Raw genomic sequence first — 57,518 nt, 5'->3', positions numbered from 1 at the left:
TCGTCGTTCGACGACGTCACCTCGTCGGCCACCGCGCGCAGTCCGGCGTGGGCGTTGGCCATCGCCACCCCGTGTGCCGCCCAGGCGAACATCGGGATGTCGTTGGGCATGTCACCGAAGGCGATCGTGTCCGCGGACTTCAGGCCGAGGCGACGGGCCGCCAGGGACAGCCCCTTCGCCTTGGACAGGCCCAGGGGGAGGAGTTCGACTATCCCCTCGCCCGCCATGGTGACCGTGACGAAACCGCCCGCGGTCCGGGTGGCGACCTCGGTCAGCTGGTCGGTGGACAGGGTCGGATGCTGGATGTAGATCTTGCCCAGCGGCTCGGCCCACAGGTCCGACGGGTCCTTGAGCGGAACGAAGGGCAGCGCGCCCACGCCCGAGTAGCCCGCCCCGACCAGCACCTCACCGTCGAGGCCCGCCCGGCTTGCCGCCAGGAACAGCGGCCCGGTCTCCGCCTCGATCTTCGCCAGCGCGAGCGAGGCCAGCTGCCGGTCCAGGGTGATCGACGTCAGCAGCCGATGCGCCCCGGCGTCGTACACCTGTGCGCCCTGGCCGCAGACCGCGAGTCCCTCGTACCCGAGTCCGTCGAGGATGTGCCGCGTCCAGCGCACCCCGCGGCCGGTGACGACGATGTGCGCGGCCCCCCGCGCGGTGGCCGCGGCGAGTGCCTCACGGGTGCGCGCCGAGACCGACTCGTCGGAGCGCAGGAGCGTTCCGTCGAGGTCGGTCGCGACGAGCGGGTAGGGGAACGACCCGGCGGCGGCGGTCACTTGGCGATCGGCTCCAGCAGCTCCCGACCACCCAGGTACGGGCGCAGCACCTCGGGCACACGCACCGAGCCGTCGGCCAGCTGGTGGTTCTCCAGGATCGCCACGATCGTGCGCGGTACGGCGCACAGCGTGCCGTTGAGCGTCGCGAGCGGCTGGACCTTCTTGCCGTCACGCATGCGCACGGACAGGCGCCGGGCCTGGAAGCCGTCGCAGTTGGAGGCCGAGGTCAGCTCGCGGTACTTGCCCTGGGTCGGGATCCAGGCCTCGCAGTCGAACTTGCGTGAGGCGGACGCGCCGAGGTCGCCCGAGGCCACGTCGATGACCTGGAAGGGCAGTTCGAGGCCGGTCAGCCACTGCTTCTCCCAGTCCAGGAGGCGCCGGTGCTCGTTCTCCGCGTCCGCCGGGTCGACGTACGAGAACATCTCGACCTTGTCGAACTGGTGCACGCGGAAGATGCCTCGGGTGTCCTTGCCGTAGGTGCCGGCCTCGCGGCGGAAGCACGGCGAGAAGCCGGCGTAGCGCAGCGGGAGCTTGTCGGCGTCGAGGATCTCGTCCATGTGGTACGCGGCGAGCGGGACCTCGGAGGTGCCGACCAGGTAGTAGTCGTCCTTCTCCAGGTGGTACACGTTCTCCGCGGCCTGGCCGAGGAAGCCGGTGCCCTCCATCGCGCGCGGGCGGACCAGCGCCGGGGTCAGCATCGGGATGAAGCCGGCCTCGGTGGCCTGCGCGATCGCCGCGTTGACCAGGGCCAGCTCCAGGAGCGCGCCGACGCCGGTCAGGTAGTAGAAGCGCGAGCCGGACACCTTGGCGCCGCGCTCGACGTCGATGGCGCCCAGCGCCTCGCCCAGTTCCAGGTGGTCCTTGGGCTCGAAGCCCTCGGCGCCGAAGTCGCGGATCGTGCCGTGCGTCTCCAGGACGACGAAGTCCTCCTCGCCGCCGACCGGGACGTCCGGGTGGACCAGGTTGCCGAGCTGGACGAGAAGCTGCTTGGTCTCCTCGTCGGCCTCGTGCTGCTCGGCGTCGGCCGCCTTGACGCCGGCGGCGAGCTGTCCGGCCTTCGCCAGCAGCTCGGCCTTCTCGTCGCCGGAGGCCCTGGGGATCAGCTTGCCGAGCGCCTTCTGCTCGGAACGCAGCTCGTCGAAGCGGACGCCGGACGCCCTGCGCCGCTCGTCGGCGGACAGGAGAGCGTCGACGAGCGCGACGTCCTCTCCACGGGCGCGCTGCGAAGCGCGCACACGGTCGGGGTCCTCACGAAGCAGGCGAAGGTCAATCACCCTCCAAGGCTACCGGTGCGGGGTTGGCGCTCACGACTCGGTATTTCCATACACCCCTTGTATTGCCATTTGACCGAAATGTCGATCACGTCAAGGAGAATGGGAACTGACCCCGGAAGGGTTTGGGAAGGTCCCGCCGGTTGACTCGAATCCCTTGCGGAGAACGGGACTTGGGGTGTGGTGGGGCGCGGTAATCCACACCCTCGAAAAGTTATCCACAGGCTGTGCGAAAGATCTGTGGATGACGGAAGTGATCGTTTCCGAAGGTGTCCGCCAGATGGCCAATTCCCGAAGCAAACCACCCTCACGCCCACTTTCGGGTGGAAATGAGTAACCCCGGGGAGTTACGCCAGGGAAACGAGTGGACGAAGGGTGGCATGCCGGGCTGTGGACGAGTCGACGGTCCGTAGGCCGATTTGTCGACAGAGTGGCACTCCGTTGTCGACTTGTCCCCAGGTCGAGAAGCTGGCCTGTGGATAACTTCTGTGGATAACGGAAATCGGCTGGTAGGACTGGCCCCAGCACCGGCAGGGCCGGTTAGAAGCGGCCGTCCTGGCAGCGGGCCACCCAGTCGGAGGCCGTCACGAAATCCTCGTCGGACGTCCCCGGCAGCGGAGCGCGGACGTCCTCGACGCCGATGTCCGCACGCGGGTACGAACCCAGGTACCGCACCTTGAGACACGTCCGCCTGAGTCCCATCAGGGCCTCGGCGACCTTCCGGTCGGAAATGTGGCCCTCGGCGTCAATCGCGAAGCAGTAGTTGCCGATGCCCTGCCCGGTCGGCCGGGACTGGAGCAGCATCAGGTTGACGCCCCGCACCGCGAACTCGGCCAGCAGATCGCGCAGTCCGCCGGGGTGGTCGTCGCGCTGCCAGATGACGACGGACGTCTTGTCCGCGCCGGTCGGCGCGGCGGGCCGGGCGGGCCTGCCGACCAGGACGAACCGGGTCTGTGCGTTCTCCGCGTCGTGGATGCCGGTCTCCAGGGCCTCCAGCCCGTAGCGGGCGGCGGCGAACTCACCCGCGAAGGCGGCGTCGAACCGGCCCTCCTGCACCAGCCGGGCGCCGTCCGCGTTGGAGGCGGACGACTCCCAGACGACGTCCGGGAGGTTGATCTTCATCCAGTTGCGGATCTGCGACTGTGCGGCCGGATGGGCGGTGACGGTCTTGATCTCCGACAGCTTGGTGCCCGGCCTGACCAGCAGCGCGAAGGTGATCGACAGCAGCACCTCGCGGTAGATCATCAGCGGGGAGCCCGCGACCAGTTCGTCGAGCGTGGTGGTGATACCGCCCTCGACCGAGTTCTCGATCGGCACGAACGCGGCCTCGACCTCACCGCTGCGCACCGCGTCGAGCGTGGCCGGCACGGACACCATCGGGATCAGCGCTCGGGTGGCCGTCTCCGGAAGCGTGCGCAGGGCAACCTCGGTGAAGGTGCCCTCGGGGCCGAGATACGCGTAGCTGGCTGGCATGACCTCACCCTAATGGGCCTTGTGGAGCCCCCGCGCACGCTTCCCGCCCTCACAGCACCCAAGGGGTGACAGGGCCCATCAAGCCCGCTGCGGACCCGGGCGTCACCCCTCCAGCAGCCGCTGCCCCACGTACTCCCCCTCGCCCGCCCCGCCCGGCACCGCGAACAGCGCGCTCGACTCGTGGCGGATGAACTTGGAGAGCGCGTCGCCCCGGTCGAGCTTGCGCTGGACGGTGACGAAGCCGCGCAGCGGGTCGGCCTGCCAGCAGACGAAGAGGAGCCCCGCGTCGGGCGTACCGTCCGCGCCGATCCCGTCGTGGAAGGAGAACGGACGCCGCAGCATGGCCGCGCCCCCGTTCTCGTCGGGGCGGGTGATCCGGGCGTGGGCGTTGATGGGGACGACGAGATTGCCCTGGGCGTCGACCTTCTCCAGGTCCATCGCGGTCGTCTCGGTACCGCCGCTGAGCGGCGCTCCGTTCGACTTCTTCCGCCCGACGACGTCCTCCTGCTCCTTGACCGACAGCTGCTCCCAGTCGTCGAGCAGCATGCGGATCCGGCGTACGACGGCATAGGAGCCGTTGGCCATCCAGGACGGTTCGCCGGTGGCGGGCACGAAGATGCGTTTGTCGAAGTCGGCTTCGGACGGCTTGGGGTTGCGGGTGCCGTCGAGCTGGCCCATCAGGTTGCGGGCGGTCATGGGCTGCGCGGTGGCGCCCGGCGACCGGTTGAAGCCGTTCATCTGCCAGCGGACGCGGGCCGCGCTGCCCGCGTCCTTCTGGATCGCGCGCAGGGCGTGGAAGGCGACCAGGGCGTCGTTGGCGCCGATCTGCACCCACAGATCGCCGTTGCTGCGGGCCTTGTCGAGGTGGTCGGAGGAGAACTCTGGCAGCGGGTCCAGCGCGACCGGGCGCTGCTTCTCCAGGCCGGTGCGGGCGAAGAAGCCGTACCCGAAGCCGAAGGTGACCGTCAGGGACGACGGGCCGGCGTCGCGGGCGACATCCGTGTCGTCGTGCGCGGCGGCCTCGCCCGCCATGAGCCGCTGCGCGGTGTCCGACCAGCGGCGCAGCAGTGCGGCGGCCTCGGTGCGGCCCGCGCCCGCCGTCAGGTCGAAGGCGACGAGGTGGCCGCGCGCCTGGAGGCTCTCGGTGATGCCCGGCTGATGTTTCACGTGAAACTTTGCCATGTCCGTGCCCACCGAAGTGAGCGGGAGGGACTGGCCGGAGGAGCCGGAGGAATCGGATCCGGAGTCGGCGGAGGAGCCGACCGCGTAGCCGGTGGCCCCGCCCGCCGCTCCGAGCACGAGCCCGGTGGCACCGGCGGTACCGAGCAGCCGCCGGCGCGAGATGCCCGGCTCGCCGTTCTCCTCGACGCCCCCGGCGCCCCCGGCACTTCCGGGGACGCTTTCCTTGTCGTTTTCCTTGGTGGACTGGTCAGACATGGTGCGGTTCAGCCGATCTGCGCGTTCTTGGTGACGGTCACTTGGTCGATGTCGGAGGTCCGCACCGTCACGGCGATCTTCCAGGTGCCGGCCATGGGGATCTGGACCTCGTTCGCCGCCCAGTGGCCGGTGGCGACGCGGTCCGGGTTCACGGGCAGCGGCCCGATGTCCTGGGCGGTGAGGGTGAAGGCGACCTTCACCTCGGGCACGTCGAACGCCCGGCCGTTGGGCCGCTCCACGTACACGTGCATGACGTTGCCGCCGACGCGGGCGGGGTTGATGTCGAGCCGGACGAGGCCCTTGCCGTCCTGGCCGCCGGTGTCGAAGGCCATGTCGAGGGTCAGCGCGCCGGTCCCGACCGAGGAGTCCGACGAAGAGGACGACGACGAGGACGCTGCCGCGGCGGCGGACTTGGCCTCCTCCTCCGTACGGCCCGGTTCGGTGGACGTCAGCACGGTGGTGACGGCGAGCAGGACGACGGCGATGCCCGCCTCGGCCAGCACCGAGCGGCGCAGCCCCGTGCGCAGGGGGTCGGCGTCGCGCAGCCGCTTCACGCGCGCGGTGTCGACGGCCGCCTGCTGCCGGGCGAGCTGGGCGGCGCGCTTGGCGTCCCCGCCCTTGACGGCTCCGGCGGCGACCGGCTCCTTCTCGGCGTTGGCCGGCTCGTCCTCCGTACGTTCCGCCGCCACGACGTCGGCGGTCTCCGGCAGCTGGGTGGTCCAGCGGCGCGAGATGTAGGCGAGGCCGACGAGGACGATCACCAGGCCGACCTTGACGAGCAGCAGCTGCCCGTACGAGGTGCCGGTGAGCGCCGACCAGGAGCCGACCTGGCGCCACGACTGGTAGATGCCGGTCGCGACCAGCGCCAGCACGCTGCCGAAGGCGAGGCGGGAGAAGCGCCGCACGGCCGAGCCCTCGATCGGGGCGTCCGCGGGTGCCCGGAACAGGGCGACCAGGAGTGCGGAGAGCCCGCCGAGCCAGAGGGCGACGGCCACCAGGTGGACCACGTCGACCGGCATCGCGATGCCCGCCTGGAGCCCGGTCGAAGCGTGTTCGGCGAGCGCCCAGGTGGCGGCGAGGCCGATCGCCACGACACCGCCGCCGATGGCGAGCCCGAAGGTGAGGTCGCGCTTCGCGGTGGCGTCGTACGCCGCGTCCTCGTCGTCCGAGGTGTCGTCCTCGTACTCCTCTGAATGCTTCTCTTCCGAATGCTCCTCCTCCGGTCGGGCGTACGCCCCGAAGAGGACCGCGATGAAGAGCGCGCCGGCCGCGAGCAGCAGCAGGCGGGAGACGAGGGCGGCGCCCGTCTTGGTCTGGAGGACGTCGCCGAGGAGGCCGAGGTCGAAGATGTCGCCGACCTTGCCGGAGCCCGTGTACGAGCCGCGCATCAGCAGCAGCGCGAGCGTGGCCGCGGTCATCGCGAGCCACCCGGCGGCGACGAGCCGCTGAAGGGCGCGCACGCCGGCGCCGCGCTGCCAGCAGGCGAGGACGAAGGCGGCGCCGCCGACCATGACGATGAAGCCCGCGTACGAGACGTACCGGCCGAAGCCGTAGAGAGCGCCGACGACTCCGCCGCCCGCCGACTCGTCGGAGACCTTGACGGAGGTGACGGAGGGGGCGCCGATGGAGAAGGTGTAGGCGCCTGCGACGGGGTGGCTGTCCGCCGAGACGACCTGGTAGGCGACGGTGAACGTGCCGTCGGGCAGCCCGGAGTGGAGCGGGACGCCGTAGGTCGTGCCGCTGATCTCGGCCGCCTTGCCGGTGTCGACGCGCTTGCCCTTGGGGTCGAGCACGCGGATCGAGCCGTCGGACAGCGCGACCTTCTCGGAGAAGGTCAGCGTCACCTGGTCCGGCGCCTTGTCGACCACGATTCCCTGCGACGGTGAGCTGCCGGTCAGCGCGGCGTGCGCGGAGGCCGGCGCGGCGCCGGCCAGCCCGGCGAGCAGCGCGCCGGCGACCACGAGGAACAGCAGCACCAGGGGCCGTACGCGGGGGGCGATGGTCTGTGTCACGGTGATCCCTCCCTCGGTCTCAGTGTCCGGTCTTCGGGTTGTACGTCGCGGACTTCACCGGCATCTCGACGGTGATCGGCGAGGTTTTGGCAAAGTACAGCTGGACGGAGACCTTCTGGCCCTCCAGCGGCTTGCGCTTGAGCTGCTCGAACATCAGATGGTCGCCGCCGCTCTGGAGGACTAGTTCGCCGTGGGCCGGGATGTCGAGGCTCTTGGCCTCCGCCATGGTCTGCCCGACGGTCTTGTGCACGGTGACCTCGCCCGCGACCTCGCTGGTGACGCGGGTGAGTACGTCACCGGCGGCGCCCTTGTTGGTGATGACGAGGAATCCGGCGGCCATGGTGTCCGAGACGGGCTGGGGCATGTAGGCGGAGCCGACGGACAGGCCACTGCCGCCGTCGTCGTCGGACCCGGAGTCCGAACTCCCGCACGCGGTGAGGGCGAGCGCCCCCGCGAGCACCGCGGCCGTCACCAGGGGGAGGCGCCTCACGGGTTCTGCCCCTTGATGATCTTCGGGAGGTCCTTGGTGTAGTCGTCGACGGTGGCGTCCTCGCCGTACAGGACATAGCCGCCGTCGGTCTTCGGGGAGAACGCGATGACCTGGGTGCCGTGCATCGAGATCGTCTTGCCGTTCTTGTCCTTCGACGTCGGCTCGATGGAGATGCCGAGGGTGCGGGCGCCGGCCTGGATGGTGGCGAAGTCGCCGGTCAGGCCGACCACCTGGGGGTCGATGCCCTTGAGCCACTTGCCGAGCGCGGCCGGGGTGTCCCGCTTCGGGTCGGTGGTGACGAAGACGATACGGAGCTTGTCCTGGTCGGCCTTGGACAGCTGCTTCTTGGCGACGGCGATGTTGCTCATCGTCAGCGGGCAGACGTCGGGGCAGTTGGTGTAGCCGAAGTAGATGAGCGTGGGCCGGCCCTTGGTCTCCGCGCGGAAGTCGTACGGCTTGCCCTGGGTGTCCGTGAGGACGAGGTCGGGCTTCTCGAACGGCTGGTCGAGGACCGTGGCCGCCTTGTCCGAGCCGGACTCGACGGAGACGTCGGCGACGGACTGGTCGGAGTCGTCGCCGCTGCCGCAGGCGGAGAGGGTCAGGGTGGCCGCGACCAGCAGGGCGGAGGCGGCGAACAGCTTCTTGCGCATAAGGAGAGTTCCCGAAGGTGTTGTTCGTGGGAGGTTCGGTGCGCCGGTGGGTGAGGCGGGTGGAGCGGGTGGGGGCGTACAGGACAACCGCACGCCCCCGGCGCGCACCGGAGGGTGAGCGGGTGTCAGACGGTGGTGCGGCGACGGCCGGCCAGCACGCCGAACGCCACGCCCGCGACACCGACGACGATGCCCACGGCGGCCATCACGCGCGCGGTGGTGTCGCTGCTGTCGGCGGGCTCGGCGGCGGTGGTCGTGGTCTTCGCGGCGGGCTCCGCGGAGGCCGCCGCCTCGGTCTCCTCCGTGGACGAGGAGCCGCCGTGGTGGTCCTCGGTGGCGGCCGACAGGGCCAGCACCGGAGCGGGGTTGTCGGGCTCCTCGGCGCCGTCCTCCTGGACCTCGATCCAGCGGACGACCTCCTTGTTGGAGTACGTCTGGAGCGCCTTGAAGACGAGTTCGTCGGTGTCCTCGGGCAGCTGGCCGATGGAGAGCGGGAACTTCTGGAAGAAGCCGGGCTCGACGCCCTTGCCGGTGGCGGTCCAGGTGACCTTGGAGACGGCCTCGGAGATCTTCTCGCCGTGCAGCTCGACGGGGGTGCTCAGCTTGGACGTGGTGACCTTGGCGGTCCAGCCGGGGATCGGCTCCGGCATCACCGAGGCGAGCGGGTGGTCGGTCGGGAAGCTGACCTCGAGCTTGGTGGTCGAGGCGTCGTCGCGCTCGTTCGGCACCTTGAAGTTGACGGTCGCGTAGCCGCCCTTGGCGGCGGTGCCCTCGGCGGACACGCTGACGTGCGCGAAGGCGGGGCCGGACAGGACGAGGACGGTGGCGCCGGCGAGGGCACCGGCGGCGGCGATACGGGAAACCTTCATGACGGAAGGCGCTCCACTTCGGTGAGGTCCGAGGGCCCGGAGAGATCCGAGAGTTCGGAAGGCTCAGACAGGGCTCGGAGAGGGTTCGGAGAGCAAGAGGGACGCGCGTGCGGAGCGGAACGGTGCACACGCGCATGTGCCGCACGACGGCGGCCTCCTCGAACCCCCGGACCCTCGGATCCGAAGACCCTGGGACCCGACGGGGAGCGGTCGCGTCGTGTCAGGCGGCGAGCACGAGAGCGTCGGCCGGCGGACCGCGCCGGATCACCGTGTGCTGGAGCGCGGTCGCGGGCGGCCTCAGAGGTACGAGGGTGCACGCGCGCGGGACCCGCGGTGCCGTACCGGGCGTACCCGGAAGGCCCGTACGGAGTGCGCGTGCCAGCGCGAGCGCCCCGCGCAGGGAACGTACGAGCGCCCCCTCGGCCACCCCGTGCGCCGACAGCCGCATCAGCCGCAGCAGCGCCAGGTCCCCGCGCCGCAGTACCCAGCCGGTGGCGACGGCCGCGAGCAGATGGCCGAGCAGCATGGGCAGCGACGGGAGTACGGAGGTGAGGGACCCGGCGGAGGCGAGGCCGCCCGCCGAGTGGCCCATGGACGCCATGTCCGTACCGGCACCCATCCCGGTACTGCCCACCCCCGTACTGCCAGTGCCCGCACCGCCCGTGCTGATCCGCGCGTCGGCGAGGATCCGCTGGGCCTGGGCCGGGCTGATCGCGGCGAGCGGCGCACCGCACAGCAGGCGGGCGGCCCGGGCGACCAGGGCGGTGTCCGTCGCGGCGGCCGTCGAGGCCGAAGCAGCCGCCGACGTGGCGGTGTGCTGCCCGAGCCCGAACAGGGTGTGCAGGACGGTCTGCCCGACGGCCAGCAGGGCGACGATGCCCGGCAGCGAGCGGGTCCGTCCGGCGAGCGGTGCCGCGCACGCCAGGACCCCGAGGAAACCGGCGCCCAGGGTCCACAGCGGAACGGAGGCGCAGGAGGCGAAGGTGTGCCCGGCACCGGCCAGCACGACACAGACCGCGGCGAACACCGCGGCCCTCAGCATCCGGAGTGCGCTTCCGGAGGGCGCTGTGCGCCGTCGGCGGGCAGTCATGGCGGGCTCATCATCGCACTGGCCCCACGGTGCCCATACGGCAGGTCCACAAGGTGGCGTACGGCCGGGTAGAGCCCCGTACAACCGGGTACAAGCGGAAGACGACTTCTGCTAATCAACGCCCCACATACACCGATTGCAGCCCGCAGTGCATCCCCCGTATGGGCGGCATCACGTCAACTGCGTGCTTACACACCGGCACTCGCGGCAATACGTACAGGTATGTCGAGCCGCGGCCTGGAGGCTGGAGCATGAGCATCTGGTGGTCACTCCATCTGCGGCGCGAGGCTGCGAGCGTTCCGCTCGCCAGACGCCTGCTGCTGGGCACCATGGAGACGGCGGGCGTCGACCCGGACATCTCCTACGACCTCTCCCTCGCGCTGAGCGAGGCCTGTGCGAACGCCGTCGAGCACGCCGGGGACAGCGTGCACGGCGACTCCCGCGGGGCCTATCGCGTCACCGCGTACCTCGACGGCGAGAAGTGCCGCATCGAGGTCGCCGACTCGGGACCCGGCTTCCCGGCGGACTCGGGGGACCGAGGGGCCCACGCTGTCCCGGAGGCCCCGCGCCGCCCGGTACCCGTCGCCGCCGTCCCGTACGACGCGGAGCACGGCCGGGGCCTGTCGCTGATCGAGGAACTCGCCGACCACGTCACCATCGGCAACAAGCCGGGCCGGGGCGGTGCGGTGGTCAGCTTCGACAAGATCCTCAAGTGGCGCAAGGACGCACCGCTGATGGCGGTGTGACACCCGGTCACTTCAGCTTTCTCACGCTTCACAGGCGACTCTCAGCCCGCACACACGTCCCTGACGGACGACGTCCCTAATTTCCTGATCATGACGGGAAACCACAAGGACACAACGATCACCCGGCGCCGCGCTCTCGCGGTGACCGGAGGCACGGTCGCCGCCGGCGGACTCGCGGTCGCGGGCTACCAGACGGCCTTCGCGGACGAGGCGACGACCACGGCGACGGCGGATGCCACCGCGTCCGCCACGGCGAGCGAGAGCACCGGCACCTGCGTCCTCATGTCCAGCGTGACGGAGGGGCCGTACTACCTCGACAACGCCCTGGTCAGAAAAGACATCACCGAAGGCAAATCCGGCGTCCCGCTGACCCTGCGCATCACCGTCCAGGACACCACCGAGTCCTGCGCCCCGGTGGCCGGCGCGGCCGTGGAGATCTGGCACTGCGACGCCTGGGGTTACTACTCCGGCTACACCACCGCCAACCCCGGCGGCTCGGCCCCCGCCGAGAGCGAGGACGGCTCCACCGCCAACGACAACACCTACCTGCGCGGCTACCAGGTCGCCAACGCCAACGGGGTCGTCAAGTTCGAGACGATCTTCCCCGGCTGGTACACCCCGCGCACCTGCCACATCCACGTCAAGGTGCACACCGGCGGCGCGAAGGAGGACGGCACCTACGAGGGCGGCAAGGTCAACTACACCGGCCAGTTCTTCTTCCCGGACGACGCGGCCGAGGCGATCTTCGCCCTGGAGCCCTACTCCCAGCACAGCGGCAGCTACACCACCCTCGACAACGACATGGTGTACGACGGCGGCGGCACCTCCAGCGGTCTGCTCACCCTGAAGCCGGTCCACAAGAAGGACGTCTCCAAGGGCTACAAGGGCTTCATCAGCCTGGGCATCGACCCGGACGCCGAGAACACCGGCGCGGGCGGCGGCGGTGGCGGCGGTACGCCCCCGAGCGGCGAGCCCCCGACGGACGCTCCGACCGAAAGTGCCTCACCGTCCGCCACGGCCTCCTCGTAAGGTACGGCCATGAGCAGCCGTGAGGACGAGGCGCTGGCGCTGGCCGCCGTGGACGCGCTGACCGGGCAGCTGGCCCTGGCTCCCAAGCCGGGCCTGCCCGACCCGCGTGATCTCGACGCCCGTGTGACGCGCAAGGACCAACTTGCCCTGCGCTGGTCGGCCAAGGCGCTCGCGCCCGGCCTCGCGGCGATGGCCGCGGCGGCCCGCCGCACCGGCGAACCGACCCCCGCGCTCCGTACGGAGCTGGGCGCGATCGGCCGGTCCACCGAGCACTCGGTGGAACTCGCCGGCGGCGGTCACCGGGGCGCCCTGTGGGCGCTCGGCCTGCTGGTCGCGGCAGCCGCCCTGAACCCCAGGGCCAAGGCACTCGACGTCGCCGCAGCCGCCAAGCGCATCGCCTCCCACCCCGACAAGCGCGCCCCGCGCAGACCCTCCCGGGGCTCCTCGGTGTCGGCGAAGTACGGTGCGGCCGGCGCCCGGGGCGAGGCGAGGGCCGGATTCCCGCACGTAAAGCGGGCGTTGGACGCCCTCGCCACCTCCCGCTCGAACGGCGCGACGGAGGCGGAGGCCCGCCTGGACGCCCTCCTGACCGTCATGTCGACGCTCCAGGACACCGAACTGCTGTACACAGCGGGCCCCCACGGCCTACGCCACGTCCAGGCAGGCGCCCGAGAAATCCTGGAAGCAGGCGGCACATCGACGGAGGCGGGCACCAAGGCCCTGACCACCTTCGACACCGACCTCCACACCCGAGCCTGGAGCCCAAGAGGCAGCGCGGGCCTGTTCGCAGGCGCCCTGTTCCTGGACTCCCTACCGGCTATCCCCTAGGGGCGCGGGGCTGTATCTATTTGCGGCTACCGCCGCGCGGGCACGACCAGCCCCCACGCACCCGCACCCAAAACTCAACCCTTAAGCCGAGCCATCCAAGCCTCAACCTCATCAGAACGCCGAGGCAGCCCATCCGACAGATTCCGATTCCCGGACTCCGTCACCAGGATGTCGTCCTCGATCCGCACCCCAATACCCCGATACTCCACAGGCACAGTCAGATCATCAGCCTGGAAATACAACCCAGGCTCAACGGTCAACACCATCCCCGGCTCCAACGTCCCATCCACATACGACTCAACCCGCGCCGCCGCACAGTCGTGAACGTCCATCCCGAGCATGTGCCCAGTCCCGTGCAGCGTCCACCGACGCTGCAACCCCAACTCCAGCACCCGCTCCACAGGCCCCTCGACAAGCCCCCACTCCACGATCCGCGCGGCCAGCACCCGCTGCGCCGCATCGTGGAAGTCCCGGTACTTGCCCCCCGGCTGCACCGCCGCGATCCCGGCCTCCTGCGCGTCGTACACCGCGTCGTAGATCTTCTTCTGGATCTCGGTGTACGTGCCGTTGATCGGCAGCGTCCGCGTGATGTCGGCCGTGTAGTACGTGTGCGTCTCGACGCCCGCGTCCAGCAGCAGCAGTTCACCGGAGCGCACGGCCCCGTCGTTGCGCACCCAGTGCAGCGTGCAGGCGTGCGGCCCGGCCGCGCAGATGGAGCCGTAGCCGACGTCGTTGCCCTCGACCCGCGCGCGCAGGAAGAAGGTGCCCTCGATGTACCGCTCGCTGGTGGCCTCGGCCTTGTCCAGGACGCGAACCACGTCCTCGAACCCACGCACCGTCGAGTCGACGGCCTTCTGCAGCTCACCGATCTCGAACTCGTCCTTGACCAGCCGCGCCTCGGACAGGAAGACCCGCAGCTCCTCGTCGCGCTCGGCGGTGACCTTGTCGGTCAGCGCGGCCTCGACACCCGCGTCGAACCCACGTGCGACCCGCACCGGACCGGTCGCCTCACGCAAGGCGTCCGCCAGCTCGCGCACGTCCGAGGCCGGAATGCCGTACACCTGTTCGGCCTCGGTGAGTGAGTGCCTGCGGCCGACCCACAGCTCGCCCTGTCCCGAGAGCCAGAACTCGCCGTTCTCGCGGTCGGAGCGCGGCAGCAGATAGATCGTCGCCTTGTGACCGCCGGCGGCGACCGGCTCCAGGACGAGGACACCGTCCTCGGTCTGGTTGCCGGTGAGGTACGCGTACTCGACCGAGGCCCGGAAGGGGTACTCCGTGTCGTTCGAACGCGTCTTCAAATTGCCCGCGGGGATCACCAGACGCTCGCCCGGGAAACGCGCCGAGAGCGCGGCGCGGCGGGCGGAGGTCTCCGCGGCCTGCGCGATGGGCGCGAGGCCCGTCAGCTCGGTGTCCGCCCAGCCGGACTTCATGCTCTCGGCCAGCTCGTCGGAGACGCCCGGGTACAGGCCGTTCTTCCGCTGCTTGATGGGCTCCTCAGACTCAGTTTCCGGGCCCGCTGCGGCAGCAGCACCATCGGATACAGCCGGAACGAGTTCGTCGGCCACGGTCATCCTCCTAGATACGGCACTGGACCCCGTCCATCGTACGGTCGTACGGGACAGGGCCCAGAGGCGCGAAAGGTGACCGGACGCGGGCCCGGCCGCTCACTCGAACCGCGCCGCCAGCAGTACGACGTCCTCCTGACCGTCCGACGCGTCCATCTCGTCCGGCAGCATGCTCCGCAGGACGTGGTCGGCGACCGCGCCCGGATCGTCCCGCAGCCCCTTGGGCACGCTCGCCGCCGCCGCGTGCAGTCGCGAGAAGGCCCGGTCCACGGGCTCGCCGGTACGGTGCAGCAGCCCGTCGGTGTAGAGCAGAACCGTCTCTCCGGGCTCCGTCAGGAACTCCACGCTGGGTGCCTCCCAGCAGGCGAGCATCCCGAGCGGCGCCGACACGGTGGTCTCCACGAACTCCGTGCGCCGCTCGCCGATCACCAGCGGCGGACAGTGCCCGGCACCGGCCAGCGTGACCTTGCGCAGCGCGGGCTCGCAGTACGCGAACAGGGCGGTGGCGCAGCGGGCGGGCTCGGTGAGCCGCAGCAGCAGCTCCAGGTCGGAGAGGACGGCCACCGGGTCCTCGCCCTCCATCACGGCGTACGCGCGCAGGGAGGCCCGCAGCCGGCCCATCGCGGCGATCGCGCTGGGCCCCGAGCCGGTCACCGCGCCCACGGCCAGGCCGAGGGCCGCGTCCGGGAGCGGCAGCGCGTCGTACCAGTCGCCGCCGCCGCGCGGGCCGGTGCGGTGCCGGGCGGCGAGCTGGACGCCGGCCACCCGGGGCAGCCGGGCGGGCAGCAGCTCCTCGGAGATCGTCGTCACGCACGCGCGCGTGCGCTCCACCTCGACCAGTCGCGCCAGGTGCTCGGTCGCGTACCGCGCGTACAGGCCGACGAGATGGCGCTGGCGTTCGACCGGCTCCGCGGGTTCGTTGTACAGCCAGACGGCGGCGCCGAGGCGGCCCGCGGACTCGGTGGACAGGGGGAGCGCGTAGCTCGCCGCGTAGCCGAGGCGGGCGGCGACCTCGCGGTGGCGGGGGTCAAGACCGTCCTCGGCGAGGAGGTCGGGGTGTGTGATTTCGCTCTCGCCGCCGGGCAGCCCGGCGGCCGTGTCGAGCAGCTGTCCGTACGGCATCGCGCCGCGCGGGATCGTCTCGATGTGCCCGAGGTCGGCGCGGGCAAGTCCCAGGCCGATGGTGGTGTCGGGGCCGAGTCCGTCACCGGGTTCCAGGACGACGAGGCCGCGCCGGGCGCCCACGAGGGCGGCTCCGGCGCGCAGCAGTTCCTGGAGCGCGTCGGCGAGCGCTGCCGTGCGCGCCAGCCGTTCGGTGAGTTCATGCAGCGTTGTGAGGTCCGACACCCACCCGGCGAGGCGGTCCTGAAGGAGGATTCCGGGGCCGTTCGGGCAGGTCAGCGCGGGTGTGTCCGCAGGGGTGTCCGGGACTACGGGCGCGGGCGCGACAGTGTGTGCGGGTGAGGGAACCGTTGAATCGATTCCAGCCACTTTCGGGAGGTGAGGGGCGTTCATGGCGTCCGGCCTTCCGACCGGCGCGTATTGCTCAATAGCATCGCAAACCCCCATGTGATTCTGCGCCGCTAGCAGTGTCTCCACATGTACACGCACTCGTGAGGGGATGTCCAGCATTGTCCTGCCGGGATTCCTGGTGTCCATGGGTTTCCCGGGGTCCCCTTGCGAAAAAGCAAAGTTGGCTTAAAACTGACTCGGGTAGCGGGTTATTGCGGTCGACTGGCCTGGTTCGACGGAGCGTCACAGCGGTCTTGGTGGGTACGTACTCGGAGAAGGCCAGGGGTGGTTGTGGAACCGCCCGGAACCTGGCGACGGACCCGGGCGTCTTAACCACCGACGGCCGTGCCCCATCCTCCCTTGGCGGAGGCGGAGAGAAATACGCGGGACGGCAAAACGCCAGACTCCGCCACCCCGCGCCATGCCCATGCTTTTGATGAACGCAGTATGGACGCGGACGTAGCCAACGCTCGGCGCTCGGCGCACAAGGGGGCTGCCCCTTGCCTCTCACAGGGGCGTGATGCGCCAAAAGGTACGCACAGTCAAGTGATCGACACATGGTGTGATGTGGCCCACGGTGTTGCCAGGCGTGCAACGGAAAGGAACGAGCGCTCATGCGCGAGATCCTCGGAAGGCTCGGAAGGCGACGCAGGCTCCTGTCCCGGCGTAACGGCGGCGGGAAGCCTGAAGTGCTCGGCGCGGCTCTGACGTTCGCGGCCGAATGGCAGTGGCCCGTACTCCCGGGCGTGGCACCGGACCCACAGGGGCGCGCCCGCTGCGGCTGCCCCGATCCGGAGTGCACGGTCCCCGGCGCTCACCCGTTCGACCCCGGCCTGCTCGCGGCCACCACCGACGAGCGCATGGTGCGCTGGTGGTGGACGAACCGCCCGACGGCGCCCATCATCCTCGCCACCGGCGGCGTCGCCCCGTGCGCGGTCAGCCTGCCGGCCCCGGCCGCGGCCCGCGCCCTCCACGCCCTGGACCGCATGGGCATGCGCCTGGGCCCGGTCGTCGCGGCGCCCACCCGCTGGTCGCTGCTCGTGAAGCCGTACACGATGGAACAGCTGGGCGAACTGCTGTACGCGAAGGACTTCGTGCCCGGCTCCCTCCGTTTCCACAGCGAGGGCGGCTACATCGCGCTGCCCCCGTCCGAGACCGGCCTGGGCCAGGTCCGCTGGGAGCGCGCACCGCTGCCCGGCTCGGCCTCGCCCTGGGTACCCGATGTCGAGGCCGTGGTGGACGCCGTGGTCGAGGCTCTCACTCGTACGGGTGTGAGCGCGCCCGAGTTGTAGGGGTGTCGGGCGCGCGGGCAACCGGGCGCCCGGTCCCTGTCGTTATCTTCAGCTTCATGAACCTCCGTCTGCTCGCGCTCTCGGGCGTCGTGGCGCTCACGGTCGCGCTTCCGCTGGCCGTGGCCTCCGCGGGGCCCGTGGGCGACGCGGACCGCGACGCCCTTCTCTCCCTGATGCCCGAGGCCGGTCCCGAGGGGGCCGTCGAGAAGGGCCCTCAGGACGACCCCGGGGACGGCAAGGCGCAGGACGCCGCCGATCCCGCCGACTCCCCGCTGCTGCTCGGCCTCGGGCTCGCCACCGCCGCCCGCTGCGGTCCCGAACTCACCACGCCCGACGGCATCGAGGCGCAGACCTGTGTCCTGTCCCAGGGGGAGGAGACCTGGGCGCGCACCTACTACCGCAACGCGACCGGCCATGAACTGACGTCCGTACTGAGCCTCATGGGGCCCGGCGCCCGCACCGTGCAACTGCGGTGCGCGGTCGGCGCGGAGGACGAGCCGGGAGTGTGCGAGACGCCCAGGGAGCGCACGACGGGCGAGCCGGAGGCGTACACGGCGGTCGCGGAGTTCGCGGCTGCGGAGGATACGGCGGACGATGCGGCGAAGGCCGGACAGGCTCCGCTGCTGCTGCGATCGGGGAGCAACTCCGGGGCGCCCGACGGGAGTTGACGTCCGGCGCGGTTCCGTACAGAACGCGGTGCGCAACTCCGGGCACAGAAAGACCCGGTTGCTGGCGACGGGGGATGCACCAGCAACCGGGCTACTGCAACGCTAACAAGAGATCGGCTGTTCGCAAATTCGATCTCGGCTATTCGGACACCGATTCCGCTGTTCTCACCGGGAGTTGTGACAGGAGTCACCCGGGCCGGAGTCTGTGGATCCGACTGTGCGTCAGCTGAGCGTCACCTGTCGGTTGGTCAGGCCGCCGCGCGCGCGGCGCTCTTCCGGGGTGAGCGGGGCGTCCGAGGCCAGCGCGGTGGCGAGGCGGTCGGCGAACTCGGCGGCCGGCTTCTCGATGTCGTCCGCGGTGACGCCGGTCGGCAGGTCCCAGACCGGGACGGTGAGGCCGTGCGCGCGGAAGGAGCCCACGAGGCGGGTGCCCTCGCCCAGGCTGGACTGCCCGGCCGCGTGCAGCCGCGCGAGGGCGTCGAGCAGCTGCTCCTCGCCGTGCGGCATCACCCAGCGCAGGTGGTTCTTGTCGGGGGTCTCGCACCAGTACGCGGCGTCGACGCCCGTCAGCTTCACGGTCGGGATCGCGGCGTCGTTGGCCCGCTCCAGGGAGGCGGTGACGTCCGCCGTCGCGTTCTGCGCGTCCGGCACCCAGAACTCGAAGCCCGTGTGCACAACTGGCTCGAACGCGCCTTCGGGGTCGAGCAGATCCTGCAGTCGCGGACCGTCCGCCGGGGCGCGGCGGCCCTGGACGGGCGTACCGGGCGCGGCGGTGAGCGCGCGCTGGAGGGTGTCGGCGAGGTCGCGGCTGATGTCGCCGGACGACGTGTCGTTCTGCAGGCCGAGCAGGACCGAGCCGTCGTCGCGGCGCAGGGCGGGCCACGCCATCGGCAGGACCGTGGCGAGCGTGACCGAGGGAACGCCCTCGGGCAGGCCGGACGTGAGGGTCAGCTCCACCGTGGCGGCGGGGACCAGCTCGCGCAGGGCCACCCAGTCGCCCTCGCCGGGCAGGCCCTCGAAGGGCCGGTGCACCAGTTCGGTCACCGCGTGCGCGGCGGCCCGGCCGTGACAGGCCTTGTAGCGCCGGCCGCTGTTGCAGGGGCAGGGCTCGCGGGCGCCGACAACCGGGATCTCCTGGTCGGACAGCTGGGGCCGCGAGGCCTTCGTCTGGGGTCGCTTCTTGGCCATCGTGGGTGTCTCCCGGTTACGGCTCGTCTCGTACTGGCGCGAGCCTAGCCGCTCGTACGACGGCCGACGGGACCCTGTGGACAACGGCCGTCACCGGATCTGCCAGGTTCTGTCAGCGGATCCGCCAGGTTGTGCAAGGGGATCCGCCAGACTCTGTCAGCCAGTTCATCAGTCCATGTCGTCGAACGCGTCCGCGAAGTCCAGGTCGGGTATCGCGGACATCGAGCGGGCCGTGACGCGGGTGGCGAAGTCGGTACGCCGATGGCCCGCGTCCGGGTCGTGGACGTCGTCGTTGACGACGACCCACACCGTGACCTCGCCCCGGGTGTCGTCCCGGACACCCCAGTCGTTGGCCAGCGCCGTGATGATGTTCAGCCCGCGACCGCCGTGCGCCGTGACCGACGGGGTCGCCGGAACCGGGCGGGTCGGGCCGCCGCCGTCCGTCACCTCGACGACGAGCCTGCCGCCGGAATCCACGCGCCACGCGGCCCGGACGTCGCCGTCCCCGGCCAGGGCCTCGCCCAGTGGCCGACCGTGTTTGCACGCATTGCTCAAGAGTTCGGACAGGATCAACACAGCGTCGTCGATGACCGATTCCGCCACACCGCCCGTACGCAACTGATCACGCATCCGGTGTCTTGCTTTCCCCACGCCCGCAGGGCCATGGGGAACGGCCATGCTCGACGACGTGGGCACCTCCTGTGCCACCACCAACGCCACCCCCGAGACCTCCTTTGCCCCACGCCACGGTGTGAATGCCCCTTTGGCCTGTACCGGAAACCGCCCCTTCCGCCTTCGATGACGCACTCGTAATGATCGAATACGGATCGAACGCGCCGGTGCACTCCCTGTAACCGAGTGGCCGGATTTCGACGGTATGGCCGAGGTTGGAGGTTTCCTCAGTCGGGCCCACAGGTCAAGACCTCTGGCAGGAAACGGGGTCGGAGTCGGGTAAGAGCCGGCTCGCGGCCGACGGGTCTCACGGTTCCGGGAGCGTGGCTGGTCAGCGGCCCAGTTGCCGCAGGACCGCGCCCGGGCGGTTGGTGATGATGGCGTCGATGCCGAGGTCGACGCAGAGGCCGACGTCCTCGGGCTCGTTCACGGTCCAGACGTGCACCTGGTGACCGGCGCGTTTCAGCCGTTCCACATGCGCCGGGTGACTTCGAACGATCCGGATCGAGGGGCCCGCGATCCGGACGCCGACCGGCAGCCGTCCGTCGCGCAGCCGGGGCGAGAGGAACTGGTTCAGATAGACCGTCGGCAGCGTCGGCGAGGCGGCCCGGACGCGGTGCAGCGAGCGCGCCGAGAAACTCATGACCCGTACCTGTGAATCGGCCGGGGACTCAGGGCTGTCCAGACCGAACCGTTTGAGCAGGAACAGCAGCCGCTCCTCGACCTGGCCCGCCCAGCGCGTGGGGTGCTTGGTCTCGATGGCCAGCTCCACCCGCCGCCCGGCGTCGGCGACGAGTGAGAGCAGCCGCTCCAGGGTGAGTACGGAGGTGTCCTCGCGGTCCTCCGGGCGGTGCTCCCAGTCGGGCGCCTCGTCGCGGTTCTTCCAGGAACCGAAGTCCAGGGCGGCGAGGTCGGCCAGCTCCAGGGCGGAGACCGCGCCGCGTCCATTGGACGTACGGTTGACGCGACGGTCGTGGACACAGACGAGATGGCCGTCGGCGGTCAGCCGTACATCGCACTCCAGGGCGTCGGCGCCGGCCTCGATCGCCTTCTTGTAGGCGGCCAGTGTGTGCTCGGGCGCCTCTTCGGAGGCTCCGCGGTGGGCGACGACCTGGATCGGGTGCTGTCGTGCGTGGGTCACCGCGTCATGGTGTCACCGTAGGAGGGCGGCTGTGACGTCATGGTCGCCCAGTGCGCGTAACAGATGCCCATGTTTGTGTGACTTGTCAGATATAAAGGGTGCTCCCGGACCCACAGGCACCGCTTATGGTGCCCTGACGGCCTGTGGGAAAAGCTGACGGCATACAAAAGGACACGCACAGCTGAATCACGTACCGACCGCGTACCCGTGTGAAACGGGCACCCGCACGTATGGATCGGGTGGATCGAGTGGATCGGGCGTGACCGAGTGCGACCGAGAAGGACAGCCGTGGATCGAGGAGAAAGAGCTGTGAGCACCGAGAACGAGGGCACTGCGGTACCCCCGGCCCCGTCCGCACCTCCCGTGCCGGTGGAATCTCCTGCTGCCTCCCCGCAGGCCACCGCGCCCGAGGCCCCGACAACCCAGCTCCCGCCGGTGCCCCCGGGCGCCCCGGAGCCGGAACCGGCGCACCCGGACCAGGCACCGGCGTACGCGTCGGCGGGAGCGCCCGACGCACCCCAGGGCGCCGGTCTGGGCCCCGAGGCAGCCGCCTGGCCGCCTCCCCCGCCGCCGACGGTGCCGTCGTACATGGACGGCGGAAGCGGCAGTGGTGGCGGCGCCACGGGCGCGGGTGCGCCCTGGGGCGCCACGTACGACCAGCAGCCGCCGAAGCCCAAGTCCGGGCGCGGCGGGCTGATCGCCGCGGTGCTGGTGGCCGCACTGGTCGCGGGCGGCGCGGGCGGCGGCATCGGCTACACGCTGGCCAAGGACAACGACGACTCCACCACGTCGACGACGGTCTCCGCCGCGCAGCAGACCGGCGGCGACCTCAAGCGTGACGCGGGCACGGTCGCGGGCGTGGCCGCCAAGGCGCTGCCGAGCACGGTCACCATCGAGGCCGAGAGCTCCAGCGGCGAGGGCGGCACCGGCACGGGCTTCGTCTTCGACACCCAGGGCCACATCGTCACCAACAACCACGTCGTCGCGGACGCGGTCGACGGCGGCAAGGTGACGGCGACCTTCCCCGACGGCAAGAAGTACGACGCCGAGGTGGTCGGCCACGCCCAGGGCTACGACGTGGCGGTCATCAAGCTCAAGAACGCCCCCTCCGACCTCCAGCCGCTCACCCTCGGCGACTCCGACAAGGTGGCCGTCGGCGACTCGACGATCGCGATCGGCGCCCCCTTCGGCCTCTCCAACACGGTGACCACGGGCATCATCAGCGCCAAGAACCGCCCGGTGGCCTCCAGCGACGGCAGCGCCAGCAGCAAGGCCTCGTACATGAGCGCCCTGCAGACGGACGCGTCGATCAACCCGGGCAACTCCGGCGGCCCGCTCCTGGACGCGGCGGGCAACGTCATCGGCATCAACTCGGCGATCCAGTCCTCCAGCAGCGGCGGCCTGAGCACCGGCCAGTCCGGCTCGATCGGCCTGGGCTTCGCCATCCCGATCAACCAGGCCAAGTACGTCGCCCAGCAGCTGATCAAGACCGGCAAGCCGGTCTACGCGAAGATCGGCGCCTCGGTCGCCCTGACCGAGGGCACGGGCGGCGCGCAGATCAGCCAGAAGACCGCGGACACCACCGACCCGGTGGAGTCGGGCGGCCCGGCGGCTGCGGCGGGCCTGAAGCCCGGCGACGTCATCACCAAGCTCGACGACCACGTGATCGACAGCGGCCCGACCCTGATCGGCGAGATCTGGACCCACAAGCCCGGCGACAAGGTCCAGATCACCTACGAACGAGACGGCAAGTCAAAGACGGTCGAACTGACCCTGGGCTCCCGCGAGGGCGACAGCTGACCACCACGCGCGCGTGGTGACCCGTTACTCTTGTCCCGCGCCGAGCTGATCAGGTCCGGCGCGGGGAAGCGTGCCCGAGCGGCCTAAGGGAATGGTCTTGAAAACCATCGTGGCAGCGATGTCACCGTGAGTTCGAATCTCACCGCTTCCGCAGTGGCAGAAGCCTTGCAGGATAGGCAGGACAGAAGGGGTGTCTCCCGGTCGGGAGACACCCCTTCTGTGTGAGCCGTGGATGGTTCAGGTCATGTCGAGGCCGAACTTGCAGGCCAAGGTCTGGTGGTAGGTCCGTCCGTCCTGGGTGTAGTCGGCCGTGCAGCCCGAGAGGGGCTTGGTGATTCTTCCCGTGACCCGGAGTCGTACCACCGCGTACTTGTCGCTGAGCGCACCCGGCTTGATGGTGTAGGCGTGTCCGGAGTAGTTCGGGTACTTGTCGAGGTCGATGTCCCCGGCGGTGGGATGTGCCGTCTCCTGGTAGCCGAGCCGGTAGCCGGGGGTGTCGTTCACCGAGTAGACGGCGTAGCCGAGGACCTTGACGCCCGCCGGGATGTTCAGCAGTTCGAATCCGGTGACGGACACGGGCTGCTTGGACGTGTTCCTCGTGAGGGGGAAGGCCATGCGGTAGGCATCGCCGACCTTCACGTCCGAGAAGCCGAGGGAGCCGCTGGTGCCCGGCCCCTCCGCCTGCAGCGCCGTGCCGACGGTGTTGTCGTCGCCCGATGCGCCCGCGCACGCCGTCGCGAGGGCCAACAGGGGCAGGAGGGGCAGCAGGGCCGTCACTGCGAGGGGCCGGGTGCGGCGGTCAGTACGAATAGATGACACCGGGGTTCCCTGAGATCTTGCCCTTCGCGCCCCAGATGTCATGTTCCGAGCCACCCGATCCCGCGCTGATCTTCTGATAGTGCGACGCGCCGTACTCCGTGTCGAGGCTGACCGTCACGCCGAACACCTTGGCGGCGACGCCGTAGGTGATCGAGGTTCCGGAGGTGATGGTCGCGTACTGCTTCTTGCCGAGGACCGCGCGATAGGACGGGTTCGAATTCCGGTAGGCGGTCAGTCCGTCCTTGGAACTGACATCGGCACCGTACCTCGCCACATCGCCACCGGACGGGATGTCGTACTTCACTGGAATTATGGAGTACGAATGCTTGGTCTTCTTTCCGACGCAGGTGACCCGGCGGTCGACGTCCTGGTATTCGATGGGAACCTGAAAGCGCTTGGCCCAGCGGGGCCCCTGATTCGTGAATCCGACCGCATGGCCGGTGCTGTTCTTGCGGGAGATCTTTCCGGTGATCGACCAGTGTTCCCCGTCGACACTGGTCGCGATGCCCCAGGTGCTGGACAGCGTGTTGTTGTACTCGAAGGCGGCGGTGGTGTCGTAGTAGGCGTGACCCTCGCCGATGGTGGTGTAGTAGTCGTGCTGTTTGACGACGTGCTTGCTGACGATGCAGGCTCCGCCGAGATCCGGTGTCACCGCGCTGTAGTCGACGCCGTCGACCTTGTCCGGGGAGAAGTCGGTGGTGGATGCCCCGTCCACCGACTGCCAGTGGTTCGCCGGTGTGTCGGACGCGCTGTCCGCGCTGTCGGCCAGGGTCGAGTCCGCGGGCGTCACCAGCGCCTCGTCGACGTCGGGGTGGATCGCCACGGTGTCCGCTGTCTCGGCGCGGGCTGCGGCCGACCCTTCCGTCGTCGCCGAGCCGGTGGCCACTCCGGCGTCCACGTAGTCGGTGCCGGTCAGCAGCGTGCCGTCCGGTGCCTGTCCGTTGAAGGACGCCTCCAGAGCGAGCACTCCTCCGTTCGCGTCCGCGTAGGCCTGCAGCTTGCTCGGCAGGGTCGAGGGCAGGGTGAACGACCAGCTGCCGTCCGATGCCGTGGTCGCCGTGCCCACCGTCGTCGGCGTGATGTCGCTGCCGTCCTCCGGTACCTCGTCCACCGGCGTCAGGGTCACGGTGGCGCCGGCCAGCGGTGATCCGTTGCCCAGGGTGAGCACGCCCTTGACCGTCGCGGCGCCCGACACGGGTGTCAGGGTGCTCGGGCTGGGCTCCGCCGTGATCGTCGGCCCGCTGGTGGGCGGCGCCGCCGAGTCGGTGGGCTTGACGTCGGTCGCCGTGGGCGTGGGCGTGGGGCTGGGACTGCTGGTGCTGCCGCAGCCCGACGAGTCGGCGGTGCTCTGCGTGCAGACGGCGTTGGCCGGTGACGACACTCCCAGGCCGATCACTGCCGATGCGGCGACGACGCCGAGCGCGGTGGCCAGCGTCTGACGTCTGACAGAAGTTCTGCCCGTGATTCCGCCCATGATTCTGCCCATGAAGGAATTCCCCGTTTTCCTGTTGATGAAAAGAAGCCGCGTGTGAAGTCGCGAGCGCAGTGGTGTGCGAAGTCGCGGGCAAGCGGCTGCGAATGGGCGCGGAACAGGAAATCGCCTTTGAATTGTCCCCCGGTGCCCGCTCGGCTGGTCTGTTCTGCCGGCAGGACTGAAAGCTAACGCGGCGGATCTTGAAGAGTCAACGAATGTCGGTCGGGGTTTGGGATCGCTTTACCCTGAGCTCAAATCCTGCTCAAGTCTTTACGAAATCGGCGTCCGTGCCTGTCATTGGCGGGCCGTCATCCGTGCGGCCGAAGCCACCGTCGCCCGAGCCTCCCGTTCCGTAAGCCCCGTCTGGACGGCCGCCTCCACCAGCGGGCCTATCAAGACATCCCCCAAGCCGTTCTCGTACGCCCGGCAAGCCGCCCAGAACAGGCGGGTGTTGCGTTGGCCCTCGTGGGCCGCGAGGACGAACTGGACCAGGCCCTGGCCGTGTTCGGGCGGGGCGGGGGATGTCGAGCGGTGGGTGCGGGGTGGCGGGAGGAGGAGGCGCAGGAGGGACGGGGGGCAGGGCGCCGGGGTCAGGTGGGATGTGCCGGGGGCCGTGCCGTAGACGCCGTGTTCGGTTTGGGAGCCGGGGCCCACCAGGTAGCCGCCGGCTCCTCGGATGTCGATGCCGGGGGCCAGTCTGCTCGCCGAGTTGGGGACCACGGCGTCCGGCGGGCCGGTCAGCCACAGGTGACGGCCACCGGACGGGGTCAGGACGACCACCGTCTCGGGGATCGTGAACAGGTGGCGCAGGGCCAGTTCGCGCAGGGCGGCCGAGGAGTCCGTGCCCGACTTGGTGTCCAGGTCGATGCCGATGAGGTGGTGCGGGGGCAGGCCGCAGGCGATGCCGTAGCCGGTGGCCCAGGGGGCGGCGGCGAAGAGTTCGCGGATACGGGACGGGTCGGTCGACGCGTCGTACACGCCGTGGCCCAGGGCTCCGCACTCGCCGTGGCAGGGGGCGGAGGGCGGGTCGTCGTGGTGGGGGGAGCGCAGGGCCGGGAGTTTGGTTCGGGACAGCGGGATGACGGCCAGGCCGCGTTCGGCGGCTGACAGGGCGTGGGCGAGGGCCAGCGTCGTGGCCTGCCGGTCTGTGGTGGCCATGCTCCCATGTTCGTACGTGTGTTCGAAAAAGGGAAGAGGGTGTCGGTCTGGAGGGGCCGGATTCGGCGAATGGCTGGAAATGTGCGGGAACGCTTCATCCCTTGTGCCCCTTGGGTGTCACCTGCTGCCGCTTGGCGTGAATAAGGATCAAGATGCTGACCTGCGACTTTGGTGATGTGGAGAGGGTTTATCGACTTGTCATCACGCTTCAGGGGGAATAAACGGTTCCGGGGTGGTTCGCCGGGGATTCGGTGGGCAATCCTGATCTCGCGACGCAGTGCACGGCGGCGATGCAGCACCGGGGCGGGTGGCCAACTGCCTTGGAAGTAGTGGTAGTTCGCGTAGTTCCCGCATCACACGTACTTCGTACGGTCCGGCACTGGAGCCGGGGCGTACATGTTCTGGAGGAACAGACATGGCAAGCATCCGTACCGCCCGCGTTCTCGCCGCCGTCTCGGCCCTGCCCCTCGCCGCCGCGCTCTTCAGCGGCGTCGCGACGGCGGACAACGGCGCCTTCGCGGACGACGGATCGAACTCGGCCGTCGCCGGCATCATCGGCAGCGGCGTGGGCGGCGACAACAACGGCAACTCGTCCACCTCGCAGCAGCAGGCGGTCGGCTCCGGCGCCTCGAACCAGAACAACACCGCGCAGGTGAACGGCTCCGGGTTCACGGCCATCGACCAGTCCAACGCCGTCGTCAACTTCACCAACCTCTGGTAGGCCCTCGGGCCGGCGGGGGTGTGGGTCCCCGGCGGTCCTGAACTCCCTTGTGGGGAGCGCTTCATGGGGTGGTAACATGTCTGTGCGGCGGCACGAACTTCGTGTCGCCGCGCAGACGTTTTCCATGCTGGGCACTGGGTCCCTTGACACCCTCCAGTATCTGACGGACAGTCAGAAACCGTGAGTCAGCCACTCGGTCAGCCACTCAGTCACCCGCCCGGCCGTCCCTCCGGCCATCAACTCGCCGAGCAGCTCGCCGCGTTCGAAGGGCGGCCCGCCGTCGTCGGCGGTGTCGGCAAGGATCCCGTCAACGAGCCGATGATCCGGCACTGGTGCGAGGCCCTGGGCGACAGCAGTCCGGCGTACACCGGGCCGGACGCCGTCGCGCCGGCCACCATGCTCCAGGTGTGGACCATGGGCGGCCTCTCCGGGCATGCGAGCCGCTCGGAGGCGTACGAGGAGCTGCTCGCCCTGCTCGACGGCGCGGGCTGCACCTCCGTCGTCGCCACCGACTGCGAGCAGGAGTATCTGCGGCCCCTGCGCCCGGGGGACCGGGTCACGTTCGATTCGGTCGTCGAGTCCGTCTCCGGGCCCAAGACGACCAAGCTCGGCACCGGGTACTTCGTCACGACCCGGATGGATGTACGAGTGGACGGTGAGCCGGTGGGCACCCATCGGTTCCGGATCCTCAAGTACGCCCCCAAGGCCCGTAAGGGGCCTGCCGAGGGGCCCGTAGAGGGGTTGAAACCCCCCGCCACCCGCCCCCGTCCCGTCGTCAACCGCGACAACGCCGGGTTCTGGGCCGGCGTCGACCGCCGCCAACTCCTCATCCAGCGGTGCGTGACGTGCCGTACTCTCCGTTTCCCCTGGCTCCCCGGCTGCAACTCCTGCGGCGGCGGTGACTGGGACACCGTCGAGGCGTGCGGCGACGGCACCGTCTTCTCGTACGTCGTCCTGCATCACCCGCCCTTCCCGGCCTTCGACCCGCCTTACGCGGTCGGGCTGATCGAGCTGGCGGAGGGCGTGCGGATCATCAGCAACGTGGTGGGCGTGCCGTACGACAAGGTGCGGATCGGGATGCCCGTGCGGCTGGAGTTCGTGCGGTACGAGGACGGGCAGCCGGAGCTTCCGGTGTTCCGGGGCGACCTTCCCGCGGAGGTGGAGGGATGAGGGCCGGGGACGCGCTGCCGCCGCTGGAGATCGAGATCACGCGCACGCTGATCGTCGCCGGGGCCATCGCGTCCCGCGACTTCCAGGACGTCCACCATGACGCCGAACTCGCGCGCGCCAAGGGCTCCCCGGACATCTTCATGAACATCCTCACCACGAACGGGCTGGTGGGGCGGTACATAACCGACTGCTTCGGGCCCGCGGCCGTTCTGCGCAAGGTCGCCATCCGCCTCGGCGCCCCCAACCACCCCGGCGACACCATGGTGTTGAGCGGCCGGATCGAGGAGGTCATCGAGGAGGCGGACGGTGACACGGCCGTCGTACGCGTGCTTGGCGCCAACGTGATCGGCCGGCACGTCTCCGGGACGGTGACCGTCCTCGTACCCCCCGCTGGAGGCACCCCGTGACCCTGCACGCGCGCGACGACCTCGGTGGACGTACGGCCATCGTCGGCATCGGGGCCACCGAGTTCTCCAAGGACTCGGGGCGCAGCGAGCTGCGGCTGGCCGTGGAGGCGGTGCGGGCCGCGCTCGACGACGCGGGGCTGACGCCCGCCGACGTGGACGGCATGGTCACGTTCACGATGGACACGAGCCCCGAGGTCACCGTCGCGCAGGCCGCCGGGATCGGGGAGCTGTCCTTCTTCTCCCGGGTCCACTACGGGGGCGGTGCCGCCTGTGCGACCGTGCAGCAGGCCGCGCTCGCCGTCGCGGCCGGGATTGCCGAGGTCGTCGTCTGTTACCGGGCCTTCAATGAGCGGTCCGGGCGGCGGTTCGGGTCGGGGGTGCAGCGGCGGGAGCCGTCGGCCGAGGGGGTGGCGCTCGGCTGGTCGCTGCCGTTCGGGCTGCTCACGCCCGCCTCCTGGGTGGCGATGGCGGCGCAGCGGTACCTGTACGCGTACGGGCTGTCGGCGGACGTGTTCGGGCAGGTCGCCGTGAGCGGCCGGAAGTACGCGGCGACCAATCCGGCCGCCTGGTTCCACGGCCGGCCCATCACCCTCGCCGACCACGCGGCCTCGCGCTGGATCGCCGAGCCGCTGCGGCTGCTGGACTGCTGCCAGGAGACGGACGGCGGCCAGGCCGTCGTCGTCACCTCCGCCGAACGGGCACGCGAACTGCGGCACCCGTCCGTCGTTGTGGCTGCGGCTGCCCAGGGCGCGGGGCGCGCCCAGGAACAGATGACCAGCTTCTACCGCGACGACCTCACCGGGCTCCCTGAGATGGGCGTGGTGGCGCGGCAGTTGTGGCGGACCGCCGGTGTGGGCCCTGCCGACATCGACGTCGGCATCATCTACGACCACTTCACTCCGTTCGTGCTGATGCAGCTGGAGGAGTTCGGCTTCTGCGCCCCCGGCGAGGCGGCCGACTTCGTCGCGGCCGAGGGGCTGCCCCTGAACACCCACGGGGGTCAACTGGGGGAGGCGTACCTGCACGGCATGAACGGCATCGCGGAGGCGGTACGCCAGCTGCGCGGAACCTCCGTGAACCAAGTACCGGGCGCGGAAAGAGCCCTGGTCACGGCGGGTACGGGGGTGCCGACCTCGGGGCTGGTCCTGGAGGCCGCCGGATGAGCGCGACCGTGGCGGGCGACTGTCCCGCCCGCGGCTGTCACTACTACCGGAGGAGCATGCTCCGTACTACTGCCGTACGACGCCTCAGGGTCGGACCCTCATAGCCCCGTACCCTGCCTCCACCTTCAGGAGGTGGAGACAGCCCCCCTCCTACAACCTGAGGCGGACGCGGCTTCGGGACCTGCGGCCGATCCGCCCGAGTAGGGGTCGAACCTAGCGTAGAGCCATGACCACACCCGTCTGCACCAGCGCTTCGAACGCGGCTACGCCGGCGACGCAGACCCTGTCGTTCGCCTCGTACACATCGTCGTACACCTCGTACCCGTCGTTCTCGTCGTACGTGAAAGCCCGCCGCCCGGTGCTGCTGCGCACCGCCCGGTCGCTCACCGCGAATCCGAGCGATGCGGAGGACCTCCTGCAGACCGCGCTCACCAAGACCTACGTCGCGTGGGAGCGGATCGAGGACCACCGTGCGCTCGACGGCTATGTCCGCCGTGCGCTCCTCAACACGCGGACGTCGCAGTGGCGCAAGCGCAAGGTCGACGAGTTCGTCTGCGACGAGCTGCCGGAGCCCGAGGGGACGCCGGTCGGCGATCCGGCGGAGCACCAGGTGCTGCACGACGCGATGTGGCGCGCGATCATGAAGCTGCCTGCGCGGCAGCGGGCGATGGTGGTGCTGCGGTACTACGAGGATCTGAGCGAGGTCCAGACGGCCGAGGTGCTCGGGGTGTCGGTGGGCACGGTCAAGTCGGCCGTCTCGCGGGCGCTGGGCAAGCTGCGCGAGGACCCCGAGCTGGTGCTCGCCCGGTAACTCGCGTTTGTTGGTTCCCTCACGGGAACCTCTGGTGACCCCCGATAGTTCCCCAGGCAGTTCTCCAGGCACGACGTGATCTGATCGATCACTCTTCCCTAGTGACGTACCGCTCGGTATGTGCGCAGAATCAGCACAACCTTTACCACCGAGTAGGCAATGAAGCCCCGGGAGGACGCCGTGCTGAGCACCATGCAGGACGTACCGCTGCTGATCTCAAGGATCCTGACCCATGGGTCGACGATCCACGGCGAGTCACAGGTCATCACCTGGACGGGCGAGCCCGAGCCGCAGCGCCGCTCCTACGCCGAGATCGGGGCCCGGTCGGCACAGCTCGCACACGCTCTCCGTGACGATCTCGGAGTCACCGGCGACGAGCGCGTGGCCACCCTGATGTGGAACAACGCCGAGCACGTCGAGGCCTACTTCGCGATCCCCTCCATGGGCGCGGTCCTGCACACCCTCAACCTGCGGCTGCCCCCCGAGCAGTTGGCCTGGATCGTCAACCACGCCGCCGACAAGGTGGTCATCGCCAACGGCTCGCTGCTGCCGCTGCTGGCCCCGCTGCTCCCGCACCTCAAGACGGTCGAGCACGTCGTGGTCTCCGGCCCCGGCGACCGGTCCGCCCTCGCCGGGTCGCACGCCCAGGTGCACGAGTACGAGGACCTCGTCGCCGGGAAGCCGACCGCCTACGACTGGCCCGAGCTGGACGAACGTACGGCCGCCGCCATGTGTTACACCTCCGGCACGACGGGCGACCCCAAGGGCGTGGTCTACAGCCACCGCTCCATCTATCTGCACTCCATGCAGGTCAACATGGCCCAGTCCATGGGTCTGACCGACCAGGACACATCCCTTGCTGTGGTCCCTCAATTTCATGTGAACGCCTGGGGCCTGCCCCACGCGACCTTGATGACCGGCGTCAACATGCTGATGCCGGACCGGTTCCTGCAGCCCGCCCCGCTCGCCGAGATGATCGAGAAGGTACGGCCGACGCACGCCGCCGCCGTCCCCACCATCTGGCAGGGCCTGCTCGCGGAGCTGACCGCGAACCCCCGGGACGTCTCGTCCCTCACCCAGGTCACCATCGGCGGCTCCGCCTGCCCGCCCGCCCTCATGGAGGCCTTCGACAAGCTGGGCATGCGCGTCTGCCACGCCTGGGGCATGACGGAGACCTCCCCGCTCGGCACGATCGCCCGGCCGCCGGCCCATGCGGTGGGCACGGACGCGGAGTTCGCCTACCGCCTCACGCAGGGACGTTTCCCGGCGGCCGTCGAGGCCCGGCTGAGCGGCCCCGGCGGTGAACGGCTCCCCTGGGACGGCGAGTCCGCCGGCGAGCTGGAGGTGCGCGGCCCGTGGATCGCGGGCTCGTACTACAACGGCCCCGACGGCGAAACCCTGCGCCCCGCCGACAAGTTCAGCGAGGACGGCTGGCTCAAGACGGGCGACGTGGGCACCATCAGCCCCGACGGCTTCCTGACCCTCACCGACCGCGCCAAGGACGTCATCAAGTCCGGCGGCGAGTGGATCTCGTCCGTCGACCTGGAGAACGCCCTGATGGCCCACCCGGACGTCATGGAGGCGGCCGTCGTGGCCGTCCCCGACGACAAGTGGGGCGAACGCCCGCTGGCCACGGTGGTCCTGTCGGAGGGCTCCACCGCCGACTTCGAGTCCCTGCGCGCCTTCCTCGCCGGCGAGGGCAAGATCGCCAAGTGGCAGCTCCCGGAGCGCTGGACGATCATCGAGTCGGTTCCGAAGACGAGCGTCGGCAAGTTCGACAAGAAGGTGCTGCGTAAGCAGTACGCGCAGGGCGAGTTGGACGTCACCAAGCTCTGAGGGCCGGGGTGCGCTCATGGGTTGGGGCAATGTTTCACGTGAAACATTGCCCCAACCCGCGCACGGAACGGCTAGTTGTCTAGTTCGTTCCGATGCGTGCGAGCAGATCGACGATCCGGCTCTGTACCTCGGTGCTGGTGGACCGTTCGGCGAGGAACAGCACCGTCTCGCCCGAGGCGAGCCTCGGCAGGTCGGCCTGGTCGACGGCGGCCGTGTAGACGACCAGCGGGGTGCGGTTCAACTGCCCGTTCGCCCGCAGCCAGTCGACGATCCCGGCCCTGCGGCGCCGTACCTGAAGCAGGTCCATGACCACCAGGTTCGGCCGCAGCTGCGAGGCCAGCGTGACCGCGTCGGCGTCGCTCGCGGCCCGCGCGACCTGCATCCCGCGCCGCTCCAGCGTCGCCGTCAGCGCGAGCGCGATCTCCGCGTGCTCCTCGATCAGCAGCACCCGTGGCGGATGCTGCTCACTGTCACGAGGGGCGAGCGCCTTCAGGAGTACGGCGGGATCGGCGCCGTACGCCGCCTCCCGCGTCGCCTGCCCGAGTCCCGCCGTGACCAGTACCGGAACCTCGGCGGCCACGGCGGCCTGGCGCAGCGACTGGAGGGCGGTCCGGGTGATCGGCCCGGTCAGCGGATCGACGAACAGCGCCGCCGGGAAGGCCGCGATCTGCGCGTTGACCTCCTCGCGCGAGTGCACGATGACGGGCCGGTACCCACGGTCGCTGAGCGCCTGCTGGGTGGTGACGTCGGGCGCGGGCCACACCAGCAGCCGGCGCGGGTTGTCCAGCGGCTCGGGCGGCAGTTCGTCGTCCATCGGCCGGGGCTGCGGCTGGTCGGAGACCTCGACGGCTCCGCCGGGCCCGTCGAGCGGCTCGGGACCCTCGGCGGCGTTCTCGTCCGGTGCCCCTATGGCGTACGAGCGTCCGGCCCCGTCGGTGAACCCCGGCAGCCGTGGATTGCCCGGGGCGAGCTGGGTCTGCCCGGCGAGCGAGGGCTGCGCGGGCGACGGCACCTGGGCGGGCGGTACCTGCGCGGCGAGGGGCGCCTGACCGGCGAGGGAGGGCTGGGCCGGGGCCGGTGCGGCGGGGGCGGCCTGCGCGGCCGGAGGCGTGGCGGTGGCGGCCTGGCCCGTCTGCGGGTGGGGCCGGGCGGTCGTCTCCGGCTGGCCGGCGGCGGGCTCGGGGCGGGTACCGAGCTTGCGGCGACGACCTGAGCCGTTCGAGCCGTTGGTGCCGTGCGGGGGTGTGGCGGGCTGCGGCTGGCCGGGCGTCTGCAACTGCGCCGCCGCCCGGCTGAACGCGACTCCCTGCCCGAGCGTCCGCACACTGAACGCCCGCCCCTGCGTCGAGTTCGGGTCGACCGGCGCGGCGGCGGCTTCGGCGGGCAGCGCCTGCCCGGGCGGCCGGGGCTGCACGGCACGCTCCGGCGGGAGCGGTGCGGCTGCCGCCTGAGGGGCGGGAGCGGGAGCGGCGGCCGGGTTCGGCGGTACGGCGGTGCCGGCGTCCGGGGTCTCGTCGTCGGCCGGGGGCCAGGGCTGCGGCTGGGGCTGGCCTGCGGGGGCGGCCTGGGCGGGGATCGACTGGCCGGGGGCGAGGGCGGGCTGGGGCGCCGTACCCTGCGCCGGGACCTGCTGGGCAACGGCCTGGGCGGCCTGCTGCGGGGCCTGTTGGGGAACCTGCTGGCCTTGGACGCCCTGTGCCGGGACGGGCTGACCGGGGACGGGCTGCGCGACCTGCTGTCCGGGAAGGCCCTGTGCGGGCACCGCCTGTGCGACTTGGGCGGCCTGCGCGACCTGAGCGACCTGTGCCGCGGGAACTGCCAGTCCCGGCATGGGCTGTCCGGGCATGGCTTGGCCCTGTCCCGGCACGCCGCCCTGCGGACCGGCGGCGGCCTGGGTGGCCGTTGCCTGCACGGGAGCCGCCTGCACAGGAGCTTGCACAGGAGTTTGTACGGGAGCCGCCTGCCCGGGGATCCCGCCCGGCGGTACGGTCCCCGGCTGGTCCGGGGTCTGGCGGGCCCGGCGGCGGCCGGTCGGGGCGGACGTCGGGTGCGGCTGGGGCGGGGTGTGGTCGTCGTCGGGATCGTGGGTGAGCCCGTCATGACGGCCACCGTCGTCGAAACGGTCGCCGACAGGCCCGGCGGGCGCCTCGGGGGCGCCCTGGTCCGTCCGGTCGGCCTCGGCAGGGGGCAGGGCGAACACCGGACGGGGGCCAGCCTCCTGCGCGGCACCGCGCTCGGCCGCCGCCGCCAGGGCCCGACGCCTACGCCCGGTGGGCTGCCCGCCCTCGCTCTCGTCGGCGCCGCCCTGCGCTGGAGCGGCGGGCAGGGCGGGAGGCAACGCGTGCTGCTCGCCTCCGGCGCGCCGGGCGGGAGCGCCGGGTACGCCCTGGGGCGGCACCGTTCCGCCCAGGCCGGTGCCCACGGCAGCGGTGCCCGCGCCGTACTCGCCCGCCATGACGACGGCGCCTTCGGAGACGCTGTCCAGCTCGCTCACGCCCGCGCCACCCTCTACGGGGCTGGGCCGGCCACGCCGACGCCCGGTACCGCCGTCCCCGTCGGCCGAGGGCTGGGCCTGGGGAGCGGGACCCGAGGACGCGGCGGCGGCCTCCTCGGCCGCACGCCTCCGGCGCCGCCCGGTGGGCGCGCCCGCCTCGTTCCCGGAGACACCGGTGTCACCGGGCTCGGCGTCGGTCTCGGCCTCGGGCGCGCTCTCCGGAAGATCGGCCTCCAGGAAGGCGTCCACGGAGGACCGCCGGGCCCGCCGCCGCCCGCTGACACCACTGTTGCCGTTGCCGTTGTCGTTGCCGTTGTCGCTCTCGGCCTGCCCGGGCACGGCGAGTTCGGCGCCGACGGCCGTGTCCGCGACCTGGGCCACCACCGCACCCGCCCCACCCCCGAGGGGCACCTCAAGGACGTACGCGCTGCCGCTCATACCCGGCACCTCGTGTGTCTGGAGCACTCCGCCGTGGGCGCGCACGATCCCGCGCACGATCGGCTCGTGCACCGGGTCTCCCCCGGGGTACGGCCCGCGCACCTCGATCCGTACGACCTCACCGCGCTGCGCCGCCGCGACGACGACCGTGTTGTCCATGTACCCGCCGGCGGAGGCGGGCGAGTTGCCGGTCGCGTCGACGCCGGCGACGTCCGCGACGAGATGCGCGAGGGCGGTGGCGAGGCGCTGCGGATCGACCTCGGCCTCGATGGGCGGCGCGTGCACGGCGAACTGGACGCGCCCCGGCCCGATCAGTTCGACGGCCCCGTCGACACCGGCGGCGACGACCGCGTCGAGCATCACCTTCGTACGGGTGACGGATTCGGTGCCCGTGTCGAGGCGCTGGTAGGAGAGGACGTTGTCGACCAATGTCGTGATGCGCGAGTAACCGGCCGACAGATGGTGCAGCACCTGGTTGGCCTCGGGCCACAGCTGTCCGGCGTCGTCGGCGGCGAGGGCGGCCAGTTCGCGGCGCAGCTCGTCGAGGGGCCCGCGCAGCGAACGCCCGAGCAGCACGAGGAGCTGTTCCTGGCGGCCGGCCAGGGCCTCGTACCGGTCCTTCTCGCGCTCCGCGAGCGCCGCGTACCGGTCCTCTCCGGAGGCGAGGTCCTCCTCGTGGTCCTCGTGCAGCTGCTCGATCGCGGTGATGTGCTGCTGTCGCAGGGCGGTGAGTTGGGAGGCGTGCTCTTCGGCGATCCGCTCCAGTTCCGCCGCGTGCAGCTTGTCGGCGGCGTCCTTCTCCTCGGCGAGGGAGTCGTACGGACGCCGGTCGGTGAAGGTCATCACGGCGCCGACGAGCTGGTCGCCGTCCCGCACGGGCGCGGTCGTGAGGTCGACGGAGACCTTGTCCCCGCTCTTGGACCACAGCACCTGCCCGCGCACCCGGTGCTTGCGCCCGGACCGCAGGGTGTCGGCGAGCGGCGACTCGCCGTACGGGAAGGGCTCGCCGTCGGCGCGCGAGTGCAGGATCAGCGTGTGCAGCTCGCGCCCGCCGAGGTCGCTGGCCCGGTAACCGAGTATCTGGGCGGCGGCCGGGTTGACGAGAACGACCCGCCCCTCGGTGTCGGTCCCGACGACCCCCTCCGCCGCCGCGCGCAGGATCATCTCGGTCTGACGTTGCGAACGCGCGAGTTCGGCCTCGGTGTCGACGGTGCCGGAGAGGTCGCGTACGACGAGCATGAGCAGCTCGTCATTGGCGTAGCCGTAGCTGTCGTACGCCTGCTGGCCGTTCTCAAGATTCGCACTGGTGACCTCGACGGGAAACTCGCTCCCGTCCGTCCGCCGGGCGATCATCCGGGTCGGCTTGGTCTGCCCGTGCGGGTCCATGGAATCGGGGCGCCGCATGGTGCCGGGGATCAGCCGCGAGTCGAACTGCGGCAGGAGATCGAGCAGCCCGCGCCCGACGAGGGCGGTGCCCGGCGTCTCGAAGGCTCCGAGGGCGATCGTATTGGCGTTGACGACGGTCCCATTGGCGTTGACCAGCACCAACGCATCGGGCAGCGCGTCGAGTATGGCTGCGAGGCGAGCAGCGCCTCGGGATGGCCTGCTGCTCACGAGACGCTTCCTCCCTGTTACCGCACCTTGCCGACCGCGGGCGCCATCTTGCCAACCGGCCCGCAACGTGTCACGCGAGGGAGTCTAAGGGCAGTGGTTGCGCTCGCGACGCCGGATGAGAGGGAGGTCGCACGACGAAGTGACAGAGACCTGGTGACCGTGCACTTCACACCACTTATGCGGTACGGGGCGTCTGTGACTGTGGTGTGAGGACGTGCGGTGGGCCGCGATCGTGTTTCGGGTGGCTTGGCGAATGCCTATCGAAGATCGGGGAGCAGCGGTACGAGCCGGTCCCAGCGGGCGGTCTGGCAGCCGTTGCTGCGGTCGAACGTGGCGTCGACGGGACGCCCCGCCCAGGTCCCGGTCACATGGGCGGTCGCGGGACCCCCGTACATCATCGTGCAGATGCTGTCGGGGGGTACGGGGGCGAACGGATCCGTTCCCCACCTCGCTCCCCGGTCGAGCGTCCCGCAGGCCCCCTCGACGTCGGGATGACTCCCGCCCCCGGGATGACACTCCAACTCGAACCGCCCGTCACCGCGCCCATCGGTGTCGCGGACGGTGACGGTGAGGTGATCGGCGGCGCGCGCCGCCGTGGGGATGTGGGGTGCGAAGGGGGAGAGCGGGCGGGTCTGGGGTACGGCGTCGGCGTGCGCGGTGGTGGGCGAGGCGGCGAGGGTGGCGGCGGTGAGGGATACGCCGGCGGTGGCGGCGAAGAGGGCGCGGTGGAGCGGGATGACCTTGAACATGACCTGACTAACGCGTGACGCCGGGGGATGTTGCGCGGGCTGTGTCAGTGCGCCGCCGGGCAGCAGGCGCGGCAGGCGTAACGGCTTTGCCCTGCGCCCCGCCTGCCTAGTACCGTGGGAGGCGATTGGTGACACCGCGCTCGTCTGTGTCATCATCTGCACGCACCACTCGCGCTCGCGCGGGAGGTTGTGCTGGAGGCGTCGCCTAGTCCGGTCTATGGCGCCGCACTGCTAATGCGGTTTGGGACTTACATCCCATCGAGGGTTCAAATCCCTCCGCCTCCGCACCTGATCCCGAAGCCCTGGTCACGACTGACCGGGGCTTCGGCGGTTCCTGAGCTGTTTCGGGCCGTTTCCGGGCCTTTTTCGCAGGTCAGGCAGGGTGCGGCTAACGGATTTCACCTCACGCCGCCAGTCATGTAATGTTGTTCCCGCAACGCCGACCGGGCCGAAAAGCCCGCAAGGAAGAGCAAACACAACAGAACACACAAGCACTCGTAGCTTAACGGATAGAGCATCTGACTACGGATCAGAAGGTTGCAGGTTCGAATCCTGCCGAGTGCACAGCAGACCAGAGGCCCCGTGGAGGAATCCACGGGGCCTCTGGCTTTTGCGTTGACGGCAGCGTTGGACGGCAATCACTTCAGGAGTCTCGCTGGTGCTGTCCATGGCCGCCATATCCTGGGGCACCGTGCGGGGGCTGCGCACCATGGCTCGCCGGATGTTCAGCGTCATGGAGCCGTACGGGCACTGCCGCATGGTGGCTGACGACCGCGGCGTGGTCACCACTGGTGAGAGGGCGTCCTTCACCGTGGACTGGGGTGTGTTCCGGGAGTACCTGGAGACGCCCGGGCTCTTCGTACTCCTGGGCGGCGAGCGCGCGGCCGGAGTCGCGGTACTGCCCAAGCGGGGCGCCCAGAACCCGGCGGACGTGGATCGGCTGCGGGCGATCCTGGACCGGAACCTGAAGCGGCTCTAGACGGCGCCGGTGCTGGGGCAGGCGCAGGCACCTTTGCCGGTCGGGCAGCGGGGGAACGGTTCGGTGTCCGCCGGGCGTCGTTTCTCTCCAGGGCGCGAACCTCGTCGGCAAGGCGGACCAGGCGGGCGATGCCGATTACGCGCAGGCGGTCCGGCTCTTCGTCGCCGAGGAACAGAACCACGCCCGTCTGCTTGCTCGGCTACTGGCCGCGGGTGGCGTACCGACGTTGACCGGTCACTGGAGCGACACGGCCTTCGTACGGTTGCGGCGTCTGATGGGTCTGCGCCTGGAAATCCTCAGTCGCCCAGAAGCGGATATCGGGCGAACTCGCGCCCCAAGTCCCTGTAGTGGCGATGTATCGCTTCCATAACACCTGATGGTTGAGATGTGAACTTTGGGGCGTGAGGGTGTGAAGATCCCTGAAGCGGTCGAACGTGCCTGCGCTGCTTCGCATGCGTGTTCCCGCCCACTCACGTTCTCCCAGGTCGCGCGCTCGGTCTCCCCCACGGGGCGCGCCGCGACCGGGTAACCCAGAAAGGGTCGAGGGCCCTCCATGCAGTTGCCAGACCGCGTCGCACCCGTGTCCCGCAAGCGGGTTCAGGCCATCGCCGTCTCTCTCGCCACCGCGGTCACCGTCGGTGGACTCGTCGTGATTCCGGCCGTCACCGCGCAGGCGGCCGTCTCCTGTGCCACCGGTACGTGGACCGAGCAGTTCTTCGCCAATGCCCGGTTGGCCGGTGCGGCGAAGAAGACTGTTTGTGACAGCAGCATCAGTGAGAACTGGGGGGCCGGGCGCCCCGCCGTCTCCGGGCTCGCCAAGGACAACTTCTCCGTTCGCTGGACCCAGGTACGGGACTTCGGCGGCGGCGGGCCGTTCACGGTGACCGCCGCCAGCCAGGACGGCGTACGGATCTACGTCGACGGCAAGAAGATCCTCGATGGGTGGAAAGACGTCACTCGGACCCAGACCAAGACCGTCGCGCACACCTTCTCCAAGGGGCGCCACACCCTGCGCGTCGACTACTTCGCCGGCCGGGGTTCCGCCAACGTCTCGGTCAAGGTGACCCCGGCCGCCAAGGACAAGGTCAAGCCGAACGCCCCGGTGGGCCTCAAGGCCTCGTACGCCTATCCGACCGCCAAGTTGACCTGGACCAAGAGCCCCGAGGCCGATCTCGCCGGGTACCGGGTCTACCGGTCCACCTCGGCCTCCGTTCCGGTCACCCCTGCCAACCTGATCAGTGGCAGCAAGCTCGTCACCGGCACCTCGTACAACGACAAGCCCGCCGCAAACGGGGCCCGTTACTACTACCGTCTCGTCGCCGTCGACAAGTCGGGGAACGTGTCCGGCGGTTCGTCCGTTGTCAATGTGACGTCCAAGGACGTCACCGCACCCACCGCGCCCACGAACGTCACCGTGACCGGAAGCGGCACCGGCAACACCGTCGCCTGGGGCAAGCCCACCGCCGACACCGTCAAGTACCGCGTGTACCGCGCCACCTCGGCCACCGGCACCGGTGTCACCAAGCTCGCCGATACGACGGCCAGTAGCTACAGCGATGCCTCCGCTGTTGAGAAAGCCACCTACTTCTACGCCGTCGCCGCTCTCGACGCCGCCGGGAACGTAGGCGTCCCCAGCGCCTATGTCTCCGGTACCCGGCCCGACACCACCGCGCCCGCCGCCCCCGCCGGCCTCACCGCGACCGGCATGCTCGGTGGCGTCGAGCTGACCTGGACCTCCGGTGCTTCCTCCGACACGGTGGCCTACCAGGTGTGGTCGTCGGCCTCCGCCGACGGGACGTACACGAAGCTCGTGACGACCGACGAGGGGTATTTCAACGACATCTCCGCCGTCGCCGGTTCTCCCACCTATTACAAGGTGTACGCCCTTGACGCCGCCGGGAACGTCTCGGCCGCCGCGACCGTCACCGGTACCGCGCTCACCCCGCCCGACACCACCGCCCCGGACGCGCCCAGCGGCCTCGCCGCCGTCGGCGGGGACCGGGAGGTCAAGTTGAGCTGGACCGCGCCGGCCACCGAGGCCGGCCCCAGGTACCGGATCTACCGGTCCACCAGCCCGGACGTGGCGCTCACCGGCACGAACCTCATCGCCGCCGGGCAGACCGCCACCTCGTTCACCGACACGAGATTCGATGCCGACGGGGAGACCTACTACTACGCGGTCACGGCGTACGACGCCGCCGGCAACGAGTCCGTGAGCAGCGGCTCGGCCGGGGCCACGACCCTGTACTTCGCCGCCGATCTCGTCGTGGGGAAGGGTGGGTACTCCACCATCCAGGCCGCGCTCAACGCGGCTCCGGCCGGGGCGACGGCGGATGTGACCATCTTGGTCAAGCCGGGGACGTACACCGGGTCCGTGGTCGTCGCCGAAGGCAAGACGCATCTCGTGATCGTGGGCGGGACCGGCGATGCGGCCGACACCGTCATCACCGAGGCGCGCGGGGTGCGCGACGGCAGCACCGCCGTCACGATGGAGTCGTCGGCGACCGTCTACGCCGACGCCTCCGATCTGACGGTCAAGAACCTCACCATCGCCAACGAGTACGTCGAGGACGCGACCAGCGGCAACAACCAGGCCGTCGCGCTGCGGACCACCGGTGACCGGCAGGTCTACGACAACGTGCGGCTGCTGGGCAACCAGGACACCGTCTACATCCGTGAGTCCGACAGCCGGGTGCTGATCCGCGACAGCTATCTGGAGGGCGACACCGACTGGCTCTACGGCGCCGGTACGGCCGTCTTCCAGAACGACGAGATCCACTACACCGGCGGCCGGGGCAAGAACGGCGGCTCGATCACCGCCGCCAGCACCAAGGCGAGTTCGAACCACGGCTTCCTGATCACCGACAGCGACATCACGCTCGACGCCGGGATCACCTCGTACTACCTGGGCCGTCCCTGGCCGCAGTACTCCACCGACTACCAGCCCCAGGTCGTCGTCCGCGACACGTCCATCCCGAAGACGCCCACCTCGGCGTGGAAGGACTGGGACGCCAGTCATAGTTGGAAGAACGCTCGGTACGCCGAGTACCAGAACACCGGCGTCGGCGCCGACAACAGCGGGACCAACGCCGACCGGCCGCAGCTGAGCGACATCGAGGCCCGGCAGAACACGGCCGCGCGTTTCCTGCGGGGTACGGACAACTGGGACCCGACGGGCACGCTGGCCGCCGAGGACTTCGTCATACCGGACGCGCCGACCGGCCTGACGGCCGCGGCCACCGCCACCGGGGTCGACCTGACGTGGACCGCCGCGACGGACAGTGACGTCGCCGGGTACCAGGTGTACCGCCGGTCGCCGGACTTCACCGAGGTTCTGCTCAGCGGTGACGATCCGATCAGCGGCACCTCGTACACCGACTCCACGGCCGTCCAGGGCACCGAGTACACCTACTTCGTCGTCGCCGTGGACACCTCGGGCAACGTCTCCGCCAACTCCGGTCTCGTGACCGGCACCGTCCCCGTCCCGGTGACCGACGACGCGCCGGCCGCCCCGACCGGGCTCACCGCGACCGGCGCCGCCGGGCGGATCGACCTGGCGTGGACCGCGCCCGCCGACGGCGACCTGGCCGGTTACCGGGTCTACCGGTCGGCCTCCGCCGGGGTCACGGCGACCGAGGGCAACCTGGTCGCCACGGGCGTCACCTCGACCTCGTACAGCGACACCTCGGCCGCCTTCGGGACGACGTACCACTACGCGGTCGTCGCCGTGGACGCCGCCGGGCAGGTCTCCGGGGTCTCCGGCGAGGTCAGCGGCTCCGAACTGCCCGTCGGTACCGACGTGGTGGTCGCGGCCGACGGCAGCGGCGACTACACCACCGTCTCGGCGGCCGTCGCGGCCACGGCCTCCGGCGGTACGGCGGCCAACCCGTTCGTCATCGCGATACGGCCCGGCACCTACCGGGAGACGGTCACGCTGAAGAACAAGCCGTACGTGCAGCTCATCGGTACGAGCGGTGACGCGTCCGACACGACGATCGTGTACGACAACGCGTCGGGCACCATCAACCCGGCCACCGGTTCCGCGTACGGCACCACCAACAGTGCGACCTTCACCAACGCGAGCAGCAACACGCGTTTCGAGAACCTGACCGTCTCCAACGACTTCGACGAGGCCGCCCACGCCGACCTCATGGCCTCCTTCACCGGCCAGGCGGTCGCGCTGATGGCGCAGGGGGACCGACAGGTCTACGACAACGTGCGGCTGCTCGGCAACCAGGACACCCTGTACACCAAGCAGGTCAACGCCGGGAGTGTGCTGAGCCGGCAGTACTTCACCGACTCGTACATCGAGGGCGACGTCGACTTCATCTGCGGTCACGGCACGACGGTGATCGACGACTCCACCATCAAGGTGCTGACCTCCCGTACCGGCACGCCGATCCTGTCGGCGCCGCAGACCAACTCCGCGGCGGCGTACGGATTCCTGATCGCCAACAGCCGGATCGTGACGGACGGGGTCAACAACAGCGCGAAGATCAGCCTCGGCCGGCCCTGGAGCGCCAGTGGCCAGCAGGTCATCCGCAACACCTCGCTGCCCTCGCAGGTCCTGAGCGCGCCCTACCAGAACTGGAGCACCTCGCAGACCTGGCAGGCCGCCCGCTTCGCCGAGTACCTGAACACCGGCGCGGGCGCCGACAACACCGGCACCAACACCAACCGCCCCCAGCTGACCGCCGAGACCGAGGGCACCTACACGGTCTCCGCGTACCTGACCGGCTCGGACGGGTGGGCTCCGCAGGGTAGTTGACCGTCCATACGGGTATGGGGCTCCATCGTTCGCGGTGGGGCCCTTCGCCGTTGTCCGGTGTGCCGTTCCGCGCCAGGATGACGGTGTGACGATCTTGCCGCCGCCCGTCCTGCGCGCACTGGAGCGGTTCCACGCCGCCCGCCCCTGGGACCACAACGCCCACTACCACCCGTGGATCCTGCGGCAGTTGCCCAGGCGGTACGGCCGCGCCCTGGACGTCGGCTGCGGCAGCGGCGACCTGGTACGGCTGCTGGCGGGGCGGAGTACGGCGTCGGTGCTCGGCGTCGACTCGGACGTCGCGATCATCGACCGGGCCCGCGAACTCACCTCCCCGGCCGCCCCGGTGACCTTCGCCGCCGTGGACGCGATGACCGGGCTTCCGGAGGGTCCGTACGACGTCATCACCTGTGTCGCCGCCGTCCACCACCTTCCGTATGCCGACGCGCTCGCCCTCTTCCGGCGGCGACTGGCGCCCGGCGGGACGCTGGTCGTCGTCGGGCTGGCGCGGGCCGAGGGTCCCGTCGATCAGCTGCTGGGGGCTGTCGCCATTCCGGCGAATCTCGTCATGGCGTGGGTGAAGAACCGGGGGCGGCGGGCGGCGCGGCCGGTTGCCATGACCGCGCGGACGCGGGTGGCGGAGACGGGGTTCGGGGAGGTGGTGCGGGAGGCGCGGCGGGTGTTGCCCGGGTGCGGAGTGCGGCGGCGGCTCTTCTGGCGGTACACCTTGGTGTGGCGGAAGCCGACGGGGAGTTGAGGGGTGGCGGGCGTGGAGATGGTCGAACGGGTTGACGAACGGGACCGGGTCGTCGGGGTGGTGGAGCGGGGTGAGGCTGTTCGGCGCGGGTGGCTGCACCGGGTCGCCACCACCGTGTGCCGGGATGGTGGCGGGCGGGTGCTGGTGCATCGGCGGGCCGACGGGCACGTGCGGTTTCCGGGGCAGTACAACTGGCTGGTCGGCGGTGCTGTCGACGTCGGGGAGAGCTGGGAGGAGGCCGCCGCCCGGGAACTCACCGAGGAGCTGGGCGTTCGGGCGGACGTACGATTCGCGTTCAAGTTCCTCTGCCGGGGGGCCATCAGCCCGTACTGGCTCGGTGTCCACGTGGCCGTTGTCACCGAGGAGATCACTCCCGACCCGGACGAGATCGCCTGGCACGAGTGGGTCAGCGAGGGCGAGTTGTGGGAGCTGACCCGGCAACTGACCTTCGTACCCGATGGCGTTGAGGCTCTGCGCCGCTTTCAGACTGGGGCTGCCTTCCATGAACCTGCGTAGTCATCTTCTCCAGCGGCTGCTGCGGCTCGACCCTCCGCCGACCCGGGATCTCGTCGTCCAGCGGGATCTGCGGGTCCCGATGGCCGACGGGATCGAGCTGCTGGCCGACCGGTGGGTGCCCCGGGGGCGCGAGGACGACGGGCTGCCCGTCGCTCTGATCCGGACGCCGTACGGGCGGCGCGGGGTTCAAGGAGGCGGTTCCGTACGGCTGTTGGCCGAACGCGGGTTCCAGGTCGTCGTGCAGAGCGCGCGCGGGACCTTCGGCTCGGGCGGGGACTTCGAGCCGTTCCGGCGTGAGCGGGCGGACGGGCTCTCGACGCTGGAGTGGGTGGTGAAGCAGCCCTGGTGCGCGGGGTCCGTCGTGCTGGTCGGGGCCAGTTACATGGGGTTCGCCCAGTGGGCCGTCGCCGATTCGCTGCCGCCCGAGGTCAAGGCGATGATCCCGATGGTGACCGAGTCGGCGCTGACCCAGGAGTTCCTGCGGGCGGACGGGTTCTCGCTGGAGACGCCGTTCGAGTGGGGCGTCATGGTCGCCGGGCAGGAACGTCCCTTCGCGGTGCTGCGCCAGATCGCCCAGGCCTCCCGCAACCGGCGGGCCCTGGCCACGCTCCCGCTGAGCGGCGCCGACCTGGCCGCCCTCGGCCACCGCTCCGACTACCTCCAGAGCATCTTCGCCCACGACACCGACGGTCATGGGTCCGGGTCCGGGTCCGGGTCCGGCGTCGACGAGCGTGACGACCAGCTCGACCATCGGCACCGGGTGGCGGGCGTGAGCGTGCCGGTCAGTTCGATCGGGGGCTGGCACGACATCTTTCTGCCGGGGCAGTTGCGGGACTTCCGCGCGCTGCAGGAGGCGGGGCGTCCGGCGCGGCTGACGGTCGGGCCCTGGGGCCATCTGTCCCCGCACGGCACGCCGATCCAGGAGGCGGTCGAGTTCGGGCTCGCCCACGCGCGCGGGGAGGCGCCTCCGGAACGGGCACCCGTACGGCTGTTCGTCATGAGCGGCGCAGGGGAGAAGGGGGGCGAGTGGCGGGACTTCGCCTCCTGGCCGCCCGTCGGGTACGTGCCCCGGCGGTTCCCTCTCGGGGCCGGCGGTGTGCTCGGCGGCGACGAACCGGGTGAGCGGGCAGCGGCGCACGCGCACGACACCTACCGGTACGACCCCGCCGACCCCACCCCTGCCGTCGGCGGCGTCCGGATGGGCCGGGGCGGCGGGCGGGTCGCCAACGGGGAGTTGGAGGCGCGGGCCGATGTACTGACGTACACGACACCCGAGTTGACGGAGGACGTCGAGGTCGTCGGGGAGGTCGGGGCGGAGATCTGGTTCAGGTCCGGCCTGGCGTACGCCGATGTGTTCGTGCGGGTGTGCGATGTCGACGCGCGCGGGCGGTCGTACAACGTGTGCGACGGGCTGGTCAGCGTCACCGATGCCGATGAACTCCGTCTCGTCCGCGTCTCGTTGTGGCCCACCGCCTACCGTTTCCGGCGCGGGCACCGCATCCGCGTGCAGGTGTCCAGCGGGGCGTTCCCCAGGTTCGCGCGCAACACCGGGACCGGCGAGCCGCACGGCACGGCGACTGTTCTTCTCGCTGCCGACCAGGAGGTTCATCACGGGGGCGAGTGTCCGTCGGCGGTCGTTCTGCCGGTGCGGGAGTGAGTGACCACCCGTTCCCCTGCATGTCCGCCTACGTCTCCGTCTCGCGGATCTCGTCCATGTACTCCCGGGCCAGTCGGCCCTGGCGGGTGAACCAGTCGGCCAGTACGGCGACTTCGTCGGGGGAGTAGTCGGCGATGAGGGCGGTCAGGCGGGCGTAGTAGGGCTCGTAGAGGGCGTACACCTGGGCGACGGCGGCCGGTTGGGCGGCCACGCGGACCCGGCGCCGGTCGTTCGGGTCGGGGCAGCGGGTGATGTAGCCCGCGCGTTCGAGGCGGTTGAGGACCCCGGTGACGGCGCCCGTGGTGACGTGCGCGCGTTCGGCCAGGTCACCGGCGGTGAGCAGGTCCTCGCCCGCCTCCAGGACGAAGCCGAAGCAGGTGAGGTCGGTGACGTTCATGCTGAGACGCCGGGCCATCTCCTGCTGGCTGAGCAGATGCGTCGCGATGGTGTGGTCCATCGCCGTGAGCATCTGGGCGGGGGTCGCGGGCGGGCGGGACGCGTCAGGGATGCCTTGCATCGGGAATTGCCTTAGCTGGTGAGAGGTTTTGCGGTTAAACTGCTTACGGCGTGAGAGATTCTCGATTCTACGTGGGGGGACGCGGACATGAGCACCTACGACGAGGGACACACCGTCGCCGGCTGGACCGGCACCGCCATCGCGACCGTCGGGTCCTGCGTACTCGGCCTCGGCATCTGTACGACCTCGGCCCTCGCGGTGACGGGCGGTATCGCGGTACTGGTGGTCGCCCTCCTGGTCACCTGGGCGCTGCATCTCGCCGGGTGGGGGAAGGGTCCGGGCGTGCGGCCGGTGGGCGAGTGGCGGATGCGGGAGCGGGACCGCTCGGCGCGGGCCGGGCATCCGGGGTGCGTGGGGTGCCGGCTGGCGGGGCGAGGGCGGTGGGCGGGCAGTACGGCCGTCACCGCCGGCGCCGAGGCTGTTCCGGAACGCGTCTGAATCGCTGCCTCTCTACCTCTCTGGCCGTCTGGCTGTCTGACCTGGTCTTTTGTCGTCCGAGGGGCGTTGTCAGTGGCAGCCCGTAATCTCGCAAGGGATGGCACAGGCGTGGAGATGCTCGGGGCTGCGATGGTCGGCGGACGGTCCCGTGCTGCGGTGGGACGGTGGGCGCGACAGTGCGCTGACGTGGGGAAAGAGGGTGGCCTTCGGGGTCACGGAAGGGGGCGTCCGGACATGTGCGGGAGCGCGGGGCAACGCCTGTCCGATACGGACGGCGGTGTCGGGGCGGAGTACGGGAGCGCGGTGCGAGGAGTGCGCGCGGCTGGACCGGGCGCACTCGGTCGCCGCCGACACGATCGCGGACGATCCACGCCCCTATCACGTATATCTGGCGTGGTTCGGGCCCGGCATGACCAAGGTCGGCATCACGGCGCTGGAGCGGGGCTCGGCCCGGCTGCTTGAACAGGGTGCGGTCGCCTTCAGCTGGCTGGGGTCCGGCCCGCTGATGGCCGCCCGGCGTACGGAGGAGCTGCTGCGCGCCGCGCTCGGCGTCCCGGACCGGATTCCGTACGCCGACAAGCGGGCGGTGCGGGCCGCGCTGCCGGGGACGGCGGCGGAGCGGGCGGTCGAGGTCGAGGAACTGCACGCCCGGGCGGTGACGCTGGGCGCCTGGCCCGAGTCCCTGGAGCGGGAGCCCTGCCAAGTCGTCGACCACGTCGGGGTGTTCGGGCTGGCGGGGCCGGCACCCGCCGTGGGTGCGGTGAGCGAGCTGGTGGCCGGGGGTGTCGTCGGAGGTGAGCTGGTGGCGGCGGCCGGGCCCGATCTGCATCTCGATCTCGGGGACGCGGCCGGGGACGGGCGGGGGGTCGTGGTGCTGGACACGAGGCTGATGACGGGGTGGGAGCTGGTGCCGGTCGGGAGTGGTGGACTCACCGTTCCCGTACGGGAGTTCAAGGGGATGAAGGGGGCGGGGGAGGCGGCGGGGGTGCAGGACGGGTTGTTCTGAACCCGGGTGCCGTACGGCAAGCGTGTGAGCGGTGAGCGAGAGGACGACTGTGGACGATACGAGGGCAGCCTCGGGAGACGGGAACGCCGACGTCGGCGGCGAGGCGGGCGAGGTCGCGGAGGCCGCAGAGGCCGCCGAGGTCCGGCGGTTCTGGACGCGGCTCGGGCTGCCCGGTCTCGTCGACGTGCACACGCACTTCATGCCAGAGCGCGTCCTGCGCAAGGTCTGGGCGTACTTCGACGCCGTCGGGGCGGTGGCCGAGGGCGTCGAGTGGCCGATCACCTACCGGCTGGAGGAGGACGAACGGCTCGCGCTGATCCGGGAGTTCGGGGTACGGGCCTTCACCGCCATGCTCTACCCGCACAAGGCAGGCATGGCCCAGTGGCTCAACCAGTGGGCCACCGACTTCGCCAGCCGCACCCCCGACTGTCTGCACACGTCCACCCTCTTCCCCGAGCCGGGCGTCGAGGCGTACGTCCGTGAGGCCGTCGAGTCCGGCGCGCGCGTCTTCAAGGCGCACGTCCAGGTGGGGGCGTACGACCCGGCCGACGAACTCCTGGACCCGGTCTGGGGACTGCTCGCCGAGGCAGGCATCCCCGTGGTGATCCACTGCGGCTCCGGTCCGGCACCCGGCAAGCACACCGGGCCCGAGCCGATCGGCCGGGTGCTGGCCAGACATCCCCGGCTGCGGCTGATCGTCGCGCACCTGGGGATGCCCGAGTACGAGGAGTTCCTCGACCTCGCCGAGCGGTACGAGGAGGTGCGGCTGGACACGACGATGGCGTTCACCGACTTCGCGGAGCGGATCACCCCGTTCCCCCGGCCCGCGCTCCCCCGGCTGGCCGACCTCGGTGACCGTGTCCTGCTCGGCTCGGACTTCCCGAACATCCCGTATCCGTACGTCCATCAGCTGCATGTCCTGGAGCGTCTGGGCCTCGGCGACGACTGGCTCCGGGCCGTGTGTCATGACAACGGGGCGCGGCTGTTCGGGCTGTGAGGACACGGGTACGGAGGCTGATTCAAGGGAGGTACGGAGCTGAGGAAGGCCTGACACCGGCATGAGTTTGAGGTGAGAAGGGGAGGTCGGCGGTGACATTTCGGGCGTACGGAAGTGGGGTGCGTAACGTTGGATCGGGTTCGCCCAGGAGACGCACAGGATGCCTGTCGGGCGCCTCGGGTGCGCCTCGGTGGCCGGTGCAAGTGTTTGCGTGGCTGGCAAACGTGCAGGTGAGAGGCGCTTTCACCATCTCGCCACAAGTCGGTTCACCCCGCTCTTCGGACCTTCTCCCGGGGGGATTTCCCAGGGATTCCCTGAGAGGCGCCTGTGAGTTTCTCAGGAAAATCACAGGTTCCAGAAAGCTCGCTCTCAGAGGACACCGACAAGGTGTCCGCTATGACCACGACCTCGCCCCAGGGGCGCACCGAACTGCTGAGGCCGGACGGGAGCCCCGTCCGAGTGCTTGTGGTGGACGACGAGCTGTCGATCACCGAGCTGCTGTCCATGGCCCTCCGCTACGAAGGCTGGCAGATCCGCAGCGCGGGTGACGGAACGGGTGCGGTGCAGACCGCGCGCGAGTTCCGGCCCGACGCCGTCGTTCTCGACATGATGCTGCCCGACATGGACGGCCTCACCGTCCTCGGCCGGCTGCGGCGCGAGCTGCCCGACGTACCCGTGCTGTTCCTGACGGCGAAGGACGCCGTCGAGGACCGGATCGCGGGCCTCACCGCGGGCGGCGACGACTACGTCACCAAGCCGTTCAGCCTCGAAGAGGTCGTGGCGCGACTGCGCGGCCTGATCCGGCGCTCCGGTGCCGCCGACCGCCGGTCCGACTCCGTGCTGGTCGTCGGCGACCTCACCCTCGACGAGGACAGCCACGAGGTGTCGCGGGCCGGGGAGGGCATCCACCTCACCGCGACCGAGTTCGAGCTGCTCCGCTTCCTGATGCGCAACCCGCGGCGCGTGCTCAGCAAGGCCCAGATCCTCGACCGTGTGTGGTCGTACGACTTCGGCGGCCAGGCGAACGTCGTCGAGCTGTACATCTCCTACCTGCGGCGGAAGATAGACGCCGGGCGCGAGCCGATGATCCACACCCGGCGCGGTGCCGGGTATCTGATCAAGCCCGCCGGCTGATCCCGTCCTCGACGTGGGGCGGGCATGTGTTCGCCCTCATAGTCGCGGGTCGGTCGAATCCCCGGCGCGCGGGACGGCGCGCGGTCAGAATGTAGGGCGCGTCAATGGTGGTGCCGCTCCGGAAGACGTAGTCGAGCCCGGCAGGAGGGCAGCACGGTGAGCAGTCAGAGGAAGTCGCACAGGTTGCAGCGGGAGGCGCGGCAGAACAAGCCGCGGACGCTGCGCACGCGGCTGGTGGTCTCGGCGGTCTCGCTGATCGCCGTGGTGTGCGCCGTGATGGGCACGGTGACGACCATCGCGCTCGAACAGCACCTCTACAAGCAGCTCGACAACCAGGTCGAAGAGGCCGCCAAGCGCGCCGGCGGTCCCCCCGCCGGGGAGGGCCCCTCCGGCGGCGACCCCGGCGGCAACCCTGAGGCTCCCGGACAGCAGCCGGGCGGCAACGGCTCGTCCTCCACGGGCACCGCCCCCTCCACCGGCAACGCCACCACCTCCACGGGCGCCGCGAACCAGACCGTCAAGGAACGGCTCACGGAGTTCATGCAGAAGGGCGGGACGCAGGAGTCCACCGTCGCCGCGGCCGTCGACGCGAACGGCGGTGTCACCGAGGCGTACGTCGCCGAGATGCCGTCGAGCACGACCTCGACCGACAGCAGCGAGATGGAGGCCGTCGAGCTGAACGCGGCGCAGCGCTCCGAGTTGGCCGCCGTCTCCCGAAGCGGCGGTCTGCACACCATCACCCTCGGCGACCTCGGCGAGTACCGCGTCACGTACGTCACCGGCAGCCGCGGCAACTTCTACGTCGCCCTCCCCACCGACTCCGTCACCACCACCATCAACACCCTGATCCTCGTAGAGGTCAGCGTCACCACCGCAGGCCTCGTCGCGGCCGGTATCGCCGGCTCCGTCCTCGTAGGTGTGGCCCTGCGCCCCCTCCGCAAGGTCGCCTCGACCGCCACCCGGGTCTCCGAACTCCCGCTGCACACCGGCGAGGTGACCCTCAACGAGCGGGTCGCCGAGTCCGAGACCGACCCGCACACCGAGGTCGGCCAGGTCGGCGCCGCCCTCAACCGCATGCTCGACCATGTGCACGGCGCCCTGCACTCACGTCAGCAGAGCGAGATGCGGGTACGCCAGTTCGTCGCGGACGCCAGTCATGAGCTGCGTACGCCGCTGGCGTCGATCCGCGGATACGCCGAGCTGACCAGACGTGGACGTGAGGAGACCGGCCCTGACACCCGGCACGCCCTCGGGCGGATCGAGTCCGAGGCCGGGCGCATGACCCTCCTCGTCGAGGATCTCCTCCTCCTCGCCCGCCTGGACGCGGGCCGCCCGCTCCAGTTCGACCAGACCGACCTCGTCCCCCTCGTCGTGGACACCATCAGCGACGCGCGCGCCGCCGGCCGGGACCACAACTGGCGGCTCGACCTGCCCGACGAGCCCGCGCTGGTGTCGGCGGATGCGGCCCGGCTCCAGCAGGTCCTGGTGAACCTGCTGGCCAACGCCCGTACGCACACACCACCCGGTACGACCGTCACCGCGCGCGTGCAGCGGCGCGGGCCGTGGCTGTGTGTGGACGTGCAGGACGACGGACAGGGCATCCCCGCCGATCTGCTGCCGCATGTGTTCGAGAGGTTCGCGCGAGGCGACACCGCGCGCTCCCGGACCACCGGGTCGACCGGCCTCGGGCTCGCCATCGTGCAGGCCGTCGCGACCGCGCACGGCGGTGCCGTGACCGTCGACAGCGTGCCCGGACAGACCATCTTTACGGTGCATTTGCCAGCTCTTGCCCCCGAAACAAACTGGCAATCGGACTCACAGGTACAGCACAGTGCCACCACATGGGTGGAACAGGGGGCCTGACGAAAGTCGGTCCTATGCGAACCGACTCTTCTCCCGGCACTCTGCCGGCGCGGGAGCACCTCCCGGCCGCAGCAGCCGGTACGCCTGTCCTGGACGTAGTGATCCCCGTCTACAACGAGGAGAAGGACCTCCAGCCATGTGTGCTCAGACTGCACGAGCACCTCAAGCGCACGTTCCCGTACGCGTTCCGCATCACGGTCGCGGACAACGCGTCGACGGACACCACCCCTCAGGTGGCCGCGCGGCTGGAGGCGGAGATACCGGAGGTCAGGTCCTTCCGGCTGGAGCAGAAGGGGCGCGGCCGAGCACTGCGGACAGTGTGGTCCGCGTCCGACGCGCCGATCCTCGCCTACATGGACGTCGACCTCTCGACCGACCTGAACGCCCTGCTGCCGCTGGTGGCACCGCTGATCTCCGGTCACTCGGACCTCGCGATCGGCTCCCGGCTCGCCCGCTCCTCGCGCGTCGTGCGCGGTGCCAAGCGGGAGTTCATCAGCCGGACGTACAACCTGATCCTGCGCGGCTCGCTCCAGGCCCGCTTCTCCGACGCGCAGTGCGGATTCAAGGCCATCCGGCGTGATGTCGCCCAGATCCTGCTGCCGCTCATCGAGGACACCGGCTGGTTCTTCGACACCGAGATGCTGGTGCTCGCCGAGCGCGCCGGACTGCGCATCCACGAGGTGCCGGTCGACTGGGTCGACGACCCGGACTCGACCGTCCACATCGTCAAGACGGCGACCGACGACCTGAAGGGGGTGGTGCGGGTGGGCAAGGCCCTGGCCTCCGGGTCGCTTCCGCTGGACCGGCTCGCCCGGCCCTTCGGCGACGACCCGCGCGACCGCGACATCAAGGACGTACCCAAGGGGCTGGCCCGCCAGCTCGTCGGGTTCTGTGTGGTCGGCGCCATGTCGACCCTCTTCTACCTGCTGCTCTACAGCGCCTTCCGGGGCTTCGCCGACTCGCAGATCGCCAACGCGCTCGCGCTGCTGGTCTCCGCGGTCGCCAACACGGCGGCCAACCGGCGGCTGACCTTCGGGGTGCGCGGCAAGGGCGGTGCCGTCCGCCACCAGGCGCAGGGCCTGGTCGTCTTCGGCATCGGACTCGCCCTGACCAGCGGCTCGCTCGCCGCCCTCAACGCGGCGACCAGCGACCCCGGCCACTCCACGGAACTGGCGGTGCTCATCGCCGCCAACCTCGCGGCGACGGTGCTGCGGTTCCTGCTCTTCAGGGCCTGGGTGTTCCCGGACCAGCGCGACGAGCCGGCGGCCTCGACCGTCGTGGCCTCGCACACGCCGAGTTCGCCCACGTACCAGGCCTACACCTCGACTTCGTACAACAACTCGCAGTACGGCAACTCCCCTTACTCCACTGACCAGTTCCGCGCCGGTGAAGTCGCGGACCGCACCTGGGGGGAGCCGACCACGCGGCTCCGGCCGGTGCGCCCGAACGACCTCCAGGATCCGAGGAACCCGCGATGACCACCACTCACTTCGACCAGGCGACCTATCCGCCGCCGGACTCACCGCACTCGTCGGACTCAACCGCCGTACAGCAGAAGGTGGTTACGGAGACAGCCGTACCGGCTCCCTCCTCCGGTGAGCCCAAGCAGCCCTTCGTACACAGACTGTGGCGCGGGCGGCCCGAGGACAACCGGTGGATACGGCCCGCGTTCCTCGCCACGCTGCTGGTGATCGGCGCGCTGTACTGCTGGAACCTGACCGCCTCCGGATACGCCAACTCCTTCTACTCGGCGGCCGTTCAGGCCGGCAGCCAGTCCTGGAAGGCCTTCTTCTTCGGCTCCCTCGACTCGGCCAACGCCATCACCGTCGACAAGCCCCCGGCCTCCCTCTGGCCGATGTCCCTGTCGGTCCGGATCTTCGGCCTCAACTCCTTCGCGATCCTGTTCCCGCAGGTCCTGATGGCCGTCGCCACGGCGGGTGTGCTGTACGCGTCCGTGCGGCGCCGGTTCAGCGCCACGGCCGGTTTCCTCACGATGGCGGTCTTCGCGCTGACGCCCGTCGCCGCGCTGATGTTCCGCTTCAACAACCCGGACGCGCTCCTCGCGCTCCTCATGGCCGCCGCGGTCTACGCGACCCAGCGCGCCATGGAGCAGGCCCAGACGAAGTGGCTGCTCTGGGCGGGTACGGCGATCGGTTTCGCCTTCCTGGTCAAGACGCTCCAGGCCTTCCTGATCCTGCCGGTGCTTGCCCTGGTCTACGTGATCTTCGCGCCGACCAGTGTCCGGAGGCGCATCGGACAGGTGCTGGCCGCCGGTCTCGCGATGGTCGTCGCGGGCGGCTGGTGGGTCGCGATCGTCGAGCTGTGGCCGGCGTCCTCGCGCCCCTACATCGGCGGCTCGCAGAACAACTCGTTCCTTGAACTGACCTTCGGTTACAACGGACTCGGCCGTATCAACGGCGAGGAGACCGGCAGCGTCGGCGGCGGTGGCGGCGGTGGCAGCACCGGTCAGTGGGGCGAGACCGGCTGGGACCGGATGTTCAGCTCCAGCATCGGCGGCCAGATCTCCTGGCTGATCCCGGCCGCGCTGATCCTGCTCGTCGCGGGCATCTGGGCCGGCCGCAAGGCCACGCGCACGGACGGCGTCCGCGCCGCGCTCCTCCTCTGGGGCGGCTCGCTGCTGATCACCATGGTGGTCTTCAGCTTCATGCAGGGCATCTTCCACGAGTACTACACGGTCGCCCTCGCCCCCTACATCGCGCCGCTGATCGGTATCGGCGCGGCCCTGCTCTGGCGGGAACGGGACAAGATGTGGGCGTCGTTGACGCTCGCGGGTGCCATGACGGCGACCGCGGTCTGGGGTTACGTCCTCCTGAACCGCTCCTCCGACTACCTGCCCTGGCTGAAGTGGCTGGTGCTGGTCGGCGGTCTCGTCGCCGCGCTGGGCCTGATCTTCATCAACAAGCTCGGGCGTCAACTGGCCCTGGCCGTGGTCGGGTTGAGCTTCGTCACGGCGCTGGCCGGCCCGACGGCCTACTCCCTCACCACCCTCAACGAGGGCCACACCGGCTCGATCGTCACGGCCGGTCCGTCCGTCCAGGGCGGTCGCGGTGGCCCCGGCGGTGGCGGTGGCGGCGGTATGGGTGGCGGTCCCGGCGGCGGTGGCGGCATGGGCGGCCAGCAGGGTCAGCAGAACGGCAACGGCAACACCCAGGGCGGTGGCGGCATGGGCCAGCCCCCGACCGGCGGCAACGGCAACAGCAACGGCGGCGGGTTCCCCGGCGGCGGCAACGGCCAGAGCCAGGGCAACGGCAACACCCAGGGCCAGGGCAACCAGCAGGGCGGCATGGCCGGCGGTACGACCGGCGAGGGTGGCGGCATGGGCGGTGGCGTGGGCGGTCTGCTCAACGGCGCCAGCGTCACCAGCGAGGCCAAGGCCCTGCTGGAGAAGAACGCGAGTGACTACACCTGGGCCGCGGCGGCCATCGGCGCGCAGAACGCGGCGAGCTACCAACTCGCCACCGGCGACCCGGTGATGGCGATCGGCGGCTTCAACGGCACCGACCCGTCCCCGACGCTGGCCGAGTTCAAGAAGTACGTGGAGGACGGCAAGATCCACTATTTCATCTCCAGCGGCTCCGGTGGCGGTGGCGGCAGCAGCAGCACGACGAGCACGTCGTCCCAGATCAGCTCGTGGGTCGAGAGCAACTTCAAGGAAGTGACGGTGGGTTCGGCCACCTTCTACGACCTGACGCAGCCGACGAGCAGCAGCTGATCGGCAGCGGCTGAGGGTTCCTTTCCAGGGCGGTGGCCCGGAGCGATCCAGCTCCGGGCCACCGCCCTTTCGTACGTGGTGGATATCGCGTTGTACGCCGTACAGGAACTGTTCTACGGTGTACAGCATGTCTACGTCCCCCCAGGCAAGCCCCCTGGAAACTCCGCCCGCCCAGGGGCATCCCCAGCGCTGGCTGATCCTCGGTGTCATCTGTCTCGCGCAGCTCACCGTGCTGCTGGACAACACCGTCCTGAACGTCGCGATCCCCTCCCTCACCCGGGAGCTGAGCGCCTCCACCTCCGACATCCAGTGGATGATCAACGCGTACTCGCTGGTCCAGTCGGGCCTGCTGCTCACCGCCGGGAGCGCGGCCGACCGCTACGGCCGCAAGAAGATGCTGATAGCGGGCCTGGTCCTGTTCGGGGTCGGCTCCCTGGTCGCCGGACTGGCCGACAGCACCGGCCAGTTGATCGCGGCGCGGGCCGGGATGGGCGTCGGCGGCGCGCTGTTGATGACGACCACGCTCGCCGTGGCGATGCAGATCTTCACGCCCGAGGAGCAGCCGAGGGCCATCGGCATCTGGGCCGCGGTCAACTCCCTCGGCTTCGCCACGGGCCCGCTCATCGGCGGCTTCATGCTGAACCACTTCTGGTGGGGCGCGATCTTCCTGATCAACCTCCCGGTCGCGGCGCTGGGGCTGGTGGCGGTCGTGGCGCTGGTCCCCGAGTCCAAGAACCCGACCGGCGACCGCCCGGACCTCCTCGGCGCCCTGCTCTCCACGATCGGCATGTCCTCGCTCGTGTTCGCGATCATCTCCGGCCCCGAGCACGGCTGGACCTCCGGCCGCGTACTGGTGCCGGCGACCGTCGCGGTCGTGGTCCTGGGCGCCTTCGCGTACTGGGAGAGCCGGATCCCGTACCCCATGCTCGACATGCACTTCTTCCGGAACCGCCGGTTCACGGGCGCGGTCGCGGGGGCAGTCCTCATCACCTTCGGGATGGGCGGCTCCCTCTTCCTCCTCACCCAGCACATGCAGTTCGTGCTCGGGTACGGCCCCCTGGAGGCGGGGCTGCGCACGGCACCGCTCGCCCTCGCGATCGTCGCCCTCAACTTCACCGGCGTGGCGGCGAAATGGTCGGCCAGGCTCGGCACCCCGCTCGCCATCGGACTGGGCATGACGGCGATGGCGGCGGGCCTGGTCTCCATCGCGACGGTTGCCTCCGGCGGTTACGCGGGTACGTTGCTGGGCCTGCTGCTCATCGGGACGGGCGCCGCGGTGGCCAGCCCGGCGATGGCCCACGCGATCATGAGTTCGATCCCGCCGGAGAAGGCGGGCGTCGGGGCGGGGATCAACGGCACGGTGGCGGAGTTCGGGCAGGGGCTGGGGGTCGCGGTGCTCGGCGCGGTGCTGAACTCGCGGTTCGCGGCGCTGGTTTCTGTGGCGGCGGTTTCCCTGCCGGGGGCGTTGGCGGAGGCGGGGTCGGCGGCGGAGAGGACGCGTATCACGGAGGCGTTCGCGTCCGGGTTGGAGACGAGTCAGTTGGTGGGGGCGGTGGCTGTGTTGCTGGGTGGGGTGGTCGCGGCGGTGTTGTTGCGTCGGGCGGAGCGGGCAGAGTCCGAGGTGGGTGTGGTCGCCTAGTGGGGTGGGGGTTCTGTTCGATTGCGGCTGCTGCGGCGTCGTGGCTGGTCGCGCAGTTCCTCGCGCCCCTTAAGAGTCCTTGCAGAATGATCTCGCTGTGGCACGGTGGAGGTGTATGTGTTCCCGTGTTCTGTGGGGTGTGGCCATGGCGCGGCGG

At 70.4% G+C, this 57,518-nt stretch carries 46 protein-coding genes, 3 tRNA genes and 1 pseudogene (1 of these 50 running past the window's edge); 30 read left to right on the top strand and 20 right to left on the bottom strand.

Going from position 1 to position 57,518, the window contains the following annotated elements:
* From ACWDR4_RS35355 to ACWDR4_RS35315, 9 genes are all read right to left on the bottom strand, one after another.
* Positions 1 to 773, bottom strand: the 5' portion of a protein-coding gene (locus ACWDR4_RS35355) for an HAD family hydrolase (RefSeq protein ID WP_450414512.1). The gene continues 40 nt to the left of window position 1, outside the view; the window shows 773 of its 813 coding nt (coding positions 1-773); it begins with the start codon at positions 771 to 773; its stop codon lies beyond the left edge, outside the window.
* Positions 770 to 2,047 carry a serine--tRNA ligase gene (gene serS / locus ACWDR4_RS35350; protein WP_450414510.1) on the bottom strand — a complete coding sequence of 426 codons (1,278 nt, stop codon included), beginning with the start codon at positions 2,045 to 2,047 and terminating at the stop codon, positions 770 to 772. Before serS ends, ACWDR4_RS35355 begins: the two co-directional genes overlap by 4 nt.
* A gap of 537 nt (positions 2,048 to 2,584) precedes the next feature.
* A complete protein-coding gene (pheA, locus tag ACWDR4_RS35345) occupies positions 2,585 to 3,517 on the bottom strand; it encodes a prephenate dehydratase (RefSeq protein WP_450414509.1) in 933 nt (310 codons plus the stop codon).
* Between the two features lie 102 nt (positions 3,518 to 3,619).
* Positions 3,620 to 4,954: an iron uptake transporter deferrochelatase/peroxidase subunit gene (gene efeB / locus ACWDR4_RS35340; protein ID WP_450414507.1), complete on the bottom strand. Its 1,335-nt coding sequence runs from the start codon at positions 4,952 to 4,954 to the stop codon at positions 3,620 to 3,622.
* Positions 4,955 to 4,962: 8 nt separating this feature from the next.
* Positions 4,963 to 6,966, bottom strand: coding sequence for a copper resistance CopC/CopD family protein (locus tag ACWDR4_RS35335; protein WP_450414505.1), 2,004 nt, complete (start codon positions 6,964 to 6,966; stop codon positions 4,963 to 4,965).
* 19 nt (positions 6,967 to 6,985) lie between these two features.
* A complete protein-coding gene (locus tag ACWDR4_RS35330) occupies positions 6,986 to 7,456 on the bottom strand; it encodes a copper chaperone PCu(A)C (RefSeq protein WP_450414503.1) in 471 nt (156 codons plus the stop codon).
* Entirely contained in the window at positions 7,453 to 8,106 is a 654-nt protein-coding gene (locus ACWDR4_RS35325) for an SCO family protein (RefSeq protein ID WP_450414501.1), read from the bottom strand. Before ACWDR4_RS35325 ends, ACWDR4_RS35330 begins: the two co-directional genes overlap by 4 nt.
* Before the next feature lie 125 nt (positions 8,107 to 8,231).
* Complete coding sequence (locus ACWDR4_RS35320) at positions 8,232 to 8,975, bottom strand: YcnI family copper-binding membrane protein (protein WP_450414500.1); 744 nt, start codon at positions 8,973 to 8,975, stop codon at positions 8,232 to 8,234.
* A 220-nt stretch (positions 8,976 to 9,195) separates the two neighbouring features.
* On the bottom strand, positions 9,196 to 10,065 hold the full coding sequence (locus ACWDR4_RS35315) for a hypothetical protein (protein WP_450414498.1): 870 nt from the start codon (positions 10,063 to 10,065) through the stop codon (positions 9,196 to 9,198).
* Positions 10,066 to 10,316: 251 nt separating this feature from the next.
* Between ACWDR4_RS35315 and ACWDR4_RS35310 the strand changes: the two genes are divergently transcribed.
* From ACWDR4_RS35310 to ACWDR4_RS35300, 3 genes are all read left to right on the top strand, one after another.
* Complete coding sequence (locus ACWDR4_RS35310) at positions 10,317 to 10,811, top strand: ATP-binding protein (RefSeq protein WP_450414497.1); 495 nt, start codon at positions 10,317 to 10,319, stop codon at positions 10,809 to 10,811.
* Positions 10,812 to 10,901: 90 nt separating this feature from the next.
* Positions 10,902 to 11,840 carry an intradiol ring-cleavage dioxygenase gene (locus ACWDR4_RS35305; protein WP_450414496.1) on the top strand — a complete coding sequence of 313 codons (939 nt, stop codon included), beginning with the start codon at positions 10,902 to 10,904 and terminating at the stop codon, positions 11,838 to 11,840.
* A 9-nt stretch (positions 11,841 to 11,849) separates the two neighbouring features.
* Entirely contained in the window at positions 11,850 to 12,668 is an 819-nt protein-coding gene (locus tag ACWDR4_RS35300) for a triphosphoribosyl-dephospho-CoA synthase (RefSeq protein ID WP_450414494.1), read from the top strand.
* A 74-nt stretch (positions 12,669 to 12,742) separates the two neighbouring features.
* Here the strand turns inward: ACWDR4_RS35300 and ACWDR4_RS35295 are convergent, their stop codons facing one another.
* Positions 12,743 to 14,239 carry an aminopeptidase P family protein gene (locus ACWDR4_RS35295; protein WP_450414493.1) on the bottom strand — a complete coding sequence of 499 codons (1,497 nt, stop codon included), beginning with the start codon at positions 14,237 to 14,239 and terminating at the stop codon, positions 12,743 to 12,745.
* Positions 14,240 to 14,332: 93 nt separating this feature from the next.
* On the bottom strand, positions 14,333 to 15,865 hold the full coding sequence (locus tag ACWDR4_RS35290) for a PP2C family protein-serine/threonine phosphatase (protein ID WP_450414536.1): 1,533 nt from the start codon (positions 15,863 to 15,865) through the stop codon (positions 14,333 to 14,335).
* A 494-nt stretch (positions 15,866 to 16,359) separates the two neighbouring features.
* Here ACWDR4_RS35290 and ACWDR4_RS35285 point away from each other — a divergent pair, with 494 nt between their 5' ends.
* A complete protein-coding gene (locus tag ACWDR4_RS35285; protein ID WP_450414492.1) occupies positions 16,360 to 17,037 on the top strand; it encodes a bifunctional DNA primase/polymerase in 678 nt (225 codons plus the stop codon).
* Between the two features lie 56 nt (positions 17,038 to 17,093).
* On the top strand, positions 17,094 to 17,705 hold the full coding sequence (locus ACWDR4_RS35280; RefSeq protein ID WP_450414490.1) for a hypothetical protein: 612 nt from the start codon (positions 17,094 to 17,096) through the stop codon (positions 17,703 to 17,705).
* A gap of 222 nt (positions 17,706 to 17,927) precedes the next feature.
* Here ACWDR4_RS35280 and ACWDR4_RS35275 read toward each other — a convergent pair whose 3' ends face one another.
* From ACWDR4_RS35275 to ACWDR4_RS35265, 3 genes are all read right to left on the bottom strand, one after another.
* Complete coding sequence (locus ACWDR4_RS35275; RefSeq protein ID WP_450414488.1) at positions 17,928 to 18,893, bottom strand: DUF5926 family protein; 966 nt, start codon at positions 18,891 to 18,893, stop codon at positions 17,928 to 17,930.
* 168 nt (positions 18,894 to 19,061) lie between these two features.
* A complete protein-coding gene (locus tag ACWDR4_RS35270; protein ID WP_450414486.1) occupies positions 19,062 to 19,700 on the bottom strand; it encodes an ATP-binding protein in 639 nt (212 codons plus the stop codon).
* Between the two features lie 196 nt (positions 19,701 to 19,896).
* Positions 19,897 to 20,706: a glycerophosphodiester phosphodiesterase gene (locus tag ACWDR4_RS35265; protein WP_450414485.1), complete on the bottom strand. Its 810-nt coding sequence runs from the start codon at positions 20,704 to 20,706 to the stop codon at positions 19,897 to 19,899.
* Between the two features lie 309 nt (positions 20,707 to 21,015).
* On the opposite strand from ACWDR4_RS35265, the gene ACWDR4_RS35260 reads away from it, so the two are divergent.
* On the top strand, positions 21,016 to 22,506 hold the full coding sequence (locus tag ACWDR4_RS35260; protein WP_450414484.1) for a S1C family serine protease: 1,491 nt from the start codon (positions 21,016 to 21,018) through the stop codon (positions 22,504 to 22,506).
* A gap of 64 nt (positions 22,507 to 22,570) precedes the next feature.
* Positions 22,571 to 22,657, top strand: a tRNA-Ser gene (locus ACWDR4_RS35255).
* 86 nt (positions 22,658 to 22,743) lie between these two features.
* On the opposite strand, the gene ACWDR4_RS35250 is transcribed toward ACWDR4_RS35255, so the two are convergent.
* Positions 22,744 to 23,325, bottom strand: coding sequence for a hypothetical protein (locus ACWDR4_RS35250; RefSeq protein ID WP_450414482.1), 582 nt, complete (start codon positions 23,323 to 23,325; stop codon positions 22,744 to 22,746).
* The gene (locus tag ACWDR4_RS35245) at positions 23,306 to 24,520 is read right to left on the bottom strand and encodes a hypothetical protein (protein WP_450414481.1); all 1,215 of its coding nucleotides are present in this window, start codon (positions 24,518 to 24,520) and stop codon (positions 23,306 to 23,308) included. The genes ACWDR4_RS35250 and ACWDR4_RS35245 overlap by 20 nt, the downstream gene beginning before the upstream one ends.
* Between ACWDR4_RS35245 and ACWDR4_RS35240 the strand changes: the two genes are divergently transcribed.
* Positions 24,498 to 24,764 (top strand): hypothetical protein, encoded by a 267-nt coding sequence (locus ACWDR4_RS35240; protein WP_450414479.1) that lies wholly within the window; start codon positions 24,498 to 24,500, stop codon positions 24,762 to 24,764. The genes ACWDR4_RS35245 and ACWDR4_RS35240 overlap by 23 nt on opposite strands.
* Before the next feature lie 329 nt (positions 24,765 to 25,093).
* Here ACWDR4_RS35240 and ACWDR4_RS35235 read toward each other — a convergent pair whose 3' ends face one another.
* Complete coding sequence (locus ACWDR4_RS35235) at positions 25,094 to 25,957, bottom strand: bifunctional DNA primase/polymerase (RefSeq protein ID WP_450414477.1); 864 nt, start codon at positions 25,955 to 25,957, stop codon at positions 25,094 to 25,096.
* Positions 25,958 to 26,372: 415 nt separating this feature from the next.
* On the opposite strand from ACWDR4_RS35235, the gene ACWDR4_RS35230 reads away from it, so the two are divergent.
* The 6 genes from ACWDR4_RS35230 (at position 26,373) to ACWDR4_RS35205 (ending at position 32,065) form a co-directional block, all read left to right on the top strand.
* Positions 26,373 to 26,678, top strand: coding sequence for a hypothetical protein (locus ACWDR4_RS35230; RefSeq protein ID WP_450414475.1), 306 nt, complete (start codon positions 26,373 to 26,375; stop codon positions 26,676 to 26,678).
* Between the two features lie 180 nt (positions 26,679 to 26,858).
* The gene (locus ACWDR4_RS35225) at positions 26,859 to 27,848 is read left to right on the top strand and encodes a bifunctional MaoC family dehydratase N-terminal/OB-fold nucleic acid binding domain-containing protein (RefSeq protein ID WP_450414474.1); all 990 of its coding nucleotides are present in this window, start codon (positions 26,859 to 26,861) and stop codon (positions 27,846 to 27,848) included.
* The gene (locus tag ACWDR4_RS35220) at positions 27,845 to 28,255 is read left to right on the top strand and encodes a MaoC family dehydratase (protein WP_450414472.1); all 411 of its coding nucleotides are present in this window, start codon (positions 27,845 to 27,847) and stop codon (positions 28,253 to 28,255) included. The genes ACWDR4_RS35225 and ACWDR4_RS35220 overlap by 4 nt, the downstream gene beginning before the upstream one ends.
* Positions 28,252 to 29,418, top strand: coding sequence for a lipid-transfer protein (locus ACWDR4_RS35215; protein ID WP_450414471.1), 1,167 nt, complete (start codon positions 28,252 to 28,254; stop codon positions 29,416 to 29,418). The genes ACWDR4_RS35220 and ACWDR4_RS35215 overlap by 4 nt, the downstream gene beginning before the upstream one ends.
* A 226-nt stretch (positions 29,419 to 29,644) precedes the next feature.
* Positions 29,645 to 30,229, top strand: a complete 585-nt coding sequence (locus ACWDR4_RS35210) for a SigE family RNA polymerase sigma factor (protein ID WP_450414470.1) — start codon at positions 29,645 to 29,647, stop codon at positions 30,227 to 30,229.
* A gap of 159 nt (positions 30,230 to 30,388) precedes the next feature.
* Positions 30,389 to 32,065 (top strand): long-chain fatty acid--CoA ligase, encoded by a 1,677-nt coding sequence (locus tag ACWDR4_RS35205; RefSeq protein ID WP_450414468.1) that lies wholly within the window; start codon positions 30,389 to 30,391, stop codon positions 32,063 to 32,065.
* Between the two features lie 79 nt (positions 32,066 to 32,144).
* On the opposite strand, the gene ACWDR4_RS35200 is transcribed toward ACWDR4_RS35205, so the two are convergent.
* Positions 32,145 to 36,611 carry a PAS domain-containing protein gene (locus ACWDR4_RS35200; protein WP_450414466.1) on the bottom strand — a complete coding sequence of 1,489 codons (4,467 nt, stop codon included), beginning with the start codon at positions 36,609 to 36,611 and terminating at the stop codon, positions 32,145 to 32,147.
* Between the two features lie 257 nt (positions 36,612 to 36,868).
* Positions 36,869 to 37,360: an SSI family serine proteinase inhibitor gene (locus ACWDR4_RS35195; protein ID WP_450414464.1), complete on the bottom strand. Its 492-nt coding sequence runs from the start codon at positions 37,358 to 37,360 to the stop codon at positions 36,869 to 36,871.
* Positions 37,361 to 37,554: 194 nt separating this feature from the next.
* On the opposite strand from ACWDR4_RS35195, the gene ACWDR4_RS35190 reads away from it, so the two are divergent.
* The 8 genes and pseudogenes from ACWDR4_RS35190 (at position 37,555) to ACWDR4_RS35155 (ending at position 46,034) form a co-directional block, all read left to right on the top strand.
* Positions 37,555 to 37,645, top strand: a tRNA-Ser gene (locus ACWDR4_RS35190).
* A 206-nt stretch (positions 37,646 to 37,851) separates the two neighbouring features.
* Positions 37,852 to 37,924, top strand: a tRNA-Arg gene (locus tag ACWDR4_RS35185).
* Between the two features lie 103 nt (positions 37,925 to 38,027).
* Positions 38,028 to 38,339, top strand: a complete 312-nt coding sequence (locus ACWDR4_RS35180; RefSeq protein ID WP_450414462.1) for a YcxB family protein — start codon at positions 38,028 to 38,030, stop codon at positions 38,337 to 38,339.
* 91 nt (positions 38,340 to 38,430) lie between these two features.
* Positions 38,431 to 38,637, top strand: a pseudogene (locus ACWDR4_RS35175) (ferritin-like domain-containing protein); the annotation flags it as partial.
* 255 nt (positions 38,638 to 38,892) lie between these two features.
* The gene (locus ACWDR4_RS35170) at positions 38,893 to 43,107 is read left to right on the top strand and encodes a pectinesterase family protein (protein ID WP_450414460.1); all 4,215 of its coding nucleotides are present in this window, start codon (positions 38,893 to 38,895) and stop codon (positions 43,105 to 43,107) included.
* An 85-nt stretch (positions 43,108 to 43,192) separates the two neighbouring features.
* Positions 43,193 to 43,861: a class I SAM-dependent methyltransferase gene (locus tag ACWDR4_RS35165; RefSeq protein WP_450414458.1), complete on the top strand. Its 669-nt coding sequence runs from the start codon at positions 43,193 to 43,195 to the stop codon at positions 43,859 to 43,861.
* Positions 43,862 to 43,879: 18 nt separating this feature from the next.
* Positions 43,880 to 44,377: an NUDIX hydrolase gene (locus ACWDR4_RS35160; protein WP_450414535.1), complete on the top strand. Its 498-nt coding sequence runs from the start codon at positions 43,880 to 43,882 to the stop codon at positions 44,375 to 44,377.
* On the top strand, positions 44,364 to 46,034 hold the full coding sequence (locus ACWDR4_RS35155) for a CocE/NonD family hydrolase (protein ID WP_450414456.1): 1,671 nt from the start codon (positions 44,364 to 44,366) through the stop codon (positions 46,032 to 46,034). The genes ACWDR4_RS35160 and ACWDR4_RS35155 overlap by 14 nt, the downstream gene beginning before the upstream one ends.
* Positions 46,035 to 46,062: 28 nt before the next feature.
* Here ACWDR4_RS35155 and ACWDR4_RS35150 read toward each other — a convergent pair whose 3' ends face one another.
* A complete protein-coding gene (locus ACWDR4_RS35150; RefSeq protein WP_450414454.1) occupies positions 46,063 to 46,551 on the bottom strand; it encodes a MarR family winged helix-turn-helix transcriptional regulator in 489 nt (162 codons plus the stop codon).
* Positions 46,552 to 46,638: 87 nt separating this feature from the next.
* Between ACWDR4_RS35150 and ACWDR4_RS35145 the strand changes: the two genes are divergently transcribed.
* The 8 genes from ACWDR4_RS35145 (at position 46,639) to ACWDR4_RS35110 (ending at position 57,361) form a co-directional block, all read left to right on the top strand.
* Positions 46,639 to 46,989, top strand: a complete 351-nt coding sequence (locus ACWDR4_RS35145; RefSeq protein ID WP_450414452.1) for an HGxxPAAW family protein — start codon at positions 46,639 to 46,641, stop codon at positions 46,987 to 46,989.
* Between the two features lie 97 nt (positions 46,990 to 47,086).
* Positions 47,087 to 47,995 carry a DUF2797 domain-containing protein gene (locus tag ACWDR4_RS35140; protein ID WP_450414450.1) on the top strand — a complete coding sequence of 303 codons (909 nt, stop codon included), beginning with the start codon at positions 47,087 to 47,089 and terminating at the stop codon, positions 47,993 to 47,995.
* A gap of 49 nt (positions 47,996 to 48,044) precedes the next feature.
* Positions 48,045 to 48,992: an amidohydrolase family protein gene (locus ACWDR4_RS35135; RefSeq protein WP_450414448.1), complete on the top strand. Its 948-nt coding sequence runs from the start codon at positions 48,045 to 48,047 to the stop codon at positions 48,990 to 48,992.
* 396 nt (positions 48,993 to 49,388) lie between these two features.
* On the top strand, positions 49,389 to 50,126 hold the full coding sequence (locus tag ACWDR4_RS35130) for a response regulator transcription factor (protein ID WP_235476918.1): 738 nt from the start codon (positions 49,389 to 49,391) through the stop codon (positions 50,124 to 50,126).
* Between the two features lie 276 nt (positions 50,127 to 50,402).
* Positions 50,403 to 51,989, top strand: a complete 1,587-nt coding sequence (locus ACWDR4_RS35125) for an ATP-binding protein (RefSeq protein WP_450414533.1) — start codon at positions 50,403 to 50,405, stop codon at positions 51,987 to 51,989.
* 14 nt (positions 51,990 to 52,003) lie between these two features.
* Positions 52,004 to 53,467, top strand: coding sequence for a glycosyltransferase (locus ACWDR4_RS35120; RefSeq protein WP_450414446.1), 1,464 nt, complete (start codon positions 52,004 to 52,006; stop codon positions 53,465 to 53,467).
* Positions 53,464 to 55,722: an ArnT family glycosyltransferase gene (locus ACWDR4_RS35115; RefSeq protein WP_450414444.1), complete on the top strand. Its 2,259-nt coding sequence runs from the start codon at positions 53,464 to 53,466 to the stop codon at positions 55,720 to 55,722. Before ACWDR4_RS35120 ends, ACWDR4_RS35115 begins: the two co-directional genes overlap by 4 nt.
* A gap of 127 nt (positions 55,723 to 55,849) precedes the next feature.
* Positions 55,850 to 57,361 (top strand): MFS transporter, encoded by a 1,512-nt coding sequence (locus ACWDR4_RS35110; protein WP_450414442.1) that lies wholly within the window; start codon positions 55,850 to 55,852, stop codon positions 57,359 to 57,361.
* Positions 57,362 to 57,518: the final 157 nt, after the last annotated feature.

The sequence above is a fragment of the Streptomyces sp. NPDC000878 genome (genome assembly GCF_053599695.1).
The sequence above is the reverse complement of the archived record's forward strand: the minus strand, read 5'-3'. Positions and strand labels throughout refer to the sequence as shown.

What these genes read in the sequence shown, in the direction of transcription:
- pheA (WP_450414509.1), bottom strand. Translation starts at nt 3,517, where the DNA reads ATGCCAGCCAGCTACGCGTATCTCGGCCCCGAGGGCACCTTCACCGAG.
- efeB (WP_450414507.1), bottom strand. Translation starts at nt 4,954, where the DNA reads ATGTCTGACCAGTCCACCAAGGAAAACGACAAGGAAAGCGTCCCCGGA.
- ACWDR4_RS35325 (WP_450414501.1), bottom strand. Translation starts at nt 8,106, where the DNA reads ATGCGCAAGAAGCTGTTCGCCGCCTCCGCCCTGCTGGTCGCGGCCACC.
- ACWDR4_RS35320 (WP_450414500.1), bottom strand. Translation starts at nt 8,975, where the DNA reads ATGAAGGTTTCCCGTATCGCCGCCGCCGGTGCCCTCGCCGGCGCCACC.
- ACWDR4_RS35315 (WP_450414498.1), bottom strand. Translation starts at nt 10,065, where the DNA reads ATGACTGCCCGCCGACGGCGCACAGCGCCCTCCGGAAGCGCACTCCGG.
- ACWDR4_RS35310 (WP_450414497.1), top strand. Translation starts at nt 10,317, where the DNA reads ATGAGCATCTGGTGGTCACTCCATCTGCGGCGCGAGGCTGCGAGCGTT.
- ACWDR4_RS35305 (WP_450414496.1), top strand. Translation starts at nt 10,902, where the DNA reads ATGACGGGAAACCACAAGGACACAACGATCACCCGGCGCCGCGCTCTC.
- ACWDR4_RS35300 (WP_450414494.1), top strand. Translation starts at nt 11,850, where the DNA reads ATGAGCAGCCGTGAGGACGAGGCGCTGGCGCTGGCCGCCGTGGACGCG.
- ACWDR4_RS35295 (WP_450414493.1), bottom strand. Translation starts at nt 14,239, where the DNA reads ATGACCGTGGCCGACGAACTCGTTCCGGCTGTATCCGATGGTGCTGCT.
- ACWDR4_RS35290 (WP_450414536.1), bottom strand. Translation starts at nt 15,865, where the DNA reads ATGCTGGACATCCCCTCACGAGTGCGTGTACATGTGGAGACACTGCTA.
- ACWDR4_RS35285 (WP_450414492.1), top strand. Translation starts at nt 16,360, where the DNA reads ATGCGCGAGATCCTCGGAAGGCTCGGAAGGCGACGCAGGCTCCTGTCC.
- ACWDR4_RS35280 (WP_450414490.1), top strand. Translation starts at nt 17,094, where the DNA reads ATGAACCTCCGTCTGCTCGCGCTCTCGGGCGTCGTGGCGCTCACGGTC.
- ACWDR4_RS35275 (WP_450414488.1), bottom strand. Translation starts at nt 18,893, where the DNA reads ATGGCCAAGAAGCGACCCCAGACGAAGGCCTCGCGGCCCCAGCTGTCC.
- ACWDR4_RS35235 (WP_450414477.1), bottom strand. Translation starts at nt 25,957, where the DNA reads ATGGCCACCACAGACCGGCAGGCCACGACGCTGGCCCTCGCCCACGCC.
- ACWDR4_RS35230 (WP_450414475.1), top strand. Translation starts at nt 26,373, where the DNA reads ATGGCAAGCATCCGTACCGCCCGCGTTCTCGCCGCCGTCTCGGCCCTG.
- ACWDR4_RS35220 (WP_450414472.1), top strand. Translation starts at nt 27,845, where the DNA reads ATGAGGGCCGGGGACGCGCTGCCGCCGCTGGAGATCGAGATCACGCGC.
- ACWDR4_RS35210 (WP_450414470.1), top strand. Translation starts at nt 29,645, where the DNA reads ATGACCACACCCGTCTGCACCAGCGCTTCGAACGCGGCTACGCCGGCG.
- ACWDR4_RS35205 (WP_450414468.1), top strand. Translation starts at nt 30,389, where the DNA reads ATGAAGCCCCGGGAGGACGCCGTGCTGAGCACCATGCAGGACGTACCG.
- ACWDR4_RS35195 (WP_450414464.1), bottom strand. Translation starts at nt 37,360, where the DNA reads ATGTTCAAGGTCATCCCGCTCCACCGCGCCCTCTTCGCCGCCACCGCC.
- ACWDR4_RS35180 (WP_450414462.1), top strand. Translation starts at nt 38,028, where the DNA reads ATGGCCGCCATATCCTGGGGCACCGTGCGGGGGCTGCGCACCATGGCT.
- ACWDR4_RS35170 (WP_450414460.1), top strand. Translation starts at nt 38,893, where the DNA reads ATGCAGTTGCCAGACCGCGTCGCACCCGTGTCCCGCAAGCGGGTTCAG.
- ACWDR4_RS35160 (WP_450414535.1), top strand. Translation starts at nt 43,880, where the DNA reads ATGGTCGAACGGGTTGACGAACGGGACCGGGTCGTCGGGGTGGTGGAG.
- ACWDR4_RS35155 (WP_450414456.1), top strand. Translation starts at nt 44,364, where the DNA reads ATGAACCTGCGTAGTCATCTTCTCCAGCGGCTGCTGCGGCTCGACCCT.
- ACWDR4_RS35150 (WP_450414454.1), bottom strand. Translation starts at nt 46,551, where the DNA reads ATGCAAGGCATCCCTGACGCGTCCCGCCCGCCCGCGACCCCCGCCCAG.
- ACWDR4_RS35145 (WP_450414452.1), top strand. Translation starts at nt 46,639, where the DNA reads ATGAGCACCTACGACGAGGGACACACCGTCGCCGGCTGGACCGGCACC.
- ACWDR4_RS35140 (WP_450414450.1), top strand. Translation starts at nt 47,087, where the DNA reads ATGGCACAGGCGTGGAGATGCTCGGGGCTGCGATGGTCGGCGGACGGT.
- ACWDR4_RS35130 (WP_235476918.1), top strand. Translation starts at nt 49,389, where the DNA reads ATGACCACGACCTCGCCCCAGGGGCGCACCGAACTGCTGAGGCCGGAC.
- ACWDR4_RS35125 (WP_450414533.1), top strand. Translation starts at nt 50,403, where the DNA reads ATGGGCACGGTGACGACCATCGCGCTCGAACAGCACCTCTACAAGCAG.
- ACWDR4_RS35120 (WP_450414446.1), top strand. Translation starts at nt 52,004, where the DNA reads ATGCGAACCGACTCTTCTCCCGGCACTCTGCCGGCGCGGGAGCACCTC.
- ACWDR4_RS35115 (WP_450414444.1), top strand. Translation starts at nt 53,464, where the DNA reads ATGACCACCACTCACTTCGACCAGGCGACCTATCCGCCGCCGGACTCA.
- ACWDR4_RS35110 (WP_450414442.1), top strand. Translation starts at nt 55,850, where the DNA reads ATGTCTACGTCCCCCCAGGCAAGCCCCCTGGAAACTCCGCCCGCCCAG.